Origin of the sequence: Christiangramia sediminis, assembly GCF_020552705.1 — a bacterium.
In the GTDB taxonomy this organism is placed as follows: domain Bacteria; phylum Bacteroidota; class Bacteroidia; order Flavobacteriales; family Flavobacteriaceae; genus Christiangramia; species Christiangramia sediminis.
Map to the genome: position 1 here is coordinate 691192 of NZ_JAJBZG010000002.1, position 57671 is coordinate 748862.

A 57671-nucleotide genomic window follows, 5' to 3' on the forward strand; every position below is an offset into this window, starting at 1 on the left:
TTCCTTACTCAAAATTCCTTTTTTCAGGATCTGTCCAAATTCATACATATCTTTAAAAGAACAATAAAACGGAGCCGGTGCTAATCTAATTACATTTGGTTCCCGCCAGTCTGTTATCACTCCTTGATCCATTAAAAATCTAAATAGCTCTTTGCCTTCGCCGTGTAAAAACACAGAGATTTGCGTTCCTCTTTCATCCTGCTCAGAGGGGGTGATGATCTCAAAACTACTATCTACCTCTTTATCAATTTCGTGGAGCACAAATTCTAAATAGGCCACGATCTTATTCCTTTTTTCAATTAAAGCAGGCATTCCAACCTCAGCAAACATTTCTAAGGATGCTAAATATGGCGCCATGGCCAGAATAGGAGCATTACTTATTTGCCATGCATCTGCTGTAGGTTCTGGTTGAAATTCAGGTTCCATCAAAAAGCGCCGGTCTTTATTATGTCCCCACCAGCCTTCAAATCTTGGAATGTCTTTTTTATTATGATATTTCTTATTTATAAAACATCCGGAGGCATTCCCGGGACCTGAATTCATATATTTATAACTGCACCAGGCAGCAAAGTCAACATTCCAGTCACTCAATTTCAGCTCTATATTACCTGCGGCATGTGCAAGGTCCCAGCCAACAAAAGCGCCAGCATCGTGTCCTGCTTTGGTAATCGTCTTCATGTCGAATACCTGGCCAGTATAATAATTCACTCCGCCAATAAGAACAAGGGCACACTCCTCTCCAACTTCTTTTATTTTCTTAAGTACATCTTCTGTTCTAAAATTGTTCTCTCCCTCCCGCTTTTTAATTTCTACGATCGCATCTTGTGGATCATAACCATGAAAGCGTACCTGACTCGAGATCATATATTGATCACTGGGGAAAGCTTTTTCCTCACATATGATCTTATATCTTTTTCCTGAAGGCCTGTAAAAGGATACCATCAATAAATGAAGGTTGACCGTAAGCGTATTCATTACGGTAACTTCTGAAGGATTTGCTCCTACCACCTTTGCCAGTTTCTCCGAAAAACGCTCATGATAATCCCACCATGATTTTTCAGCGTAAAAATGCCCCTCTACAGCAAGTTCAGCCCAGTCTTTCATGATCTCATCCACATATTTCTTTGCTGATCTGGGTTGTAGGCCCAAGGAATTTCCTACGAAATAAATAACATCCTTACCGTTTACCTTCGGAAAAATGAATTCATCTCGATATTTAGATAATTTATCTTCTTTATCTAATTCTATGGCAAATTCCCTGGAATTCTCGAACTGCATATTTTCAATTTTTGGTAAAAATACAATTTCGTTTTAAAAGACATAGGGCTGAAACACCGCATAAAATCTTTAATTTTGTCAAAAAACAAGGAATGCACTTTTTACCAGAAGCCATAGATGACTATATAGTTGCCCATTCACAAAAAGAACCGGATTTGCTTTATAAACTGAACCGGGAGACAAATCAAAAAATATTACAACCCAGGATGCTTAGCGGGCACTATCAGGGACGGGTGTTAAGTCTACTTTCCAAAATGAAAGCGCCTAAAAACATTCTTGAAATTGGCACTTATACGGGTTATTCTGCGTTATGTCTGGCTGAAGGTTTATCAAAAGATGGAATGCTCCATACAATAGATGTGAATGAAGAGCTATATGATTTTCAGAAAAAATATTTTGAGAGATCAGACTATGTCGAAAATATTCAGCAATATCTTGGTGATGCGACTGAGATTATTCCTAAGATAGATTCAAAATTCGACTTGGTCTTTATCGATGCCGATAAACCAAACTATCCTAAATATTTTGAATTGATCATTGAAAAAATGAATCCTGGCGGCATTATTTTATCTGATAACGTGCTTTGGTCGGGGAAAGTAATTGAAGATGTTCAGGAAGATGATGAATCTACCCAGGCACTTTTAAAATATAATAAATTACTGGCTGAAGATGATCGTGTGGAAACCGTTATTTTACCAATTAGGGACGGCCTTAGCCTCACCCGAGTGAAGTAATTAATAAAGTGTTCTACCTGATCTTTCGTAAAATTTGTGAAATACTATCGCAAATATAATTCCCACAATCATACCTACCAGAATGTCTCCGGGATAGTGCACTCCAACATAAATACGGCTCATAACGAATATTACTGGCCAGATATAGGCTAGATAAATCCATCTTGATTTTTGAGCAAGTACCAGGACTAAAAAGGTGGTTGCAGCAAAAGAAGTAGATGAGTGACCTGAGAAAAAACTATAATTAGTAGGCTCCTGCAGTATGCGGATCACCTCTGTAAGTTCAGGAGTATTATTGGGCCGTAACCTAAGAGCGATCCCTTTCACAAGATTGGTAAATCCCCAGGTTGAGAAAACGGTAGCCAGCAAAAAAAGTGTTGAAAAAGTAGCTTTTTTCCAATGGAAAGCTAAAAAGAAAAATAAAAAGAAAAGTAAATAAAGGGGGATCCAATGTCTTGGATCGGTAACAAAGATCCAGAAACCATCATATCTTTCAATACCAAGGCTATTTAGATATACAAAGAGCTCTATGTCCCATTGCTGAATTTGCTCCCACATTCAATTAAAAATTTAGGGCTTACGTCTTACAGAACCAGTTATCTCGTCTATATCTTCTTTTACCTTATCTATTTCTCCCCTAACATCTTTGGTAAAATCAGTATTTATGCCCTGCTTATCGGCACTTTTCTGAATTTCACTTTTAATATCATTAGAAGCGTTCCGAACCGCTTTCATGCCTTTCCCCAAACCTCTGGCAATATCCGGAATCTTATCAGCTCCAAAAACCATTACCAAAATGAACATAATAAAGGCAATTTCGGCTCCACTAATAAATAAAGGTAACATGTGCATAGTATGACAAATATAATTACAAATCTAAGCATAAAAAAAGCCGACTCGTTAAAGTCGGCTTAAATATTATACTGTTAAATGCTAGTCCTGAGCAGAATCTTTGAACTCATCAAATTCATTCTTATTCTCTTTTTTAGGCCAGCTATTATTATTAACATCAACATCTGCAGTTTCCAGATTTGGATCTATAGTAATGCTGGTGATCTCTTTATTTGAAGGAATCACTTTACTTACCACCTTATCGTTCTTTCTCCATATCTGAACAGGGTAAGTTTTCTTTTCTGAAGTACCATCAGCATAGGTAACTTCAACAATTAAAGGCATTACAAGTCCTCCTGGTTTTTCAAATACTACCTGATAGAAATACTTTGGAGTTTGCAGGTTCTTTCTTTCTTCTTCACTGAAGTTATCCATCACATAAGCCTGAAGGGTCTCAGAATTCTCCATTAAAGACTTATTCTTCATACTTTCATCAAATGCTGCATCATCTTCAGTAACTACATACAGTGCTTTAGTTTCTTCAGGAGTTGTCCCGTATCTCTTCAACATTTCCTTACCGGCTTCTGTTGGAGTATCGGTAACATAATATTTATTTACTTCTTTAATTCCTATATCCACATTATCTGTTGTATAGAACCATCCTCTCCAGAACCAGTCAAGATCAATACTTGAAGCATCTTCCATGGTTCGGAAGAAATCTTCAGGAGTTGGGTGTTTAAACATCCATCTGTGTGAATAAGTACTAAAAGCATAGTCAAAAAGCTCACGCCCCATCACTGTTTCACGAAGAATATTCAGTGCTGTTGCAGGTTTTCCATAAGCGTTATTTCCTAACTGATGAACCTGTTCCGGGTTAGACATGATCGGGGAAATAAAATCCTGATTTCCCTTCATATAAGGAACGATCTTACTTGGCTCTCCTCTTCTTGAAGGATATTTAGAATTTGGAGCAACTGCTTCAGGATAAGCTTCAGCAAACTCCTGCTCTGCTAAATACTGCACAAAGGTATTGATACCTTCATCCATCCATCCCCACTGACGCTCATCTGAATTTACGATCATTGGGAAAAAGTTATGTCCTACTTCGTGTATGATCACACTCATCATTCCAAATTTAGTACGGTCGCTATAGTTCCCGTCTTCATCTGGCCGACCATAATTCCAGCAGATCATTGGATATTCCATCCCTTGATTCTTTGCATGAACAGATACAGCCTTATGGTAAGGATACTGGAACGTATGCTTAGAGTAACTTTTTAAAGTACTGGCAACAACTTCTGTAGACCATTCTTCCCATAGCGGATTTCCTTCTTTAGGATAAAGCGAAACTGCCATCACATCTTTTCCCATCACATCTACGGCCATCATATCCAAAATGAATTTTCTGGAAGTAGAGAAGGCGAAATCACGTACCATATCGGCTTTATAAGTCCAGGTCTTGGTTTTAGTAGAGAAACCTTTCTCAGCTTCAACAGCTTCTTCCTGAGTTCTAACGATCACTGGTTTATCAAAAGATTTTTTAGCCTGCTCGTAACGCTTCATCATATCTTTGGTATACACGTCCTTTCTATTCTGAAGTTCTCCGGTAGCTTCCATCACGTGATCTGCAGGAACGGTAATATTAACCTCGTAATCTCCAAATGGAAGAGCAAATTCACCATTACCCCAGAATTGATAGTTTTGCCAGCCTTCTACATCATTGTAAACCGCCATTCTTGGAAAGAACTGAGCGATCACGTAAGCTTTATTCCCGTCTTCAGGGAAAAACTCATAACCTGAACGTGCACGGTTGGTAACATGATTATTTACATTATAAGACCATTTAATATCGAAAGTATAGCTTTCACCAGATTTCAATGGCTGTGGCATATCTATTCGCATCATAGTTTGATGAATGGTATACTTCAGGTCTGTACCATTTTGTGATACCTCTTTGATATTGAAACCACCATCAAAGGGCTCTTGTAAATAACTATCAGCGAACCTTGCAGGGGTTGTAACCGGACCCATACCATCGCCATCTTTCTGAAGAGCAGGAGCATCTTTTTTACGAATATTCTGGTCTAACTGTACCCAAAGGTATTCCAGGTTTTCAGGAGAATTATTATGATAGGTGATCGTTTCTTCACCCGTAATTGTTGAGTTCTTGTCATCCAGAACAATATCCATCTTGTAATCTGCCTCATTCTGGTAGTAAGCTGGGCCAGGTGCACCAGATGCAGTTCTGTATTGATTTGGAGTGGCAAGTTCCTGATACATCTGCCTGAATTTGTTTTGGTTTGTATGCCCCTCTTGACGTGCCTCTTTCTGTTCAGTTTCCTGTGCAGAAACACCTGCGAAAACAAACATTAAAAACACAGAGCATAACATGTTTAATCTCTTCATTTACTTTGTTTTAATTTAAGGTTGCTAAAAATAAGTATTTTAAATTCCACGGAAAAGACATTCTAAAAATTTACACTGTTACTTCCCTTACTTTTGGTAAGCAGCATGCTTTCTATTTCCTCTCCTTTTTTTATATGGGTAATATTCTTTTGAGCATCAAAAAGATCGGTGAGAATAAGATTTTCTACTTTCACTTTGTTGAAGCTTTTAATATTTGTAGACTCTAAAAACAAGACAATTTGATCTGCATCAAATTTACTTCCCAGCAGTTTAAGTTCCAGGAGTTTTCCGTCCACCATAATTTTCAATTTCGTGCCCAGATACTTTTCCATAATTGCTTTATTGGTACTGAGCTCTTCTTTATAAGACAAACTAATATCCTTTTGATATCTTTTGCTTAGAACGTTCTCGAAATCATCAATAAAAACACGGGAAATTATCTGAATACTTTCCTGTTCCACATCATATTCTATTTCTGTAACACTTAGGTAAGTCTCGTGATCCTCTGCAACGAAAGAAGATAAAAATATAAAAGCAAATAAAAGAGCTAGGGTCTTCTTCATCTATTCCTGATTATTTGTTTTTTGTTGATCATATACAATTCGACTATACTCGTCTATTTTTCGATCGAAATTAAAAATGGCTCATTCCATTTCTATTTTAGTATTTAAGGATCAAATACCAAACCAGAATGCGAGCATGTAAAGGTTAGACTGTAAATAGTCCTTAAGGTTTAAAAGATTTAAATTATCCCGGAATTTGCACCGGAGCATTTAAAGCAGATCCCCGCCTCTCTTTGAAATCTTCAATTTTGGTTTGAAAATATTCAATCAACACAAAAGCATTACTATTAATTACCAGGCGTTTAAATCTAGTGTCTTCAGTACAGAAATAAACAAAATTGCAAATCTCATTATCTTTTAAATTGAGATCTTCCCGAAAGAATTCATGTCCCACTATTTGAATACTCTTATTTGCCAATTCCTTTGGAGAATAATATACCGGCTTATCAGAATTTTCAGAAAGTTTATTCATTACTGCCCCGGCAATCTTATCTAATCGAATTCCACCGTTAAGATTTGGCTTTCCATAAGGACTCAATTTTTTATCTTTTTCGATAAAAGTGTTCAGATCATTCTGCAACCTGTTTTTAGTTTCTACCTGGGTCACAGAAATCTTACCTATATCATTCGCTAAATAACCGGAAAGTTTGATATCATCTATCACAATTTCCGCCAGTTCATTCATTTTATTCTGAAGACTGATCAGCAAAGACCTGGATTCCAGCATTTTTCTGGTCACCACCACGGTCTTATTTTCAAACTGAACCGAAGAAACATACAAACTGTCATTTTCCCTGGCTAAAATTTGAAATTCTCCATTCGCATTGGTCACCGCTCCTTTTTCCAGATTAAGATTGATTACATGTATCTTCTCAATATCGGCACTATTTGCATCTATTTTTCCCTTTAAAACAGAAGACTCCTGGGCAAATGAATTGTAAGTGAACAAAAACAGTAAACAGAATAAGCTCAGTGACTTTATGATATTTATAAATTTTAATTTCAAATCTTTAATTTTTGATATAGATTTTACAAAAAAAGCGATTTTAATCCAGTTCCCGTAATTCTTTGAAAGAATCTATTTTTTCATTGAAAAATTCAACCAGCTGTAAGGTGCTCTCCGCTAGGACTAATTCTTCATAACGCTCATCATCTGCACAATAGAATAGAAAATTCATGATCTCGTTTTCAGGAATTTCCAACTGAGTCACATAGAAACTTTTTCCTACAAGATTCAGGCCTTTATTTACCAGAATGGAAAGTTGATTATTATCTTCTGCTTTCTCCAGTTGTTTCTTTTTGCCATTCAATGTATTTAATATGGAAATTAGTGGACCGCCGCCATTAGCAGATTGAACGGCTAATTCAAGGCTGGTTCTTCTGGGTTTAGGAAAAGGCATTCCTAATTTTTCATAGATAGATTTAGGCATTCTGGTAACATCTCCAGAAAGAACCCCCGAAAGCCTTATATCATCCAACTGCACTTCATCCAGTTCATTAAATTTCTCGATCAACCTGATCTTCAAAGATCCTTCAAAACTAGATTCTTTTAGTACGAAATTCCTGTTTTCAAATTGGACCGAAGAAAAAAAGATGCTGTCGCCGGGTTTAGCCAAAATTTTAAATTCTCCACTTACATCTGTGGTAGTTCCTGTTTCCGCATTTAAATTAATTACGTGAACACCAGAAGCATTTTGAATACTGTCTACAATTATCTGTCCCTGCAATACTTGTCTTTCCTGAGCTTCTGTAGTCTGAAAAAACAGAAATAGAATAAAGAGTAATAAAAGTGATGAATTAGTTTTTTGATGTATCATTAAGTTCTCTAAGATTAATGAAATCCTGTTTTCTGTTTTTATAATATTCAATAAGATCCAGGCTGTTGGAGGAATCAAGAATGATTTTAAATTCTGGCTCCCGGGCACAATAGTATACAAAATTTTCAATTTCAGATTCTGGCAAGCCAAGGTCTAATATAAAAAAACTTCTCCCCAGCACATCAATTCCATGCTGAACTAAGATCTGAAGTTTATCCTGTTTGTCCAGATTCTTTAAATATTTCGTTCTTCCGTTAATATCATTTAGCACAACATCTAAGGAAACACCTCCCAATAAAACACCAATATACTGCCACCTGCTTGTAATATTTTGGTTTGCTGTATACAGGCGTCTTTCTGTCTGGCTAAGCTTTTTCTCCGGGTAAGGAATACCGTATTTCTCCCTGTCAAAATAACTGATCTTTGGCAGATCGGTATCCAAATGACCGCTAAGTTTGAGATCACTTATACTTACCTCATCCAGTTCGTTTCTAGCAGGAAATAATTTTACCTGAATTTTGCCGGAATCAAGATCGGTTGTGGAGATTATGATTTCCCTATTTTCAAACTGCACCGAAGAAAATAATATACGGTTCCCTGCTTTCGCATAGATCCTAAAAATTCCAGAATTATTACTGGTAGTTCCCTTTTCAAGGTCCAGGTTGACGATATGAATATTTGCGGGAGAAATTGAATCAGAAAGAATTTGTCCCTCAAGAAGTTTTATTTCCTGAGAGAATAAATCAAAATCTGCAAAACAAAGCAGCAGTAAAAAAGGCCAATATCTGGCTTTAATTTTTCGGATCAAGACGAATTGGTTAGTATTCGTATTCTTAAGTAACGATAGATTTTCTTATTTCGCCTTTAGTGATTGATAAAATTTTAATAATACGCTCATTTCTTTAAATTTACCGTAAAAACATGATTCACGCGATACTTGCCAGTACTTCCACGCTACATAATGAAGATTATCTTGAATATTTAATTCCTCATCTACCAGAATTATTTAAGAATGTAAAAGAAGTATTATTTATTCCCTATGCCAGGCCAGGAGGCATTTCTCATGAGGAATATACTTCAAAAGCAGCTGAAGCATTTTCAAAAGCAGGTATAATATTACGAGGGATCAATGAATTTGAAGATCCTGTAAAAGCGGTTAAGGAAGCTGCCGGGATTTTTACCGGCGGAGGAAACACCTTTCTGTTGGTTTCAGAATTATACAGAAAAAAAATAATGAATGTCATTAAAGAAGTTGTAAAGAACGGCACTCCGTATATGGGAACCAGCGCCGGAACTAATATTGCCGGCCTGAGTATGCAAACTACTAATGACATGCCTATAGTCTATCCACCTAGCTTTCAAACACTGGGATTGATTCCTTTTAATATCAACCCTCATTACCTGGATCCAGATCCAAATTCAGAACATAAAGGTGAAACCAGGGAGACGAGAATCAATGAATTTCATGGCCTCAACTCTCAACCCGTGATAGGTCTTAGAGAAGGAAGCTGGCTGGAATTAAAGGATAATAAAGTTACGTTAAAAGGCAAGCTGAAAGCAAGGCTTTTCAAAAAGGATAAATTACCTTTCGAAATAGAGACAGGAACAGATTTAACCGATTTGAATTAATATGGACTACCAGCATATTCTCGATACTATTCAAGATGAAATGAGCTACCGTGATGTAACAGGAAAAGTAGCCTCTTACATTCCGGAATTAGCAAAAGTTGATCGAAAAAAATTCGGCATGCATGTGTATTGCGGGGATCAGAAACAATTCTGCTTCGGAGATAGCCAAGATAACTTTTCTATACAGAGTATTTCCAAGGTCTTTACATTGGCTATGGCGATGAGATTAATGGGGGAAGATCTTTGGGATCGTGTTGATGTAGAACCATCTGGTGACCCGTTTAATAGTCTTACCCAGCTTGAATATGAAAGCGGAATTCCCCGAAATCCGTTTATTAATGCCGGAGCACTTGTAATTTCTGATATTCTCGTTGATCAATTTAAGGATCCAAAACAGGAATTACTCGATTTTGTAAGGGAAATTACCGGAGATGAAAATATTCATTACGATGAGACTGTAGCTGCTTCTGAAAAATCAACGGGTTATAGAAATATAGCCCTGGTAAATTATATCAAAGCACTTGGAAATATTAAATGTGACGTAGAACCCATTGTCGATTTTTATTTCTATCAATGTTCTCTGGCCATGTCTTGCCAACAGCTTTCAAAAGCGTTTATGATCTTTGCCAATAGAGGTAGAATTCTTGAGACAGATAAAAAGATCTTAAAACCGAAAACTGTAAAAAGAATTAATGCTTTAATGCAAACTTGTGGTTTCTATGATGAAGCTGGAGAATTTAGTTTTCAGGTAGGCTTACCGGGAAAAAGTGGTGTGGGAGGTGGAATTGTCGCCATTCACCCCAACAATTTTTCTGTAGCAGTATGGAGCCCTATTTTAAACGATAATGGAAATTCAGAGCTAGGTATGAAAGCCTTAGAGAGATTCACTACCCTTACCGGTGTGTCGGTCTTTTAATTTAGAGCAACAAAAAAATGCCTTCCGAAGATCGGAAAGCATTCCTTTATAAATTGAACACTGCTAAAATTAAAGTGCTGCGACGTGCTTAGTCAAATTTGACTTTAGGTTAGCAGCTTTATTATCGTGAATGATATTTTTCTTAGCTAATTTGTCTACCATAGAAATAACAGAAGGTAACATTCCCTCAGCTTCTTTCTTATCGGCATCACGCAATTTTTTGATAGCGTTTCTTGTTGTTTTATGCTGGTAGCGATTTCTTAGACGTTTAGTCTCATTGCTACGAATCCTCTTCAACGCTGACTTATGATTTGCCATTACAATTGTTATTTAAATGTTTTTTAAAAGTAGTCCGTAGGGGAATCGAACCCCTGTTACCAGGATGAAAACCTGGCGTCCTAACCCCTAGACGAACGGACCATAATCTATTTCAAAATGCAACTTTAATTGTTGCTGTAAACAAACACATTCTTTCAGTGTTTCTCTTCGTAGTCCGTAGGGGAATCGAACCCCTGTTACCAGGATGAAAACCTGGCGTCCTAACCCCTAGACGAACGGACCATTTTGTTTCAAATGCGGATGCAAAAATACAACTATTTTTCAATGCCGCAAATGTTCAACAAAAATTTTTAAATTTTTTAATAGGCCTTTGCAAACAGCACTCTTCCAACTGACGGATTACCAGTCAAAACACAGCTTCCCGCTTCTTCTTTTCTTTCAAAAGGAATACACCTTATGGTAGCTTTTGTAAGTTCCTTGATCTTATTTTCAGTTTCGGGAGTACCATCCCAATGTGCTGAAATGAATCCAGCCTTTTCTTTTAAAACCTTTTTGAACTCATCAAAGGTTTCAACTTCAGTAATATGAGAATCTCTATAGGTCTTAGCTTTATTAAATAAGCTCTGCTGAATTTCAGTCATAAGAGCTTTGACCTTTTCAACAACTTCAGCTCTGTTTACAAACTCCTTGGTTAACGTATCTCTTCTTGCAAGCTCAACCGTTCCTTTTTCAAGATCCTTAGGTCCTATTGCTAATCTTACAGGAACTCCCTGTAATTCATACTGGGCAAATTTCCATCCTGGCTTCTGATTATCATTATCATCAAATTTCACTGATACGCCAACTGCCCTAAGCTCTTTTACCAGTTCATTAGCAACTTCTGAAATTTGTTCTAATTGCTCCTCGCTCCTGTAAATAGGAACAATTACTACCTGTATTGGAGCAAGGTTTGGAGGCAACACCAACCCATTATCATCACTATGGGTCATTATAAGCGCACCCATAAGCCTGGTAGAAACACCCCAGGAGGTGGCCCATACATGCTCCAGTCCACCTTCTTTAGTTGCAAATTTTACATCAAATGCTTTGGCGAAATTTTGACCTAAGAAATGAGAAGTTCCTGCCTGTAAAGCCTTCCCATCCTGCATCATTGCTTCAATACAATAAGTTTCAAGAGCCCCTGCAAAACGTTCATTTTCAGTTTTACTTCCTTTTACCACCGGCATGGCCATAAATTCTTCCGCAAACTGGGCATATATATTATTCATCAATTCAGTTTCCTGAAGTGCTTCTTCTTTCGTCGCATGCGCCGTATGCCCTTCCTGCCAAAGAAATTCGGCTGTTCTAAGAAATAATCTGGTTCTCATTTCCCAACGTACCACATTGGCCCACTGGTTTATTTTTATAGGAAGATCTCTGTAGGATTGCACCCAGTTTTTATAGGTATTCCAGATAATAGCTTCAGAAGTTGGTCTCACCACAAGTTCTTCCTCCAGCTTTGCTTCAGGATCTACCATTAATTTTCCTGGCTTGTCGGGATCATTTTTTAATCTGTAATGTGTCACCACCGCACATTCTTTAGCGAATCCTTCGGCATTCTTCTCTTCAGCTTCAAAAAGGCTTTTCGGTACAAAAAGAGGAAAATAGGCATTTTGATGACCTGTCTCTTTAAACATTCTGTCCAGTTCGGCCTGCATTTTTTCCCAGATGGCGTAACCATAAGGTTTGATCACCATGCATCCCCGAACCGCTGAATTTTCAGCTAAATCGGCTTTTACAACCAATTCGTTATACCATTTTGAATAGTCTTCACTTCTCTTTGTTAGATTCTTTCCCATCTCTTATTATTTGGCATAAAACTTGTATCTTTTCTAGGTATAATACTAACCGTTCGGGCAAAACTAACTATTTTTAGGATGCCCAACAATAAAAAGGATCACCAATGAAACTTTATAATACACTACGAAACAAACTGGGTCTTCTGCTCGCGCCGATGGCTGTTTTTGCATTGGCTTCTTGCGGTTCTTATCAATATTCCGGTTACGAATCCGATGGAATCTATGGAGAATCCAGACCCGGAATTTGGGAACAACAGGAACCAGAAGTCACAGAAGTTAGACCAAATAATGAAAATTCATATTATAAGAATCTTTTCGCCCAACAGTCCCAAATGGTTGGCGAAGTTCTAGAAAGCGATGTTTTTACTGATGTAGACAGCTATAGTTCAAATGACGGATATGAGAATTATTCTGAAGTTGGCGGAGATGTAGCCTATGTAGGTGGAAATGCACCGTGGGGTCAGGATCCTGATACTTACACTATCAATGTATACAATAACGGATTCTATGGCGGATTTTATTCACCGTGGAGATTTGGATACGGTTATGGATTTGGCAATCCTTATTTTGGAGGATGGTATGATCCTTTTTGGGATCCCTTTTTCCCAAATTGGGGTCCTTGGGGACCTAGATGGGGCACTGGCTGGGTCTATGGAGGTGGTTTTGGCTATGGCTTCGGTTTTGGAGGTTTTCATAACCCATATTATCCATATTATAATAACTATAATTATAACTATAACAATAATCGGTATGCCTACAGTACTGGAAGAAGAAATTCCAGAGCAACCTACACCGAAGGTGAAAGAAGAAGAGATTCTTATTCCCAAAGAATTAGAGATATAAGAAGTTCAAGAGCTTCAGAGTATGGCACTTCCAGAGTTAGAAGCAGCACTGGTAATAACGATTCAAGGGTTTACACAAGGACCAGCAGAAGATCTGAACCTACAAGAAGTTATGATTATAATAGAAGCCGAAGCAGCTCTCCTTCTTATGAGCGATCTTCTAGAAGCAGCAATAATACCTATCGTTCATCTCCATCCCGAAGAAGTTCAAGTTCTTCTCGATCTAGTACTGTAAGAAGTTCTAGCAGCTCAAGTAGAAGCTCGGGAACTACCACTAGAAGCTCTGGAGGTTCATCCAGAGGAGGCCGTGGCGGAGGTCGATAATAACTTATTAATATACCAAGTGACCTTACAGGATAAAACCTGTAAGGTTTTTTTATAAAACATTTATCATCATGAAAATACTATTATCATTTATAGCATCTATTGCTATTTTTTCCTCAGTTAAGGCGCAGACGTTACAAGATGCCTATCGCTATTCTTCTTCTGAACTTTCGGGTACGGCGAGATATATTGGGATGAGTGGCGCTTTTGGAGCATTAGGAGGCGATATTTCAGCTATGGCCATAAACCCTGCATCTTCCGCAGTCTTTTTATCCAGCAGTGCTACTGCCACTTTATCGTATAGAAGTCTTGACAATAGTATCAATTACAATAATGGACAAAGTTCTGGAGAAAATAGTAATATAGATCTTGATAATATAGGTGGTGTTTTTGTATTTACCGCTAATGAGGACAGTAACTGGAAAAAGTTCTCCCTTGGACTTAATTATTCTTCCGAACAAAATTTCGAAGAAGACTATAGTGTTAGAGGAAATTCAACCAATTCTATTGACCAGTATTTTCTCAATTATGCCAATGGTGTACCTTTAGATTTACTTCAGCTACAGGGAGGTGAAAATATTTCTGATCTTTATTCTTTTCTGGGTGAAAACTATGGTTTTGGTGCTCAACAGGCATTTCTAGGGTATCAGGGATTTATAATTGAAGCTGATGCTGATAATCCTGATAACACCGGATATTTTTCACTTATTGATGAGGGTTCTTTTGATCAAAGATACGCTTATGCCGCTACCGGACTCAACGGAAAACTTACCTTCAATGCAGGAACCCAGTTTAAAGATTTTTTATACCTAGGTTTAAATTTGAACTCTCACTTTATTAATTACGAAAATTCCACCGAATTAAGCGAATTCAATAATAATGCTGAGAGCTTGACTACAGAAGTTTATTTCGGTAATTCTCTAAGTACCAATGGAGATGGTTTTTCTTTTCAGCTTGGAGGTATCGCAAAAGTAAATGACAATATTCGATTTGGTTTAACTTATGATTCTCCAACCTGGTTCAATATAAGAGAAGAAACCACGCAATACCTTGAGACTAATAGCCCGTCAGACGAATTTGTAAGTGTTGTTCCTCAAATAGTAAATATATATCCCGAATACCGCCTTCAGTTGCCTGAAAAAATAGCTGTAAGTGCAGCTTATTTATTCGAAAAACAAGGCCTGCTTAGCTTTGATTACGGCAGAAAGGACTATACGAATATTAAATTCAAACCTGAGAATGACATAGATTTCCAGGACCTGAATGCTAATATTGCGGAGAATATGAAAGCAGCCTCTACTTACAGATTGGGTGGCGAATATAGAATTGCAAATTTTAGTTTAAGAGCTGGTTATAGATTTGAGGAGAGTCCTTTCAAGAATAAAAACCGTGTAGGAGACCTTACAGGATACAGCGGGGGAGTTGGGTACTCCTTTGGAAGTATAAACCTGGACCTCGCCTATAGCAATGCACAATACGATGAAGGCTCACCTATTTACAATGTAGGCCTCACAGACCCGGTTAATATTGACAGGGACCTTTCAAAGTTTGTATTATCCCTGACATTCGGATTATAGAAGAAATGACAAATTAACTAAAGCGCCTCTCTGGCGCTTTTTTTACCTCATCAATGTGAAATTAGACATGTATTCCCGATGATCCCCCGTCTTTTCATCAACAAATTCCACTCTGAACCAGTAATCATCAGCAGGTAATGGCTGCCCGTTGTAAGTACCATCCCACCCTTTACCCTGATCAGGGTTTAGTTTACTGATTAGTTTCCCATATCTGTCAAAAACATATAACTTTTTAATAGTTATATAGCTATCGGTAATAAGGTTCCACGTATCATTATAACCATCTGAATTTGGACTAAAAAACCTTGGATATCCTACCAAAAAAAAGCTTTCGCTCGTAGTTTCCCCACAACCATTGGTCTCCCTGGATGTGATTACATGACTGCCCGGAGGCACATTTGAAAAAATATTACTTTCCTGCCAGTTGCCGTTATCCAATCGGTATTCAAATTCTGCAAACTCTTCTCCTATTATATTTTCAGGCGTGGCCTCCACCGTATATCCATCTCCAAAATCTGAACCCGAGATGGATACAGAAAGTATTTCTGCCCGGGAAACAGTGACAGGATTTGTCACAAACTCTAATTTACATCCGGATTCGGGGTGAGATATTCTCACCTTTATTTCTGAGGATGGAAATTCATTTAAAGTTAGGATTGCCGAAGTATTTATCAACTCATTTCCATCATACCATTCATATAGATATCCCGTTCCAAGGTCCTCCCCTATAGTTACCGGGTTCAAAATATTACTATCAATATCAACACAAAAGATCAGGTTTTCGGGAAGTTGATATTCTGGAAAATCAAAAGTCGTGAGTTCAAAAGCTACTGTTTCAGAAAAACATCCACTCCTCTTATCCTGAACCTGAGCATACACCGTTTTCCCCTCCACAAAAGGATAGGTTTGAGGAGAAACAATTGGCTGAAAATCTTCAATATCCTGAGTGGTTTCATAATAAAAGACTTCGTAATTAGAAGAATTTCCATTTGGCTCAATAAGATCTCCAGATCCTTCCCTTAAATCAATAGTTTCACCGCCCTCTCTGCAAACAGCAAGCTCGTCCAACTCCCCTATTAAGGGAGCGTCATAGAAAGTAACGGTTACATCGTCCTGTTCAGATTTATTTTCAATCTCATCGGTTACTATCAGCCTGTAATCACCAGATTCTGTGACGGTATAAGTTGGACCATTTTCATTTGGTATTAATTCATATTGCGATGTATTCTCATTAAAAACCAACCATTCATAGGAGGCGTCTTCATCTGTTGTTCCGTCAAGTATATATTGATCTTCCTCACATACCGAAATGCTTCCGCCAAGATCAAGATTTAATATTGAACAATCCGTAGACCCCGCTCCGGTATTTGTTTGTTCAAGACTTATATAACCAGGCACCTGTTCAAAATTTGTAATAACCACCACATAAATATCATTCGCCTGCGCATCTGGAATAGACATAAATTCCACGGCATCGGGAAGGTAACTACAATCAACAATTTTATTTTGAGTAAGAGAGAAACCGGAACAATAATCTTCTCCACGGTCAAAAGGCCCCCACACAACAAAATCTACATCCAAAGGAGCTCCGGTACCATTCTCATTTTCATACTGAGAAATACGAAAACTTAGATCGCCGGTATTTTCAATTTGCAGAAAGAACCAGGCAGGATAGGGCTGGTCATCTAGGCATCCATAATCAGGACCCAGTTCACCACTAATTTGATTACTATTTCTAAAATTTGCATTGGGAAATGTAAGCCTTTCATCTCCAGCACAAAACGGCTCAATATCAGAGCACCTCGTACCCTGGGCATTTATCGAGTTAATCGAAAACAGCCCCAGTAAGAAGAACAAGCATATCTTTAATATCATTCTCATTTCCACCAACATCATAAGTCTTACAAAATATGAAATATTGCCTAGATGCGTAGTTAAGGCTTATCTAATTTTGAATACGGCTAAAACCTTATAAATATGTATCTTTGCAAGCCAATACGGTTTTTACCGACTATTATTGCAAAAAGCATGAAAGTAGATAAAATATTGAATGAAATTGAAGAAATGGGTGATGCCCATGCAGGCAGTAGTGCAAATACTCCGTTAAGAGAGGATGCATTCAGTTTAAGTGACGAAGAAAAAATTGATCTCATTAAGAAGGATGTAAGAAGCATTCTTGACACCTTAGGTTTAGATCTAGAAGATGACAGCCTAAAAGGCACTCCCCAGAGAGTTGCCAAGATGTTTGTGAATGAAATATTTTCCGGACTTCATCCTAAAAGAAAACCGAAAGCCTCAACTTTCGAAAACAAATATAAATATGGCGAGATGCTGGTGGAAAAAAACATTACTGTTTATTCTACCTGCGAACACCATCTTCTTCCTATCGTTGGAAAAGCTCATGTTGCCTATATTTCAAACGGAACTGTTGTAGGGCTTTCTAAAATGAACAGAATAGTTGATTATTTTGCTAAAAGACCCCAGGTGCAGGAACGTATGACGATGCAAATTGTGCATGAACTTCAAAATGTTCTGGGAACTCTGGACGTAGCATGCGTTGTAGATGCCAAACACCTTTGTGTGAACAGTCGAGGGATTCGCGATATAGAAAGCAGTACCGTTACCAGCGAATTTGGAGGAGCATTTAAAAAGAAAGAAGTTAGAAGAGAATTTCTGGATTATATTAAATTAGACACATCGTTCTAATAATTCAAAATACATTTATTACATGGCGCTTTACCAGGAACAAAGCCTGAAACTTTACAATTCGATGAGTGGTGAAAAGGAAACTTTCACCCCTATTAACGAAGGAAATGTAGGCATGTACGTTTGCGGCCCTACGGTTTACAGTAATGTACATCTAGGAAACTGTCGAACATTTATTTCTTTCGATCTTGTTTTCAGATATCTAAAACATCTTGGCTATAAAGTTCGTTATGTTAGAAATATTACTGATGCGGGTCATCTTGAAAATGATGCTGACAGTGGTGAGGATAGAATTGCCAAGAAAGCCAGACTGGAACAAATTGAACCCATGGAAGTGGTTCAAAAGTACACGGTAGATTTTCATAATATTTTAAATAAGTTCAACAACTTTCCTCCAAGCATTGAGCCTACCGCAACGGGTCATATTGTAGAACAAATAGAGATCATTAAAACTATTCTGGACAATGGCTTTGCTTATGAAGCCAATGGCTCGGTGTATTTTGACGTGATCAAGTTCAATAAAGAGCATTCATATGGAAGGCTAAGCGGAAGAGCGATAGAAGATATGATCGCGAACACCCGTGAACTTTCAGCGCAAAGCGATAAAAGAAATCCACAGGATTTTGCTTTATGGAAAAAAGCTGAGCCTCAACATATAATGAGGTGGCCATCTCCATGGAGCGATGGATTCCCTGGCTGGCATCTTGAGTGTACAGTTATGAGCACCAAATACCTGGGAGAAGAATTTGATATTCATGGAGGTGGAATGGATCTAAAATTTCCTCATCATGAATGTGAGATCGCACAGGGAGAGGCTGCAACTGGAAAATCTCCGGTAAATTACTGGCTTCATGCAAACATGTTGACCCTTAACGGGAAGAAAATGGCAAAAAGCACCGGGAATTTTATTCTTCCGGAGCAAATATTCACCGGTAATAATGATGTTCTCACTAAAGCCTTTTCGCCTAATGTGGTTAGATTCTTTATCTTACAGGCTCACTATAGGAGTATTCTAGATTTCTCCAGTGATGCTCTATTAGGTAGCGAAAAAGGTTTTAATAGATTAATGGAAGCATTTCACTCAATTAATGAGCTTCCCGTTTCCGACAAATCAGATTTTAATTTATCTGAGTGGAAGCAATCCTGCTATGACGCTATGAATGACGACTTCAACAGTCCTATTCTTATTGCCAAACTATTTGATGCTGTCAAGACCATTAACGGGATCAAAGATGAATCGATTCATATAACTGAATCTAATAAGCAGGAATTGAAGACAACCATGAGTTCGTTCATGTTCGATATTCTGGGCCTTGTGGATGCTGCTTCAGAAAATGAAAATGACAGCGATAAACTTGCCGGAACTATTGAACTTCTAATAAAATTAAGAGCTGAGGCACGGAATAATAAAAATTTCGCCTTAAGTGATCAAATCAGGGATCAGTTACAAGAATTAGGAATTCAACTTAAAGACGGTAAAGAGGGTACTTCTTTTTCCATAAAATAACCTTTACTATGCTGAACCGATACTTAGGTTACATATTGACCGGTTTAGTTCAGTTATACAAGAAATTTATTTCTCCGCTAACTCCTGCTTCCTGCAGGTATGAACCCACATGCTCAACTTACATGCTTCAGGCTATTGAAATTCATGGTGCTGTAAAAGGCTTTTGGCTCGGGATAAAAAGGATCGCCAGATGCAACCCATGGGGAGGCTGCGGTTATGACCCTGTACCGGGAAAATCCCAGGACAAAACAAGCTAAAGAAATCGCAAATATGTATATTTACGGCTAATCAAATAAATTCATATGCTGTTTAATGCTATTCGCTGGAATCCGTCAGAAGGACTGGATCTGGGAATTTTCACCCTTCACTATTATAGCTTAATGTTTTTAATTGCCTTCACCCTGGGTTGGTACATTATGAAAAGCATATATACCCGTGAAGGTATTTCTATTGAAAAATTAGATTCTTTATTTATATACACAGTTCTTGCAACCCTTATTGGGGCAAGATTAGGCCATGTTATCTTTTACGACTGGGAATATTTTCAAAATCATTTATTAGAAATATTCCTTCCTGTTCGTTTTGAACCTGAATTTGAATTTACCGGATTTAGAGGTCTGGCAAGTCACGGCGCAGCTATAGGTATTATAGTGGCCATGTACCTTTACGCGAAAAGAATACTTCAAAAACCGGTGCTATGGATACTGGACAGGATTGTGATCCCAGTTGCCAGTGGAGCCATTTTTGTTAGAATAGGAAATTTTATCAATTCCGAAATTATAGGAAAACCTACGAATTCAGATTATGGAGTGATATTTGAAAAACTCGGAGAAGATTTCGCCAGGCATCCCGCACAGTTATACGAATCTGCTTGTTATTTGGCTATTTTCGTGATCTTATGGTTCATATACTGGAAAACAGAGAAACGCTTTAAAACCGGCTATATTTTCGGTTTATTCCTCGTACTCCTCTGGACCGTTAGATTCTTCGTAGAATTCGTTAAAGAGCCGCAGGTGGGTGAGCGTGCCAACTGGTTATTGAATACCGGTCAATGGCTAAGTATTCCTTTTGTAATTGCCGGACTCTATTTTATGTACCGACCTATGAAAAGAAAAACGGCAGTATGAAAAAACGAATTCTGAGCCTTGCCTCCTTATCACTCTTTATAAGCATTTCATTCAGTTCGTGCAATGACAAGGATAAAAAAGAGGAGAGCATTGAAACCGATCCTATCACTTTTACCAAAGAAGCTGAACTTTATCTCATCAAAGCCTCAGGCGATACGATCCAAAAGCTGGACATTGAGCTTGCGGAAAATGATTATGAACACCAGACTGGTCTAATGTATCGCGAAAGTATGGAAGATAACCAGGGTATGCTGTTTATATATGATACAGAACGCATAAGAAGCTTCTATATGAAGAATACTTATATTCCGCTTGATATTATTTATTATGAAGCTGACAGTTCCCTGGTGAGCATACAAAAGAACGCAACCCCTAGAGACGAAAAATCACTTCCTTCAGAAGGTCCCGCCCAGTTTATTCTGGAGATCAACGGAGGTCTGTCTGATGAATGGGGATTAGAAAAAGATGATAAAATGAGTTATATAAGAACAGAAGAATAATTATTATCAATTACTGAATCCAACCTTAAACCAGTTGACAGTTTTAAAAGTTCTATACAAACCTGTGGAATATTCTTCACAGGTTTTTTCATTTAGAAAAACAGGTATTTCGTGTATAAAAAAAGGCTTCCCAATTGGAAAGCCTTTTTAATTCTATTATTTATAAGAAGCTTATACAGTAGTAGCTTCTTCAGTCTCAGGTTTTTCTTTCTTCTGAATTGAAGACTTCTTCTTAACACTATCAACCATTATAGGGGTTGCAATGAATAAGGAAGAATAAGTACCCACAATTACACCTACAATAAGTGCAAACATAAATCCTCTGATGCTTTCTCCTCCGAAGATAAAGATCGCAAGAAGAACCACCAAGGTAGTAAGCGAGGTGTTTAATGTTCTGCTTAAAGTACTGTTAAGTGCTGCATTTACGGTCTTTTTTAGCGGCCAGCTAGTATGCTCGTTTACATATTCCCTGATTCGGTCAAAAACCACCACGGTATCATTCAGCGAGTAACCAATTACGGTAAGGATCGCGGCAATAAACGCCTGATCTATTTCCATGTTAAACGGCATCACTTTATACAGTAAAGAGAAAATACCCAATACCACAAGTACATCATGGAAAACGGCAGTTACAGCTCCTAAACTAAATTGCCATTTACGGAAACGCAATAAGATATAAAGGAATACCACGATCAATGATCCTAATACCGCCCAGAAGGAAGCATTTTTAATATCATCGGCAATCGTAGCACCAACCTTCATAGACTGCATTACACCAACTTGCTTATCATCGGCTCCGTCTATAAATTCTTCATAAGTTAAATCTGCAGGTAGGAATGAAGCAAGTGATTCATAAAGTGATCTTTGTATTTCTTCATCAACTTCAGCACCTTCTTCATCAACTTTATATTTGGTGGTGATCTTTAACTGATTGTCAGGACCAAAAGTTTTTGCTTCGGCACTTCCAAAAGTAGCTACCAGATCATTCTGAACTTCGGTTGGATTCACATCATCTGCAAATCTCACGGTATAAGTTCTACCTCCTACAAAATCTACACCTTCGTTAAGACCCTGAGTAAGCAATGATCCAATACTTATTACAATAAATAAACCTGAAATTATATAAGCAACCTTTCTCTTTTTAAGGAAGTCTATGTTCATGTTAGTAAACAGGTTCTTGGTAAGAGAGGTAGTAAAAGCTAATGATTTCCCTTTTATACCATACCCATCTATAAACAATCTCGTAATAAAGATCGCTGTAAATAGAGAAGTTGCAATACCAATTAATAAGGTAGTAGCGAAACCTTTAATAGGCCCGGTACCCAGAAGGAACAAAATAAGACCTGTAAGCCCTGTGGTAATATTCGCATCAAGAATAGAGGACAATGCATTATTGAAACCATCTTTAATAGCATCTTTTTGCATCTTACCTTTGGCAAGTTCTTCTTTAATTCTTTCAAAAATAAGTACGTTAGCATCCACAGACATACCTATGGTTAACACAATACCGGCGATACCAGGTAATGTAAGAACAGCTCCAAGACCTGCAAGAATACCAAATATAAAAAGGATGTTCACTGCAAGGGCGATATCTGCAAAAACACCTGCTTTACCATAATAAAGGATCATCCAGATTAGAACAAGGATCAAAGCAATAACGAACGACATAACACCACTGTCTATAGCTTCCTGTCCTAATGACGGACCAACAACTTCACTTTGAATAATATCTGCAGAAGCAGGAAGTTTACCTGCTCTCAATACGTTTGCTAAATCCTGTCCTTCTGTAATTGAAAAATCACCGGTGATCTCGCTTCTTCCACCTGAAATGGCTCCAGTTGAAACACCTGGTGCAGAATACACAATATTATCAAGTACAATCGCGATCTGGCTCTGTTCATTAGATGCCTTCCCGGTCATATCTTCCCAGATCTTCGCACCAGTACCATCCATTTGCATGCTTACTGCAATACGACCTAACTGATCATAAGTTTGCTGAGCATCGGTAATAACACTTCCACTCAAAGGTGGCTCCATGTTACGATTTCCTTTTAATGCATATAATGCGGCAGATTCGGTTTCTTCTTCAGCAACTCCCCATACGAATTTTGCATATCTCATTTCTGAAGGAAGCAAAGATCTAATTTGAGGATTCTGAAGATAATCCATCACTTTAGCAGTATCCTGAACTTTAAAATTTGCAAGTACCGGCCCTCCCTGGAATCCTGGAGAAACCATAAGATCGAACAGTGGATTGTTTCCAGTTTCAACTTCAGTACTATCCTCAGCATCAGCTAAAAGCTCATCGATCTCACTATCTCCTGAAGTTGCGGTCGTATCAGTTTCTTCTTCTGAAGTAGTTTCCTCTGAACGTTGCATTTCAGCTAATCTGTTATTAGCCTGAACGAGGAAATTTCCTATTTCGTTGTTCTTATAAACATGCCAGAACTCTAATTGAGCAGTACTCTGTAAAAGGTTCTTAACCCTGCTTATATCTTTAGCTCCCGGTAATTCAACAAGGATTCTTCCTGAATTTCCAAGACGCTGGATGTTTGGTTGAGTTACCCCAAACTTATCGATACGTTTTCTTAATACTTCAAAAGCTGAAGTAATAGACTCATCAATCTTTCTTCTGATAATGGGCTCCACTTCTTCATTACTCATGTTGAAGTTAACCTCATCACTTAAAGTTTTATTTGCAAAAACATCCGGAGACGCCAGTTTAGCGTCTGGTATATTATTGAAAGCTTCGAAGAAAAGATCTATATAGTTCTCCTGACTATCAGTTTGAGCTTCATCGGCCTGAGCAAGTGCTTTTCTAAAAGCAGGATCCCTGGTGTCGTTCGCCAGTCCGCTTAAGATATCTTTAACCGAAATTTGCAGAATCACGTTGATCCCACCCTTAAGGTCAAGTCCCTTATTAAGTTCCTTGTCTTTAGCATTATTGTAGGTAATTCCCGCAATCACCTCATTATTACCGATAGAATCTAAATACCTGGCTTGTGCCTGGTCACGTAGTTCTGAGTAATTTTCTACATCTTCACCAAATTCCTGTGCGGCAAATTCCTCAGCATCAGTCTCAACATCATTTGTTATATACGTAAAAGACAGCTGATAAAGACATACCAGCCCAAACAAAATTGCAAAAACTTTAATCAGTCCTTTATTCTGCATTATTCCTCAAATTATTGATTATAGGTCTATTTTAAAAACGGACAAATATAGGACTTCATAATTCAAATCCCAATATTTTTTTTTGGATAATTTTAACTTTTAATTCCAACAAAAAAGCCACAAAAACTGTGGCTTTCAAGAGTATTTTGAATAAATATTGCTAAAAAATTACACGTCGAGCAATCCGTTGGTTTTTTTCACCCCTTCAGCACTCTCCTTCATTTTGGCTTTTTCAGCATCATCCAATTGTAATTCCACAATTTTCTCCAGGCCATCTTTTCCAAGAATAGCCGGCACACCAATACAAAGATCATTTAGTCCATACTCACCCTCTAATAAGGCTGAACATGGAAACATTTTCTTTTGATCACAGGCGATTGCCTGCACCAATCCAGAAACAGCAGCTCCCGGAGCATACCATGCGCTTGTTCCTAATAATTTCGTAAGAGTTGCTCCTCCCACTTTAGTATCTTCAGAAACCTGGTTTAATCTATCTTCAGATAAAAACGCAGTTACAGGAACAGAGTTTCTTGTGGCCAGTCTTGTTAAAGGAACCATTCCGGTATCACTATGACCACCAATCACCATTCCATCAACATCTGATGGAGGGCATTCTAGCGCTTCACTTAATCTATATTTAAAACGAGCGCTGTCTAGTGCACCACCCATCCCAATAATTTTATTCTTAGGAAGTCCCGTAGTTTTATGTACCAAATAGGTCATCGTATCCATAGGATTACTAACTACAATAAGCGTAACATTTGGTGAATGCTTAATTAGATTAGCAGATACTTCTTTAACGATCCCGGCGTTAATTCCAATCAACTCTTCCCTGGTCATTCCGGGCTTACGCGGAATACCACTTGTAATTACAGCGATATCAGAATTTGCAGTTTTGGAATAATCGTTAGTACTTCCTGTTATTTTTGTATCGAAGCCATTAAGAGTTGCGGTTTGCATAAGGTCCATTGCTTTACCTTCAGCATAACCTTCTTTAATATCCAGTAATACAACTTCTGAAGCAAAATTTTTGATGGCGACATATTCGGCACAGCTGGCACCAACGGCACCCGCTCCTACTATGGTAACTTTCATGTTAAAATATTATTTAATTTCTATTAATAATGACTGCGAAATTACGAATAATGAGGCAGTAATAATAATAAGGAATGGTTAAATCATATACAGCTTAGAGTATGAAATGCAATCCAAGATTAAAATTCACAAATTTACCTGCTGTGGCCATGGTACTAATTTTGAACCTTTCAAAATATAGATTAAAACCAATATCTCCTTTAAACTGAGCTTCTTTGTCATTTAAAGTTGCAAGATTAGAATTCACTAATCCAAGTGCAATACCATCACCTCCAAATTCATATTCAAAGTCTGATTGAGCGACACCTAAAGCTCCAAAAATTTCAAAATTTTCATATTTCTTTGACGCCATCACTTCAGCCATCCACACACCAGCACTTACATCAATAAGATCAAGATTAACAAGGTTTGGTACACTTATTTGTTCAAATTCGTATTTAACATCAAAAATATCATAAGCTATAATTCCTGCTACCTGAAGATCATCTTCTTCATTAAACCTGAAATACTGACTAAAATTATGCTTAAGACCTACACCATACGTACTGAATTTAGAACCATCTACCTCTAATTCGGGAAGTGCTCGCACACCTATCTGAAACCCATATGGCAATCCAACCGAAACCTGGGCGAAAGGATAAAAAAGAGCTCCTTTATCAATTCCTTCAATAGCATTAAAACTGAAATCTTCACCCATAAACGTACCATTGAACATTACTTCTGAAGCACTTCCAAAAGCCGTTGGAATAACAGCCCCGCCGTCTCCATCATTAATGGTAAGATTCGTAAAGTCATTATCATTTACGGTAAATTCCTTTTTACTGGAAGGAACAAATAAAGCATTTGCATGAAGGGAAACATCTACTTTCCATGGCTCTAGTGCTCTAGCAGAAGTAAACCAGCTAGCTGTTGCCTGATAAGCAGCACTTTCAGATGCCGGACTGGCAAAGCCATCAGCTAAAATCAAAAAGTCGTTAATTATATCGGTTCCCTCCTGAGGAATTGCCTGGGAAAATGATTTGCCAGAAGTGAAAATAATGACTAAAAAAAGATATTTAAAATTTTTCACAGTGATTTGGATTAAGTTATTTTAAAAATAATAAAATATAGGTTACTTCTATACTTGAACGTAAAAAACCCACACTTATTCGTAAAATGTGGGTCTTTTAAAAAATTATTTTAGCACTGCTTATGCATCAATATTGGCATACTTAGCGTTCTTTTCTATGAACTCTCTACGTGGCGGAACCTCATCTCCCATTAACATTGAGAAAATTCTATCAGCCTCTCCACCGTTATCGATGTTCACCTGTCTTAGAATTCTAAATTCAGGATCCATCGTGGTATCCCAAAGCTGCTCGGCGTTCATTTCCCCAAGACCTTTGTATCGTTGGATCTGAACTCCTCCACTATATTCGGCAGCGATCTCGTCACGCTCTTTTTCATTCCAGGCGTAACGTTTTCTTTGCCCTTTTTTCACGAGGTAAAGAGGTGGAGTTGCAATATATATATGTCCATTTTCGATCAATTCCTTCATATAACGGAAAAAGAATGTTAAGATCAATGTTTCAATATGACTACCATCGACATCCGCATCACACATGATCACGATCTTATGGTATCTCAGTTTTGAAAGGTTCAATGCCTTACTATCCTCTTCGGTACCAATGGTAACTCCAAGAGCTGTATAAATGTTCTTGATCTCTTCGTTATCGAAGACCCTGTGAGACATTGCTTTCTCAACATTAAGAATTTTACCCCTCAATGGAAGGATCGCCTGAAACTTACGATCTCTTCCTTGTTTGGCTGTACCACCCGCCGAGTCACCCTCAACAAGGAATACTTCACAGTTTTGCGGATCCTGATCTGAACAATCAGATAATTTCCCAGGTAAGCCGCCAACACTCATGACGGTTTTACGCTGAACCATTTCACGGGCTTTTTTCGCAGCATTTCTGGCCTGCGCAGCAAGTATTACTTTTTGAACAATGGTCTTGGCATCATTCGGATTTTCTTCCAGGTAATTCTCAAGCATTTCTGAGACAGCTTGAGAAACAGCTGAAGTCACCTCACGGTTCCCCAGTTTTGTTTTAGTCTGACCTTCAAATTGAGGTTCTGCAACTTTTACAGAAATAATCGCCGTTAAACCTTCACGAAAGTCATCTCCGGTGATCTCAAATTTCACTTTATCAAGCAAACCTGAAGCATCGGCATATTTCTTAAGAGTGGTAGTTAAACCTCTTCTAAATCCCGAAAGGTGAGTTCCCCCTTCATGGGTATTAATATTATTCACATAAGAATGAAGATTCTCGTTGAATGAAGTGTTGTAGATCATAGCAACCTCAACAGGGATATCATTCTTCTCTCCTTCCATAGAGATCACATCTCCTATGATAGGCTCACGGTTTCCATCCAAGAACCTTATAAATTCTTTTAATCCTTCTTCAGAATGGAAGTCATCATGAACAAATTCGCCATTATCTTCCTTATTTCTCTTATCAGTTAAACTGATTCTTATTCCTTTATTAAGATAAGCAAGCTCGCGCATACGGCTGGCAAGCGTATCATAATTATATTCAAGAGTTTGCTGAAAAATACTTGGATCTGGCTTAAAGGTTACGATCGTTCCACTAAGCTCCGTCTCACCTGTAGGTTTTACAGGATATAGGGGTTTTCCTAACTCATACTCCTGCTGCCAAATCTGGCCGTCACGATACACCGTCGCCGTAAGATGTTCTGAAAGCGCATTTACACAACTCACACCTACCCCGTGAAGACCACCTGAAACTTTATAGGAATCTTTATCAAATTTACCTCCGGCACCAATTTTGGTCATTACAACCTGTAAAGCAGAAACACCTTCCTTTTTATGAAGGTCTATAGGAATTCCCCTACCATTATCTTCGGTAGTAATGGAATTATCTTCATTAATGGTAACTTTTATATTATCACAGTGTCCGGCAAGGGCTTCATCGATAGAGTTATCAACAACTTCATATACCAAATGGTGCAATCCCCTAACTCCGGTATCTCCAATGTACATTGAAGGCCGCATACGAACATGCTCCATCCCCTCCAACGCCTGAATACTGTCGGCGGAATAATTATGTTTCTTAGCTTCTTCGCTCATATAATATGCTAATTAATTTCGTCTATTTTGGATAACGAACAAATATAACAATTCGCATATTTTTAACAGGTTGCAGCAGCCTTATAAGGTCTTAAGTTATCAACAAATTATGTGGAAAAACCCGAAACCTGGAAGAATTATTCCTGGTTTCGGGTTTTAAATATAAATAGTGATGAATACTAAATTTTTGCCATCTCTTTTTTCATTCCGGGAGCGACATGAGTTTCGTTTGCTCTTCCACTTGGATCAAGATCTTTTTGCCATTTAGGAATCCATCTTTTTACTGTTTTTGCAGCAGATTCCTGAGGAAAATGTTTACGGAATAATTCACGATAAAAATAAGCTTCTTTGGTCGCAGGCGTGTTCACCGGATATTTCTGTGCAGCTGTTTCCATTTGCACATCACTTACCTGTTTTGAAGCATATTCGATAAGCTCATCTATCCAGTTGTAACCTACTCCATCGCTAAACTGCTCTTTTTGTCTCCAAAGAACTTCATCTGGAAGAAATGGTCTTTCAGGAGTATCAAAGGCCTTTCTCAGGATGTATTTTTCAACCCCATCATAAGTAACTGGCATTTTTTCTTCAGGAACCATTTCCATAGCTGTCTTTAAAAAGGCTTTATCCAGGAAAGGAACCCTTGCTTCCAAACCGTGAGCCATCGTAGATTTATCGGCTCTTAAACAGTCTGCCGTGGCAAGTCTTTGTACTCTTCTAATGGTTTCTTTCTGAAACTCTTCAGGCGAAGGAGCATTTTTAAAGTAAAGATATCCACCCAGGATCTCATCGGAACCTTCTCCTGAAAGCACTACTTTGATCCCTTTTTCAGCAATGGCTTTGGAAAGGAAATACATAGGCGTACTTGCTCTTATCGAAGTAACATCATAAGTTTCCAAATGCCACACCAGCTTACTTAAAATTTCAATCCCTTCTTCTACCGTAAAATGAATCTCGTGATGCTCAGTGCCTAAAAATTCGGCCACTTTTCTAGCTGCAACAAGATCTGGCGCTTCAGAATCGAGTCCTATTGAAAAAGAATGTAGTTTTTGCCCTGAACCTTCAATTAATCTAGCCGCAATAGAAGAGGTTAAAGAAGAATCCAAACCACCACTTAACAAAACTCCTAATGGAACATCTGCCATCAGTCTTTTTCTGGTTGCCTCGATAAGACTTTCTCTCAATTTAGTAAGATCTGCCGGCTGAACTGCTTTTTCAGAATCAAACCACTCAGGCGTATAATATCTTACAAATCCTGTTTCAGGAGTATAATAGTGTCCTGGAGGAAATGGAAAAAATTCCACGCAGGTATCTGCAAGTGCTTTCATTTCACTGGCAAACCACATCGCTCCTGTTCCATCAGTCCCGTAGTAAAGCGGTTTAACCCCTATGGGATCCCTTCCAACAATAAAATCATCTCCATCAATGATTACAAATGAAAAGACGCCATCCAGCATATCTACAAAATCATAACCGTATTTTTCATACATATGAACGATGACTTCTGAATCTCCGGTAGTTCTGAAAGTATGGTCTTTTAATTCGTTATTTCTTAAAGCCATGTGGTTATAGATCTCCCCGTTATGGATCATCCATGCCGTATCAGTTCCCTGGATTGGCTGAATTCCTGTAGTAAGATCTACAATTGAAAGACGCTCGTGCGAAAGCACGTGTCCTTTTTCAGTAATTTTTAATCCGCTTTCATCGGGTCCTCTATGAGACATTCTTTTTGAAAGGCTACTTATTTTTGCCGCTTCAATGTCTTTTCCGATAACTGCTAAAATTCCACACATGACTTATATTATTTATAATTACAATACAAATATGTGCTTATACTTCTTTTCATAAAACATAAAAACCTTATTCACTTACATTAGAAAAATGAAATTTACATATTAGAATTAATATCAAACTAAAATCATCAATTGCCGTTCAAATTCTTTCATTCATAAAAAGCCTTAAATTTTAACATCACCTTTGTTCTTTTTTAACAAAGCATACCCGATGCTTCGTTTATCTTTATTGAAATTAAAATACTAAATAAAAAATCATGAAAAAGCTTATAATAGTAGGACTTAGCGTAATATGTTTTCTAATTGCCAATCCTGTAAATGCTCAGGAAGAGGATAAAGTGAATTTTTCAAAAGAAGAATTGAAATTTTCTAAAATGGATGCCAGTCCTATGGATCTTGCCTTATACAGAGACAAAAACGATGTTGCAGTAGCCAGAGTCATTTACAGCCGTCCTCAAAAAAGAGATCGTGAAATTTTTGGTAAACTAATACCTTACGGTGAAGTATGGAGAACAGGAGCTAACGAAGCTACAGAGCTTACACTTTATCAAGATATGAAAGTTGCTGATGCTACCATTAAAGCAGGAAATTATACATTATATACTATTCCGGGAGAAAAAGAATGGACTGTTATTCTAAATAATAAGACCAATACATGGGGAGCTTACGAATATACCGATAAAGAAGACAAAGTAAGGATTAAAGTACCTGTAAGACAGGCGCCTAATACAATCGAATCACTTTCTATGGCCTTTCAGGAATCTAATAAAGGCGCAGATCTTTTAATTGGATGGGATGATAGTTACGTGAAAGTACCTTTCGAGAATGTAAAGTAATTCTTTCTACATATTCATAAAAAAAAGACGCTTTTATAGGCGTCTTTTTTTTATGGGATATTCAAATATTTATGTGTTTGTAAGGATACCTTCCATTTAGGGTTAGCCATCACATAATCCACTATTAAAGGAATGATCTCTTCTCTTTTACTCCATTCCGGCTGAAGATAAAGAATACAGTTTTCACTAACCTTCGCTGCCTGTTCTTCAGCAAATTTAAGATCATGCTTATTGAATACTATCACCTTCAATTCATTAGCAACCGGGTATATTTCATCCTTTGGAAGTTTTATCTTTTTTGGTGAAAGACAAATCCAGTCCCAGGTTCCGGAAAGATCATACGCCCCAGAGGTTTCAATATGAATATCGCAACCTTTCTTTTTTAGATTTCCGGTTAATTCTGTCATATCCCAGGTTAGGGGCTCTCCTCCGGTGATCACAATGGTTTTACTATATTTTACGGCATTTTCAACTATTTGCCCAATAGGTGTTGGCGGGTGCACTTCAGCGTCCCAACTCTCCTTCACATCGCACCAGTGACAACCTACATCGCAACCCCCTATTCTTATAAAATAAGCAGCCGTTCCTTTATGAAAACCTTCCCCCTGTATAGTGTAAAATTCTTCCATTAGGGGAAGCATTACCCCTCTGTCTACCAGCTCTCTTGTCTCTTCTGAAATCATAGCCTGCAAAGATAACCATTATCTTTTAGGTTCAATAACAGAAACCGGAACTTCTCCACCTTGATAAATAGCCTTGGCGATAAAGAATATTTCCTCTTATCTTTAAGTCGAAAATACTATTTATTTGAACTCATTTTTTTATAGATCTGCCGGTTTGCTTTTCCTCTTCGTCTGTATAGTTTCGTGCAGCCCTTCATTAGACAAACACTTTAAAAGTGCCAAGGTTTTTGAACAGGGTTTTACTGGGTTAGCGATATATGATCCTCAAAAAGAAGAGATGCTTTACCAATATAATTCTCACAAGTATTTCACCCCGGCATCCAATACCAAGCTACTTACCTTGTACGCCGGACTAAAATATCTTGAAGATTCCATACCCGCTTTCAGATATATCATAAGAAATGATTCCTTAATTTTCACTACCACAGGTGATCCTTCATTTCTAAATCCAAAATTTGAGAATTCTGCAGCTTTAGATTTTTTAAAGGATAGCCAAAAAGATCTTTTTTATGTAAAATCCAATTGGCAAAACGAGGCTTTTGGACCCGGCTGGGCCTGGGATGATTATAACTATGCATTTTCAGCAGAAAAATCTGCCTTTCCGGTGTATGGAAATTTGATAAGTTTTCAGTTTAGCAATCTAAATAAGACTTTTAATGTAGAACCAGAATATTTCAAAGATTCTATTTATTTACATAATGATGGAAAGGCTTTACATAGAAATATACATAGGAATACTTTTAGTTTCAGCCCATCTTCTTTAAAAAATTATTCGAGAGCAATTCCCTTTAAAACTTCTGAAGAAACCAGTCTGGCGCTACTGCGTGAAAAACTAAATAAAAATATCTTTTACCTGAAAAATGATAGTCTGCGTTCAGAATTAAACAAGGAACTCTATTCAATTCCGGCAGATTCCCTCTATAAAGAGATGCTTGTGGAAAGTGATAATTTTATCGCAGAACAGATCCTGCTGATGGTATCGCTTAAAATTTCAGACAGCCTGAAAAGTGACATTACCATATCCAACATTCAGAAAAAGGATTTTAAGGATCTACCTGATGAAATTTTCTGGGTAGACGGCTCCGGCCTTTCAAGGTATAATTTAATTACACCTAGAACTATGGTTAAAGTTCTGGAAAAAATTAAAAACTTAAAGGATCAAAGCGAGCTTATCGCCTTATTGCCGGAAGCAGGAAAAGAAGGCACCTTGAAGAATTTCCTTTCTGAAGAACAGCCTTTTGTCTTTGCGAAATCAGGAAGCCTGAGAAATAATTATAGCTTAAGCGGTTTTCTTACTACAAGCAAAGGAAAAACTTTAATATTTAGCTTTATGAATTCCAACTACACGGTCCCCTCCCAGAAACTTAAAGAGGAAATGGGACAGATACTTTTAAAAATTAGAAATAAATACTGAAATTCTTAAACTCATAAATAATCCCTAATTTCGGAATAGCATAATAGAAATATGAAAAGGAGAAATTTTGTTTTTAACATGGGACTTGCGAGCCTGGCCTATCCCCTAACCTCTTTCAGTGAAAATTCGCATTCTATTGAATTGACTGAATCTAAAGTAATAATTCCAAAAAAACTTTTAGCAGGTGAGACTATTGCAATTGTAAGTCCGGCAGGAGCCATTTTTGAAACAGAACCCTATCAAATAGCCCAGGAGTCTTTTAAAGCTATGGGATTAGAGGTGAAATTTGGAAAATTCACCCATAGCAGGTACGGACATTTAGCAGGAACCGACGAAGAGCGGGCAGAAGAATTAAATGAAATGTTCCGTGACCCCAATATTAAAGCAATTATTGCGCTTCGGGGTGGATCTGGATCGGCGAGAATATTAGACAAACTGGATTATAAGGCAATTAAAAATAACCCGAAAATATTTGTGGGCTACAGCGATATCACGGCATTGCATCTGGCAATATTTAAAAAAACAGGATTGGTAACTTTTCATGGTCCTGTTGCAGTTTCAAGCTGGAATTCTTTCAGCTATGAATATTTTAAAAAATTGCTTTTTGATGCCGAAGCTATTACCTATTCAAATCCGGATTCCAAAGGAAATGCACTCACGCAGACAAGCAACCGAATAAGAACCATTAACAAGGGAAAATCTAAAGGTCAGCTTCTGGGCGGTAATTTGTCGGTACTCACTTCTATTATGGGAACTCCATATTTCCCTAAAGACTGGCAAGGGAAAATACTCTATTTAGAAGATATCGGCGAGAAAATCTATGCGGTAGACAGAATGATGTCTCAGCTTGAATTAGGAGGCGTACTAAAGCAAATTTCGGGTTTTGTATTTGGAAAATGCAATGGGTGCGATCCTGGTGGTAATGGCTACGGATCCCTAACCATGGAAGAAGTGATAGATCATTATATTAAACCGCTAAATATTCCTGCCTATTCCGGAGCTATGATTGGACATATAGATGATAACGTCACTATCCCTAACGGAATAGAAGCTGAAATTGATGCCAACCAGGGGACCATTCAACTTTTAAAACCAGCAGTAAAATAAAAACAGTTCATGGGAAATAACGAAGATTTTATCGCTCAAATCTCTAAAGGCTATACCACTAAAGGCGATTATATTTATTTAGGTGCCGGAATGCTTAATGGAAATGTACATTCAGATGCTTCTGTAAAAATTCCGCTTAAGACCATGAACAGGCATGGACTGATCGCGGGCGCTACCGGAACCGGAAAATCAAAGACCCTGCAGATAATTGCTGAAAACCTATCAGATAAAGGAGTGCCGGTTATGCTAATGGACGTTAAAGGGGATCTAAGTGGGATCGCTAAAGCTTCTGAGGGTGCTGAGTTTATTGATGACCGACATAAGAAACTAAATTTTCCATTTACTCCTCAGGACTCTCCGGTAGAAATTTTAAGCCTTTCAGACCAAGAAGGAATAAGATTAAGAGCCACCGTTAGTGAATTTGGGCCGGTTTTATTATCAAGAATTCTGGATCTCACTTCAACTCAAACAGGCATTCTTGCTATTATTTTCAAATATTGCGATGATAATCATCTTCCGCTGCTTGATCTAAAAGATCTGAAAAAGATCATCCAGTATTCTACCGAAGAAGGTGAAGCAGAATTCGAAAAAAATTATGGAAGAATCCCTAAAGCATCTACAGGAGCCATTCTCAGAAAAATTGTTTCTTTAGAGCAGCAGGGAGCTGACCTATTCTTTGGAGAAAGATCTTTTGAAGTGAATGACCTGCTTCGAAAAAACAGGGAAGGCAAAGGATATATAAATATTCTAAGACTTACAGATATCCAGGACCGGCCAAAGTTATTTTCAACTTTTATGTTAAGCCTGCTCGCAGAGATCTATTCCACATTTCCAGAGAAAGGTGATATGGACAAACCGGAACTCGTAATGTTCATCGACGAAGCTCATTTAATTTTTGAAGAGGCTTCAGACGCCTTATTAGACCAGATAGAAAGCATTGTGAAGTTGATAAGGTCTAAAGGCGTGGGCATCTATTTTGTTACGCAGAACCCCGCAGATGTTCCTGAGGAAGTGCTTGGACAGCTAGGTTTAAAGATCCAGCATGCATTAAGAGCTTTTACTGCGAAAGATCGAAAAGCGATAAAATTAGCTGCGGAAAATTATCCGGTTTCAGAATTTTATGATACCAAAAACATGCTTACCGCGTTAGGTATAGGTGAAGCTTTGGTTTCAGCACTGGACGAAAAAGGAAGACCTTCTCCTCTGGTAGCGACCATGCTTAGGGCACCTATGAGCAGAATGGACATTCTGACTGATTCAGAATTAAAAGATCTTATAAAAAGTTCTGATCTGGTATCAAAATACAATGAAGAACTTGACAGAGAGAGCGCTTACGAAATTCTGAATAAAAAAATTGAAATTGCAGATCAGGAAGAAGCGAAAGAAAAAGCCGAAAAAGAAAGAAAAGAAGTAACAAATACCAGTTCTTCCCGTCGAACAAAGAGCACGGAAGGTGCTATTATAAAAGTTTTGACCAGTGCTACATTTATAAGAGGTGTTCTGGGAATTCTCAACAAATTTTTAAAATAAAAAACTACTCGATCTAAAATGTATAAAAAAGCTTTATTAATTATTGGTATATGCGCTAGTATAACATCCTGCACGAGTGATGAAGAAAATCCGTTTCTTATAACTCCAACCCAGGTTGGCCCCTTAAAAAAGGAAATTAAGATCCATCAATTAGATTCAATTTTTGAGGGAGACAGTATTGTTAGACAAACAAGTGGCCCCCAGGAATTTCGTTCTACCGATGAAATAAAAATTTTTGGTGAAAATGGCCAGGCATTAATGAGTCTTGAACCTTTACAGGAATTCGATTCTACCAGCACGATTGGATACATCAGGATCCTTGATCCCAGGTATGAGACAAAACACGGGGTGAATATTCAGAGTACTTTTAAAGATATTATGGAGAACTATACTATCTCCAGAATTGAAAATACTATAAACTCTGCAGTGGTTTTCTTAGATGAGATAAATGCTTACATCACGATAGATAAAAACCAATTACCTACCAACATTCGGTATGATACCGATAGTAAGATCATGGCTTCTCAAATCCCTGATGACGCTAAGATCAAATATTTTATGATCTACTGGAATTAACCATGCGTGTTTTACCAGCTATTGTTCTACTATTTTTGTTTACTGGTTGCAAATCAAAAATTGATTACCTAAATACCGATCTAAAATCAAAGAACGGATATTATCAGGCAGTGATAGAGATCCCGGCAGGAACAAATTCCAAGATCGAATATGATAAGGTAGCAAAGGTTTTCAAAACCTCTCTGAGAGAAGGTGAAGAAAGGACAATTGATTTTCTTGCCTATCCGGCAAATTATGGATTTATCCCTTCAACATTTTCCAATCCTGAAAAAGGTGGGGATGGTGATGCCCTGGATGTAATGGTACTAAGTTCTACGATTCCTTCCGGCGAAATTATAGAAATAATCCCTATAGGAATGCTGAAACTTATCGATGCAGGTGAAGAGGATTTTAAAGTGATCGCAATTCCCGCAGATAAGAACCTGCGAACTATTTCTGCTGAAAATTATAAAGATTTCGTTAACAGATATAGCGCTGCAAAGGAAATTCTGGAAAGTTGGTTTTCAAACTACGATCCCGCCGATGAGACTCAGATACAATGCTGGGTCGACGAAAAGGAAGCTGAAAAGGAAATCCTTCGACTTCACGGCGAATTGTAAAATTTGTTAATATTCACGCTATTTTCAATTGTTTAATTACTTTTAATTTATAACCAATAATTTAAGTTATGATTAAAATCTTAGCAATGATTATGCTTATTGGAGGTGCCATCGCACTTGTAATGGGAGTATTAGGAATTTTTGGTAGTGTAGCTTTAATGCTTAGCCCCTGGGCGCTCACTATCCTTGGCTTCGTATTTTTCGTCGCCGGAATTTCCATGTTGAAGTATAGAAGAGACACAGATGAAGTTCAGGCGAAAGCCCAGAATTAATCTTATCTAAATTTTTTCAAATAAAAAAGGGGAGCAAATTTGCTCCCCTTTTTTTATTGATCAGATGAAAAATTAATCTACATTATCATGTAGAAAAGAGTTATTCTTTCTAAAGTGAAGATCATTGTTCTCGTCCTGATCTATGCTGGTACGAGAAAGTTTTCCTTCACCGGGCTTAGAATTATCAAGTTCGATACCTGCTCTTTTATAAGCCGGTTGCTTTTCTATCTCGTCAATCTGCGCTGAACCTGTTCTGAACTTATAATTAAATTCTTTCATTTTCGCCTTTCTTTCTGCGGTTCTCTGTCTTACCACTTCAGAAGAAATAGGATTATCAAAAGGATCATGCCCGTCACCGGTATTTTCTTTTTCAGGAGCAGGAGCAACTGTTTTCTTTTCAAAAGCTATGGTTTCATCCTTCGGCTCTTCCTTTTTGGGAGCTTTAGATTTTTCAAGTTTCTGCTCCATCTCCATATAATCATCAAGACTGTATCGCTTGATTCCCTGGGCAGAACTTTCAGTCACCGGAATGATCTCTACCGCTTCGTTTACCTTTATATTTCTGGTTTCCTCTTCGGTCTCTTCCTCTTCAAGACTATGTCTAGTAACTTCCTCAGATTTGGGCGTTGCTTTTGGCTTCTCCTCTTCCTTATTCATAGGCATATCGAAAGTAAACATAAATTGATCTTCACTTTCAGATTTCACCTCTTCAGACTCATTTATCCCGGCATCCTCATTTGTATCGTTAATAATGAAATCTTCAGGATCAACTTCTTCATAAGTTACATCCAGCTTACGTGCAAAATCAGGAGTTTTAAGAACATCATCCACTTTCTTATGGATATTTCCCACTTCGTCCACTTCTTCTACAGACTCATCTAGCGTATGAACGATCTTTTGATCCTTTACAGGCTCATCAAATTGCAGTTCATTTTTAGGATTATCATTTACAGGTGCATTTGTTACCTGAGAAATAGGGGCAGATTTTTTAGTGGTAAGATCCTGTTCCGCTCTTTGTTCGTCCTCTAGCGTATGGATGATCTTTTTTGTTTCCGTATTAGTGATCTCATTCTGCTGTTCTACATCGAAACCAGTAGCGATAATAGTAACAGCAATCGCATCTTCTAAAGCCTCGTCTTCCCCAACACCCATAATGATGTTAGCAGAGTGACCGGCTTCAGCCTGAATATGATCATTAATTTCTCCAATTTCGTCAATAGTGATCTCCTCGTTACCAGATACAATTAGCAGTAAAACATTTTTGGCACCGGTGATCTTATTATCATTCAACAGTGGAGAATCCAGAGCTTTCATGATGGCATCTGTAGCCCTGCTGGCTCCTGAAGCCTGAGCGGACCCCATGATTGCAGTACCACTTTTACTTAGTACAGTTTTAGCATCACGCAAGTCAATATTCTGCGTATAGTGATGGGTAATTACCTCTGCAATACCTCTGGAGGCTGTAGCAAGTACTTCATCAGCCTTTGAGAATCCGGCTTTAAAACCGAGATTTCCATAAACTTCACGAAGTTTATTATTATTGATCACAATAAGGGAATCTACATTCTGTCTTAGTCTTTCAACTCCTAATTGCGCCTGTTCATTCCTGTTTTTTCCCTCAAACTGAAAAGGAATCGTAACAATACCAACCGTTAGAATACCAAGTTCTTTAGCCTGTTTGGCGATAATTGGTGCTGCACCAGTTCCGGTACCCCCACCCATTCCTGCCGTGATAAACACCATTTTGGTATTTGAATCCAGCATTTGTTTGATTTCCTCAAAACTTTCAACCGCTGCTTTTTCTCCCACTTCTGGGTTAGCTCCTGCTCCAAGTCCTTCGGTAAGTGTCACCCCTAATTGAATCTTGTTAGGAACCGAACTGTTCTCAAGTGCCTGGGAATCGGTATTACAAACAACGAAATCAACCCCTTTTATTCCCAACTGGAACATATGGTTGATGGCATTGCTTCCTCCACCGCCTACTCCTATCACTTTGATGACGTTCGATTGATTCTTAGGTAAATCGAATGAGATGTCTCCAAATTCTGTACTGCTCATAAACTCTGTTTTACTGGTTGTATCTTTATTACTCTGCGTTATCTAAAAAATCCTTGAATTTTTCTGCCCACTTATCAAAAATGCTTTTGCGGGCAACTTTACTCGAGGTCTGTTCTTCTTGATCAGAATCACTCATCATCTGATCTTCGCTTTCTTCAATTTCTTCAGAATCTTCTACGGGGCTGCTGTCTGACAGCACCGCCTCTTCCTGAAATTTACTATTCCCTTTTTCAAGGCTGTTCATTACCAATCCTACTGCAGTTGCATAAACAGGGCTTGTAGTTTCTGAATCTGTTGTGCCGGCTAAATGCTCATTAGGATACCCAATTCTGGTATCCATACCTGTTATATATTCCGCCAACTGCTTTATGTGCTTTAACTGTGCACCACCACCAGTTAATACTAATCCCGCAATTAATTTTTTCTTTTGCTCGTCATGACCGTAGTTTTTGATCTCCAGGTAAACCTGCTCAATGATCTCTACTACTCTTGCATGAATGATCTTAGAAAGATTTTTCAGGGTAATCTCTTTCGGCTCTCTTCCTCTTAACCCAGGAATAGAAACGATCTCATTATCTTTATTTTCACCCGGCCATGCTGAACCGAATTTTATCTTCAATAATTCTGCCTGCTTTTCAATGATCGAGCATCCTTCTTTGATATCTTCAGTGATCACATTACCACCAAAAGGAATCACCGCCGTATGACGAATAATCCCATCCTTGAAAATCGCCAGGTCGGTAGTACCCCCTCCTATATCGATCAAAGCTACTCCGGCTTCTTTTTCTTCCTGACTTAACACGGCATTTGCTGAAGCTAAAGGCTCCAGGGTCACTGCTGAAAGTTCAAGTCCGGCGCTTTTTACGCATCTTCCAATATTTCTTATAGAAGAAACCTGGCCTACCACTACATGGAAGTTAGCTTCAAGCCTTCCTCCATACATTCCGATAGGTTCTTTGATCTCTGCCTGACCATCTACTTTAAATTCCTGCGGAAGAACATGTATTATTTCTTCTCCAGGTAACATTACCAGTTTATGAACCTGGTTGCAAAGTGTATGGATATCATCTGCATCTATCACTTCGTCCGGATTCTGACGGGTTATATAATCACTATGCTGAAGGCTTCTAATATGCTGCCCCGCAATTCCAACTACCACTTCACTGATCTTCAAACCGCTATCGGCTTCCGCTTCCTGTATTGCCTGCTGGATAGACTGGATAGTTTGCGTAATATTATTCACTACGCCCCTATGTACGCCAAGAGATTTGGATTTCCCTATTCCAATGATCTCAACCTTACCGTACTCATTTTTGCGGCCTATCATAGCCACAATCTTTGTTGTTCCAATATCTAAGCCTACTGCAATATCGTTTTGTTCCATAAACTATTTTTTCGTGCACACAACCTGGTCGCCAAATTGTAAGTTCACTTTTTTGTAGGTATCTATTTTATTTTCTTTCTGTGCTTTCTTATAAAAAGCCTTAAAATTGTTGAATTTCAATGCCACATTACTCGAATCTCCGAAATACAGCTCAAAATCCTGCTCTCTCAATTCAAGGCTATATTTATTTCCTTTTTGCCTATTGATGCCTATGATATGTTTTTTTAAAAACTCGTCCTCTTTTATATAATTTATAATTGAGTAAGCTTTTGTCACATTTTCACCATCAAAACCAAACATTAGTGGAACTCTTGCGGAATAAAACTGAGAAAGAGGCATGATCTCCCCATTTTTATCCAGATAAAACGATGAATTCCCAACCACTCTTCCTATGGGCTTTCTTTGACTTACTATTGCTTCGAGTTTACCATCTAAAGTGAGGTAAACCTCCGCATTTTCAATCATTTGGTGTTCGTTTAAAAGGTATTCCACCCTATTCAAATCTAAAGTTTCTTTATCTATGCTCGAGACACTGGCTTTATTTTGTATTAACAATTTATTAACCACTTCCTCAGTCACATAGAGATTTTCACTATCTGTAAATTCTACCTTCACCTCGCTGATTCCCCGGGACTTGTGTCGTTTCTCCGCAAAGCCATATAAAAGGCAAACGATTGCCACTAAAACGAGGGCTTTTATGTAACCTAAACTACGCTTCATGTAACAATGCTTTTTTTACTTTTTCAACTTCTTCTCCAATATCTCCGGCTCCCATCATCACTACAACTTCAGCTTCTTCAGACTTAATTCTTTCTATCAGTTCTTTTTTCTGAATCAGCAACTTTCCTGGATTGGAGATCTTATCCAGTAACCATGCTGAAGAAATCCCTTCAATGGGTAATTCCCGTGCCGGATAAATATCCAGCAGGAATACCTTATCAAAATCTGAAAGGCTTGAGGCAAAATCTTCAGCGAAGTCACGGGTACGGCTAAACAGGTGGGGCTGAAAAACCGCTAAAACTTTTTTGTTGGGGTACATTTCACGAACTGCCTGATGTACTGCTGATATTTCAGTAGGATGATGCGCATAGTCATCTATCAAAACCAGATTATCCGTCTTTATTTTATAACTAAATCTGCGCTTAACACCTTTAAAGCTATATAAAGCCCTGGCCAGACCGTCGGTTGGGGAACCGTACTCGATCGCCATCGCCAGGGCTGTAATAGCATTTAGCAAATTATGTTTGCCGGGCAGATTAAATTTTAAATCCTTTATAGTTTCAGAAGGTGTTTTTAGATCAAAAATATAATGACCTTCTTCTATTCTTATATGCTGTGCAGAAAAATCGCTTTCATCATTTATTCCTATTCTGGTACCGTCAATAGACAACCCATTTTTAACAAATAATGCTCCTTCTTCAGGAACTTTAGCTGCGAATTCCCGGAATGACTTTTCCAGTTCAGATTTATCACCGTAGATATCCAGGTGATCTGCATCCATAGAGGTGATCGCTGCAATATTTGGAGATAAATTCAAAAATGAACGGTCAAATTCATCAGCCTCCACCACGATCACCTCGTCGCCCTGCATGATCAAATTAGACTGAATATCTTCACTTATCCCTCCAAGAAAAGCAGTAACCTTTGCTCCCGTTTCCTTCAAAAGGTGACCCAGAATTGCCGTGGTAGTGGTTTTTCCATGAGTTCCGGCAACTGCAAGACAATACTTCTGATCGGTTACCAATCCAAGCAACTGAGCTCTTTTGATCACCTCAAAATTTTGCTGTTTTAAAACTCCAAATTGTTTGTGATCTTTTGGAACCGCAGGTGTATAAACAATGAGTGAACTGTCAGGATTCTCAAGAATAGGTTGTGGGATAAACTCCACATTATCCTCATAATTCACCGGAATATTTTCATTTTCCAGTTTTTTTGTAAGATCAGTAGAAGTACGATCATAACCAGCCACATAGTTACCTTTCGCCTTGAAATATCTGGCCAGGGCACTCATCCCAATCCCACCGATCCCGATGAAATAAAAATGCTTTATGTGGTTTAGGTCTTTCATTTATCTATTATTCTTATTTACCAGTTTCTCAACTTCGTCAACAATATCTGAAGTCGCATTTGGCAAAGCCAGTTTTTTGATATTGGCAGCAAAGCGACTCATTCTTCTCTCATCTTTCAAAAGACTAAAAAAACAAGGTTCAAATCGCTCTGTTAATTCATCCTCTGTGATCATTAAAGCGGCGTCATGTTCTGTCACTGCCAGGGCATTTTTAGCTTGATGATTTTCAGCAACATTTGGGGACGGAATAAATAATACCGGCTTCCCCACGATACACAGCTCAGAAACACTTCCGGCTCCTGCCCGGGAAATGATCACATCTGCAGCAGCATAGGCATAATCCATTCTATTAATAAATTCCTTAGCTCTAATACTTGGGGAATCATATTTCTTGTACTCATCAAAATAAAGCTTCCCTATCTGCCAGATGAGCTGAATTTCTTCCTCTTTAAATCTTTTCAGTTCGTTCTCGATGAGCCTGTTTATTCTTCTTGCGCCCAGGCTTCCACCAAGAACAAGTACGGTTTTTTTCCCTTTAGAAAGTTTAAAATGCTCTATCGCATCCTGCCGAAGCTGATCTACTTCCAAAAGATCCTGTCGCACTGGATTCCCAGTAATAATGGTCCTTTCTGGAGGAAATACATCTTTTACTTTTTCATAGGCCGCACAAATAGTATCAGCATATTTCGACAGAATTCGATTCGTTATACCAGGTAAAGAATTCTGCTCCTGAATCAAAGTTGAAATTCCTTTAGAAATTGCAACTCTCAATAAAGGCCCACTGGCAAAACCACCGGTTCCAATAACGATATCCGGTTTAAATTTCTTGATAATCTTTCTAGATTTTGAAAGACTACTCATCAGTTTAAATGGAAATATGAAATTCTTGAGACTGAAAGATCTGTCTACTCCACTTATCCAAAGGCCTTCTATTTCGTATCCGGCTTGCGGAACTTTCTCCATTTCCATTCGGTCCTTTGCGCCCACAAAAAGAATTTCAGCATCTGGATGCCTTTTCTTTATTTCATCGGCAATGGCGATCGCAGGATAGATATGTCCACCTGTTCCTCCACCAGATAATATGACGCGTAAACCTTCTTTCATATCGCTTCGCTTAAAATGTCCAGAGGATTATCCTCTTCGCCTTCAAATTCTTTATTTTCAGATTCTTTAATCTCTTCTCTTTTTGCACTTACACTTAAGATAATTCCCAATGCTATGCAGGTCATCCACACTGATGTTCCCCCGCTACTAACTAGAGGAAGTGTTTGCCCTGTCACCGGAAATAATTCCACCGCGACCCCCATATTGATGAGCGCCTGAAAAACTACCGGCAGGCCTACTCCCATTACAACAAGTTTTCCAAAGACCGTATTGGCCTTAGTAGCCACAATCACGATCCTGAAGAGTAATAACAGGTATGCAAGCATCACTCCAAAACCACCTATTAATCCCATTTCTTCAACAATTATTGCATAAATGAAATCTGAAGAGGATTGAGGTAAAAAGTTTCTTTGTACACTTTTCCCTATTCCTGTTCCAGTAATTCCTCCCTGAGCAATTGCTGTTTTGGCTCTTTCAACCTGATATTGTTCTGTTCCTTCTTCATCATCAAAAAAAGTTTCAATTCTGCTTGTCCAGGTATCTACCCTGTTAGGTAAAAGACCAGGAAAAGCCTTCGCGGTAAGGATAAAAATACTTAGCATTATTATCCCTGCTCCCATGATAGCACCAAGATATTTTAAGGGATATCCACCTAAGAACATCAATATCAATATCATAGAAAAAATGATCGCAGTTGTGGAGAAATTGGCCGGCAAAATTAATATTAATACCAAGAAAACAGGCACCCAGAGCGGAAGAATTGTCTCTTTAAAAGTGACTGTTTTTTCAGTGATCTTGGATAAATACCTGGCCACGTAAACCATCAATACCACTGCTGCCAGAGTAGAGGATTGAAATGATACGTTTAATACCGGAATCTGTATCCATCTACTGGCATATGCTCCGTCTATCGTAGTGCCCTGGGCAATTGTAAACAGAAGTAACAGGATCACAATGGGTAATAGCAAAATGGAAATTCCGCGGAAATAATGATAAGGAATTTTATGTACAGCAAATAAAACGCAAAAACCTAAAAGCAAATGGAAAAAGTGCACTACCAGATAGCCTGAAGTGCTTCCATCGCCGTGGAGATAAGCAAGGTTACTACTGGCACTATAAACCGGCAAAAATGAAAATATTGCCAACAAGCCGGCTACCGCCCAGATCACCTTGTCTCCTTTAAGATTTGCAAAAAGATTACTCATTTAACTTTTTCTAAAACCTGCAAGGTTTTTAAAACCTAGCAGGTTTATTCACTATAAATTTCTTACTGCTTCTTTAAATTGTCTTCCCCTGTCTTCGTAATTTTCAAAAAGATCGAAACTCGCACATGCAGGAGACAATAATACATTATCACCCTTATCTGCCAGCCTGTAGGCCATTTGAACTGCTTCTTTCATGGAAGTAGTTTCTTCTATTGTGTCTACAATATTTCCAAAAGCATTCACGATTTTATGATTATCAACCCCAAGACAAATGATGGCTTTTACCTTTTCATTTACCAACGGAAGGAGATCATCATAAACATTCCCTTTATCTACACCTCCAAGGATCCACACCGTTTCAGACTCCATGCTTTCCAAAGCATAAAAAGTAGCATTCACGTTGGTCGCTTTAGAATCATTGATATAAAGCACGTTATTGATCTTGAGCACTTTTTCAAGGCGATGTTCAACTCCCTGGAAATTCGCCATACTCTCACGTATGGTCTGTTTTCTTATGCGGAGTAATTGAGAGACCATGGAAGCAGCCATGGCATTTTTAGTATTATGTTTCCCTTGAAGGGCAAGCTCTGATGTTGGCATAGTAAATTTGGTGTTATTAATGTTTACAACAATATTTTCGTTTTCTATATAAGCGCCATTTTCAATCTTCTTTTCTATTGAAAAAGGCAATTTTTGAGAGCTTACAGGATTCTTTTGCAACCAGTCTGTAATATTTTTATCATCTGCATCGTAGATGAAATAATCTTCTTCGGTTTGATTTTCTGCTATTCTGAATTTTGAGCCTATGTAATTTTCAAGTTTATAATCATATCTATCCAGGTGATCCAGAGTGATATTTGTCAAAATCGCGATATGCGGCCGGAATTTTTCTATCCCATCTAACTGAAAACTGCTCAATTCAAGCACAAACCAGTCATGATTCTCTTCCGCCGCCATTTTCGCATAACTGTTTCCGATATTTCCTCCCATCCCAGAATCAATTCCGCCTTGCTTTAGTACATGCTGAACCAGATTCGTCACGGTAGTTTTACCGTTGCTGCCTGTAATTCCTATTACCGGAACTTCAGAAAACCAGGATGCAAACTCGATCTCAGAAACCACAGAAATTCCCTTCTCCCGTAACTGTTTTACTAGCGGAGTAGTTTCTGGAATTCCCGGACTTTTCATCACCACATCTGCCTCAAATATTTTTGATTCAGTATGCTTTTCATCTTCCCATTCGATCTCAATATGTTTAAGAACTTCTCTGTATTTATCCTTGATCCTTCCTTTATCGGAAAGAAAAACTTCATAACCTTCTTTCTTCGCCAGGATCGCGGTACCTATTCCGCTTTCTCCACCTCCTAATATGACTATCTTCTTACTCACAATTTCAAGCTTATCTAACCTTAAGTGTAATTATTGTAAGGATCGCCAGAAAAATTCCAATAATCCAAAACCTTACTACGATCTTGCTTTCGTGTTTCCCTTTCTTCTGATAATGGTGGTGCAATGGTGACATTAGAAAAATTCGGCGACCTTCACCATATTTTTTCTTCGTAAACTTAAACCACCCCACCTGCATTACTACAGAAAGGTTTTCTATCAAAAAAATTCCGCATAAAAGCGGGATCAGTAATTCTTTCCTGGTGGCGATTGCTAAAACCGCGATAATTCCGCCTATGGTTAAACTTCCTGTATCTCCCATAAATACCTGGGCAGGATAAGTATTGTACCATAAGAATCCCACTAAGGCACCTGCAAAAGCAGTGATGAAAATTGTCATTTCCCCGGAACGCGGGATATACATAATATTCAGGTAATCTGAGAAAATAATGTTACCCGAAACCCAGGCAAAAATGCCCAGGGTTAAGACGATGATTGCTGAAGAACCCGCGGCGAGACCATCGATCCCATCCGTAAGGTTTGCTCCATTTGAAACTGCAGTCACAATAAAGATCACAATTGGAATAAAGATCAGCCAGGCGTAATCAACAAGTGAAGGATTTATCCAGCTTATCAAACTGGAATATTCGAATTCATTATTCTTTACAAATGGAATGGTTGTCGTCGTGTTTTTTTCTTCCGGCCCCATGTCTACCACTTCGGCACGGGCAATAACATTTTCAGTAGGACTGGTTTCCGTCACTACTTCTTTAGTTGTGATCTGGGGGTGGAAATACATGGTACATCCTACGATCAAACCAAGCCCAATCTGACCAATTACCTTAAAGATCCCCTTTAGTCCTTCCTTATCCTTTTTGAAGGTTTTAATATAATCATCTAAAAACCCTATAGCTCCCATCCACAAAGTGGTCACAATAAGGAGGATCACGTATATATTTTCAAGTTTCGCAAAAAGCAAAACTGGTATGAGTGTGGCGATAATGATTATAAGCCCTCCCATAGTTGGAGTCCCAGCCTTTTCCGTCTGCCCCTTCAACCCAAGATCACGAACGCTTTCTCCAATTTGTTTTGCCCTCAGGTAATTAATAATTCTTTTACCATAGATGGTCGAGATCCCGAGCGACAAAATAATAGCCATCGCCGACCTGAACGACAGGAATTCAAACAACTGTGCTCCAGGCAACTGATATTGCTCTTCCAGAAATTTAAATAAGTAATACAGCATTATTTATCCAGTTGTTTTAAAAATTCATTCACGATCTTTAGATCATCAAAATCGAATCTTTCTCCGTTTATTTCCTGATAGGTCTCGTGCCCTTTGCCAGCAATAAGAATTATATCATTTTTTGAGGCCATCTGGCAGGCTGCTTTTATAGCCTGCTTTCTATTAGTTATACTAGTTGTCTTTTTAAAATTTTGCGGTTCTACTCCAGCCTCTACATCAGCAATGATCTTCTCAGGATCTTCAGTCCTTGGATTATCACTGGTGAAAATTACTTTACTGCTTAATGCTGATGCTATATGACCCATTTTAGGTCTTTTAGTGGTATCTCTATCTCCACCACAGCCAACCACCGTAATTAGTTCTTCATTTTTAGTACGAATACTATTGATGGTTTCCAGGACATTTTTCAATGCATCTGGTGTATGGGCATAATCTACAATAGCGGTGATCTTATCCTTTTTTGAAATAACATATTGAAACCTTCCACTAACAGAATTCAGCTCACTAATGATGCGAAGAATTTCCAGAGTTTTCAATCCGAGTAGATCTGCCGTAGCATATATCGCCAGGACATTATAAGCATTGAAATTTCCTATCAATTTGGTCCATAATTCCTGACCTTTTATCTTCAGAAGTAATCCCGTGAAATTATTCTCAAGGATCTGCGCCTGATAATCTGAATAAGTCTTTAAGGCGTAAGTATATTTTTTTGCTTTTGTATTCTGAAGCATTACCAGGCCGTTCTTATCATCGGCATTGGTAAGTGCAAATGCCGAAGCTGGCAATTCATCAAAAAAGCGTTTTTTCACATCACGGTACTCCGCGAAATCTTTATGATAATCTAAATGATCATGAGACAGATTTGTGAAAATTCCGCCTTTAAATTTTAAAGCGGTAGTTCTATGCTGGTCAATCCCATGAGAACTTACCTCCATAAAACAAAATTCAACACCGGCGTCATTCATATCCCTGAGATAAGAATTTATAGTAATTGAATCTGGTGTGGTCCTTATTGCGGAATGTTCATCATTTCCTACCATTACCTTCACCGTGGAAAGCAGACCACATTTAAAACCAGCTTTAGTAAAAAGGTCATATAACAAGGTGGCAATGGTAGTTTTCCCATTGGTACCGGTAACCCCAACCAGTTTTAATTTTTCTGAAGGATTCTCGAAATAGTTGGCAGAAATATAGGCCAGAGCCTTTTTACTATCTTCCACTTCTATATAAGTAACCCCGTTAATGATATTTTCAGGAATCTTTTCGCATACGATTGCTAAAGCACCCTGATTTTCGGCATTTTTTATAAAGTCATGTCCATCTGATATTGCTCCTCGAATTGCAATAAAAACATCATTTAATTTTACTTTTCTGGAATCGAAATGAATATCGTTGATGGTCACACCAGTATCCCCGGTCACCGCCTTCATGTTCACTTTATAGAGTATGTCCTTTAAAACGCTCATTAACTCAATTCCAGTTTTACAGTTTGCTTATTCTTTAGTGTTTGACCTGCAGAAACAGATTGTCTCTTTACCACTCCTTTACCGTTAAAAGTCACTTCCAGACCAAGATTTTCCAGAAGAGAAATTGCATCCATTGCCGGCATCCCGGTAACATCTGGCATTAGCAGTTTTTCATCCTGAATTTTTGTATAGTATTTTTCAAAATCGGTTTCCACCTTTTTATCTTTTATTTCCAAGGATTCCAGTTCATCCATTACCGGTGTATCTGTATAGATCTTTCTGGCGATATCTTTAAAAACAGGCGCCGCCACAATATTGCCGTAATAGCCTTTTCTCCTGTTTGGTTTATGGATCACCACGATACAGGAATATTTCGGATTTTCTGCCGGGAAATAACCCGCAAAAGATGCTATATATCTGCCCGGTTCGATCCAGTATTCAGTCTGACAGGTTCCTGTTTTTCCAGCCATGGAAAAATTTTCGGTATAAATATTGGCCGCAGTTCCTCTTTCCACAGTCTTTTTCATCATGGCCCTTACCTTCTTCGCAGTTTCTACTGAACAGATCGAAGGATTCATCACCTGCTTTTCCATCGTAATAATTGGCTTATCACGATCTTTTACCGCTTTGATAAATCTTGGCTTGATCATCTCACCATCATTGGCAATAGCATTGTAAAAAGTTAATGTTTGCAAGGGTGTAATAGACACACCATAACCAAAAGCCATCCAGGGCAGGCTCAACCCATTCCAGCTTTTGTCTTGTGGGTGAGGAATTCGGGGGGATCCCTCACCCTTGATTTCAAGACCAATCTTCTGGTTAAGTCCCATTGAATAAAGTCGATCAACAAATTTTGAAGGATTGTCCTTATATCCTTCGGTGATCATTTTTGTGAATGCTGTATTGGACGAAACCTCAAAAGCCTTGGCTGCTGAAATTTCACCATAACCCCCGTGATGCGAATCCCGAACAGGTCTGCCGTAAAATCTCACCACTCCTTTTTCAGTATCTATAATCTGGCTGGTATCTATCACCTTATCTTCAAGGGCAGCCACCATGGCCATAAGTTTAAATGTTGAACCGGGCTCGTGAGCCTCGTATACCGCGTAGTTCCTTTTTTCGAAATAAGTACCCTCCTTGGTCCTTCCCAAATTAGACATGGCTTTGATCTCACCGGTAGCGGTTTCCATAACTACCACAGTACCATGTTCTGCTTCAAAATATTCTAACTGACGCAATAAGGAATGATGCGCTATATCCTGAATATTGACATCTATTGTTGATACAACGTCATATCCATCTTTTGGCTCCATCTCATTATTATCACTAATAGGTTTCCATTGTCCTTTTGCGATCTTTTGTTTTAAACGTCTGCCATCTGTACCACGCAAATAATTACTGAAGGCCCCTTCAAGGCCAACCCTGGTGAAATACCCATTTTCATCCCTTCTTTCATAACCTACAGTTCTTTCACCCATTTTTCCAAGCGGATGCTCACGAACCGTACTCTGCTCGGTGATCATCCCGCCTTTATATGCTCCAAGATTGAACATAGGAAAACTCTTGATCTTCATATAATCTGAATAACCAAGGTTTTTAGCGATGAGGACATAGCGTTGCTTATTCGCTCTTGCCGCTCTTAATTTTTGGGAATAATAGGAAGCAGGTTGCCCCAACATTCCAGATAGTTTTCCTGAAAGTGGACCTATATTTTCTTCGAAGTTATTATCTGAAACGGTTACCGCATCAAACCGGATATCATATTTAGGGACTGAGGTCGCAAGAAGATTTCCATTTACATCGTATAAATTCCCGCGGTTTGCAGGGATCTTGAAATTCTTAAGAGTTCGCTCTTCCGCCAGCTCTTTATAATAATCGCCATGTGCAAACTGTATATCAAGTAACTTAAAACCTACCGCTATTGCAAAAACAAGCAGACAGCCAGCCACGAAATACATACGATTCAGGATGCTTTTTTCGGTTGTAGCCATTGCAGGTTAGTCTTTTATTATCACTCTTATCTTATTGGGAGGCGTATCTGAAGGCCCTATCCCTTTTCCAACCATCTTTTCAGTAATGGTGGACTCCATCTTGATCTTCATCAGATCTGAACGTCTTTCAACGAATTCACTTCTTAATTCTCTCACTTCATTATTCAATTTCGCTATTTGGTGTACTTTCTTTTCGGCATTATGTGAACTTGCGATCATAATAATGGCCAGCACGGTACAGAAAACAATAAAACGCCAGTTTTTTACAGCATCTTCACTTATAAGAAAGTTCGCTTTTAGTATGTTGTAAAAACCCTTTTTCATTTCAATTAAAGCTTTCTTGCTACCCTTAATTTTGCACTTCTTGCCCTGTTATTCTGCTTAATTTCTTCTTTTGAAGGAACTACCAATCCGTTCACTTTCTTAAACGGAACGGAGATATTTCCATACATATCCTTTTCAGGCTCCCCTTCAAACAAACCGCTTCTGATATATCTTTTTACCAATCTATCCTCAAGCGAATGATAAGAGATCAAACTCATTCTTCCATCGGGTTTAATGATCTCTTCAGTTTGCAATAAAAACTCTTTAAGAACTTCGATCTCCTGGTTTACCTCTATCCGTATTGCCTGATAGATCTGAGCCAGAATTTTATTTTCTTTTCCTTTAAATAGTAAAGGTTTTAGTAACTCATTTAATTGCTCACTGGTTTCAATAGGATTATTTTTTCTTTCAGAAACAATCGTTCTGGCGAGTTTTGGCGCATTCTTTAGATCTGCATATGCATAGAACAACTTTTTTAGCTGCTCCTCTTCATATTCGTTGATCACTTCATAGGCACTCAACTTATCTCCCTGGTTCATCCTCATATCCAGTTTCGCATCGAACCTGGTAGAAAATCCTCTTTCAGCCTCGTTAAACTGATGAGAAGAAACACCGAAATCACCAAGAATTCCATCCACCTGTTTTACTCCATAAAATCTCAAAAAACGCTTCAGGTATCTGAAATTCTCATTAATAAGCGTAAACCGGTTATCGTCGATCTTATTTTCCAGAGCATCCTTATCCTGATCAAAAGCATAAAGCTTTCCTTCAGGCCCCAGTCTTTCCAGTATTTTCCGGGAATGTCCACCTCCACCGAAGGTGACATCCACATAGATGCCGTCAGGTTTTATCGCAAGACCATCAACAGACTCCTTTAAAAGAACCGGATTATGATATTCCATCAAAATCATCATTTCCCATCACCTCTTCTGCCAGATCTGCGAAATCATCTGAAGAAGCATCCAGGGTTTGTTCATATTTATCTTTATCCCAAATCTCCACAATATTGATTGCCGAAGAAAGAACGATCTCTTTCTCTATCCCGGCAAAACCAACAAGGTCTTTGGGAATCAACAGCCTTCCATTCGTGTCAACCTCAACGGTCTTCACCCCGGCCGTAAACCTTCTAATAAAATCGTTGTTCTTTTTTTTGAACCTGTTTAACCCGTTCATTCTTTTCATCAGGACATTCCACTCCTCCATCGGGTAAAGTTCCAGACAGTTTTGAAAAACCGCCCGTTTAATCACAAAACCTTCCTGCATCATGGGAGCCAATTGCTTCTTTAATGCAGAAGGCACCATTAAACGGCCTTTTGCATCGACTTTGCATTCGTATGTCCCAATTAGATTTATCACGGTTAAGCTTTACAAATTCAAATATATTGAAAATATTACCACAATTTACCACTTTTTACCACAATGTTGATAAGTTTTACCACTCTATGTATTTGAAAACCTTTTAAATACACCTATTCACTTATGATTCAGGAAATTGAAAATCGCGAGAAAATTCTCAAGAATTATGTTTAAAAAACTTGTGGATTATAAATTTCCCACTTCACAGAAAAGCTCTTGCAGTTGCTCAAAAATGATTATACTTGTATCGAAATCGCTATATTTGCGATTGCTAACCGCAAAGGCTATCAATGAAAGATCACTTAAGGCAAGAGGGAAAATTCACATATCTTGAGAAGGGCGAAGGAACACCAATTGTTATTCTTCATGGACTTATGGGAGGCCTCAGTAATTTTGATGGCGTAGTGGATTATTTTCCGCAGAAAGGCTATAAAGTTGTTATTCCGGAATTGCCACTTTACTCCATGTCACTTTTAAAAACCAGCGTAGGAACATTTGCAAAATATTTAAAGGAATTTCTTGATTTCAAAGGATTTGAAAATGTGATCTTGCTGGGGAATTCATTAGGTGGGCACATTGCACTGCTCGCCACGAAAATGTTTCCAGAATCTATACAGGCGCTTGTAATTACAGGGAGCTCGGGGCTTTATGAAAATGCCATGGGCGAGAGTTATCCGAGACGAGGAGATTATGAATTTATCAGGAAAAAAGCAGAAGCAGTTTTTTATGATCCCGAAGTCGCAACAAAAGAGATCGTGGACGAGGTTTATGAGACGGTAAGTGACCGTAATAAACTGGTAAAAACACTGGCCATAGCAAAAAGTGCTATCCGCCATAATATGGCGAAAGATCTGCCTAATATGGAAACTCCAACCTGCATTATATGGGGAAAAAATGATACGGTAACTCCTCCAGAAGTAGCGGAAGACTTCCAGCGTTTATTACCAGATGCCAACCTTTACTGGATAGACAAATGCGGGCATGCTGCCATGATGGAACATCCTCAAGAATTCAACGAGCTTTTTCACCAGTGGTTGAAAGAACGCGAGATCTAAATACATTTTTATGAAAATCAAGACCGCTGAATTTGTAGTGAGCAACTCCAAAGTTGATCAGTGCCCTAACAGCTCCTTGCCAGAATATGCTTTTATTGGGCGTAGTAATGTGGGAAAATCTTCCCTTATTAACATGCTTACAGGCAGAAAGGCACTTGCAAAAACCTCCGCAAAGCCCGGAAAAACACAACTTATCAATCATTTTTTGATCAATAATAACTGGCATCTTGTAGATCTACCGGGATATGGATACGCCCAGGTTTCAAAATCTACTAAAAAAGTATTTCAGAAATTTATCACCGCTTACTTTGAAAAAAGAAAGCAAATGATCTGCGCTTTTGTCTTAATTGATTCCCGACACAAACCTCAGCCTATTGATATGGAATTCATGCAGTGGCTGGGTGAAAATAATATCCCATTCTGTATAATTTTCACTAAGGCTGATAAGCTGAAAGATAAAGTACTGGATAAGAATATTGAAAATTATAAAGCTGAAATGCTGGAAAGCTGGGTAGAAATGCCCGAGTACTTTATTACTTCGGCCACTTCAAAATTGGGACAGGATGAAATTTTGGATTATATAGATCAAATTAATGAGCAGCTCAAAAACAAATAAGCATGCCCATAATTTATCGGAATTATCTTTTAGTTTTTCTTATCGCAAGTTTTTTTTTATCCTGCGCCGCTTATAAAAGTGAACCTACCGAATACTATCTGGATGAAACTGGGAAAAGCATAGAGGGATCTACTTTTATGGCTAAGTTTCATGACTCTGCAAATCCATACGCAGCTTGGAATTACATAGCTAAAGATAGTGGGATGGTTTCCGAAATATCACACCTGAAATATGAAACTTATTTAGTTTCTTACGAAAAATTTTTATTGCAAATGGAGCAACTAACCGGTAAAAATTTTTATGATAATCCTACTTTTATTCTCTCCTATAATTTTAGAGATGATTATTGTACAAACGATCGTCCACCTAATGACTATAGTAAAATAAGAATTAATCAAAGATTCAATTATCTAAATCCCAAAATTAAGACTTTAAAGAAGGAATACAGAAATACAGAGTTTCTTAAAATCTTTGAAAGCGGAATCAGCTTACCTGAGTTTTCTGAAAAACAAAGAGCGTATTTCTTCCTCGATTCTACAAATTTCTTAAGAGAGAAAGTATTCCGAAACCCAACTTTATGTGGTTCTTACGCTATAATTAAACCAAACGGACAGATGCTTATTAGAAATGGCGAGTATGGCTTAAGTGGAATTTCAAATCATTTAGATCCCGATATCTGGAACACATTCTTTGATCAATAGAATATTATAGACTTTTGAGCTTTTCAATCAAAACTTCCATATTGGAAATTTTTTCAAGTTCCTGTCTAGATAAAATCACTTCCAAACCTTTTCCGGTTTGTGCAAGAACGATAGGAAACTCGAATTTATGTCCGAATTTTGAAGCGTATAACTTCTGAAATTCATCCTTATGTAGAAATTCAGTTTCGGCATCCAGATCCTCTCTAAACTCCTTCCAGGCTTTCTTTTCCCGAAAAGAACCATAGGTAAGCTCACATAATTTGCAGGAATAAGTAGATGGATTCACCACCTTGTGTAGTGAATCCAGGAAAGTATTCAGCTTACCTGAATCTGCATTATAAACAAAGATCAGTTTTTCCAACTACCCCTTTTTAATTTCAGTTTTTTCAGCAAAATAATCGCAGAAATCTTTCATCGTATCACGCATTTTATCATCCTGAGTAGCTCTGAAATACGTATCACTCATAGAAACTAAGGTTTGATGAAAGAATTTTTTCATCTCATCAACGGGCATCTCCTTGGTCCAAAGATCTATTCTCAGGGTTTCCTGATCTTTACTATCCCATACAGATAACATTAAGGCCTTAGCATCTTCTTTATAAATGTTCCCATCCTGCGCACTCCAGGTAAGAGTTTCTGGCACATGATTTTCGTCGGTAACTACTTCTATATTTATTTCAGATTTCTTGTATTGAGACATTATTTCTTGGGTTTGTAGTTTGCTTTATTAAAAATTTCTTCGGCTGAAGTATTCAGCATTTTTTCGATGGAAACATCGTTCTTATCCATATAAGCCCTGATGATATTCCAGCCAATATATTGCCCTAACCTTGCCGGTGATTCGACATCCAGCTGAAGATAAAATTTCGAGAACGGAGCAGGATATAGAAACCTGGTATATAATTGAGAATCTGTATCATAAATAAGTTCGTTCTCAATAAAATATCTCCATATTTGATCTTCATTTGCCGCGGCCCATTCTAGTTCTCTTTCAGAATAACCTATCTTTTCAGCATCACTTTTAAACGGAATAAACTTATCTTTCAAGTAAAGGATCTTTCCATAATACAACATATGAGCTAAAAAAGTTCTGGATTCTGCTTTCGGAATATATCCTTTAGCGATTTCCGTCGCCGCATCGGGCACTATTTGCTCCTTTGTGAAATTCTTCTTCAAATATTTCTGCATCCCCACATAGAATTTATGATCCTCGCCCAGGTAAGTGTCCAGGGAAACAAATAAATAATCGCCGGTATATATAATCTTGTTTTTGTAATCTACTTCTGAAGTTACTGTAATCACATCTGGCACCTGAAAATCTGGAAAGTAATATTTTACGTGCTGAAAAAGCGAATGAAAATCGTCGCTCACTTCTGAAAATTCCGGATAAGCTTTACTGATCTCGGTATCGATTTCCTGCTGGATACTATCATTTAACTTTTGTACCCAAAGGCTATCAGGATATTGTTTAGGAAAAAGGAAAGGATATTGTGATTTAAGTTCTGGAAGACTTTCCTGAGTTGCTTCCGCAAATTTCTGATCAAATCTTATCAACTCAAAATCTACCTCAAGCTTTTCTATTTTAGCTTCCGTTTCAGATCTTTTATCGCAGGAAAACAAACTTATAAGTAGTATTAAAAACCAGAATTTCTTCAGCATAGCTCTCTATTATGAAGGCTTTAACGCCTGTGTCTTTTAAAAATTGGCTTTAAGTGTTAGATTTGTGAGGCAAAGGTATTACTTACAAACTTAATCACCCAATATTATGCTGATCGAAAAAGTAGCTGACCACATTATAAACTGGCTTAAAGACTATGCCACCAAAGCTAATATGAATGGTTTTGTGGTAGGTGTTAGCGGGGGAATTGATTCTGCAGTTACCTCAACTCTATGTGCAAAAACAGGCCTTCCCACTTTATGCCTGGAAATGCCTATTCATCAGCATAAAAATCAAATTACCAGAGCGCGAAAACATATCGAAGAACTACAGCATAACTTTGCGAATGTAAGCGACCTTGAGGTCAATTTAACTCCGGTTTTTGAGCAATTTAAAGAAGGGATGCCTCAACATAGGGAAACTTCTTCCCTGGACCTGGCACTGGCAAATTCCAGAGCAAGATTAAGAATGACTACCCTATACTATTTTGCCGGACTTCACAAATATCTCGTGGCAGGAACAGGAAACAAAGTAGAAGATTTTGGTGTAGGATTTTACACAAAATACGGAGACGGAGGTGTGGATCTGAGTCCTATTGCAGACCTTATGAAAAGTGAAGTCTATGAACTTGGCCAGTATTTAAATATCATCGAAGATATAATGGACGCCCCTCCTACCGATGGATTATTCGGGGACAGCAGGAGTGATGAAGACCAGTTGGGAGCTTCTTATGATGAACTTGAATGGGCGATGAAAAGTTTAGAAGAGGGTAAAACTCTGGAAGATTTTGAAGGAAGACAACAGGAAGTTTTCAAGATTTATCAGAGACTAAACAAGGCTAATCAACATAAAATGCAACCAATCCCCGTGTGCGAAATACCCGTTCACCTGAAGAAATAAACATCTTATCGAATATCTTATACTCTTTGAGTTTATAAAAGCTCAAAGCATTATTTTAGGTTAACAAAACCAAA

54 protein-coding genes and 2 tRNA genes (1 of these 56 running past the window's edge) are annotated in these 57671 nt (G+C 38.1%); 21 read left to right on the forward strand and 35 right to left on the reverse strand.

Annotated features, from left to right (window positions below; all coding sequences use genetic code 11):
• Window positions 1–1278, reverse strand: the 5' portion of a protein-coding gene (gene kynU / locus LGQ90_RS07575) for a kynureninase (protein WP_229339764.1). It extends 9 nt beyond the left edge of the window; only the first 1278 of its 1287 coding nucleotides appear in the window; it begins with the start codon at window positions 1276–1278; the stop codon falls past the left edge of the window.
• 92 nt (window positions 1279–1370) lie between these two features.
• Here kynU and LGQ90_RS07580 point away from each other — a divergent pair, with 92 nt between their 5' ends.
• Window positions 1371–2012, forward strand: a complete 642-nt coding sequence (locus tag LGQ90_RS07580; RefSeq protein WP_229339766.1) for an O-methyltransferase — start codon at window positions 1371–1373, stop codon at window positions 2010–2012.
• On the opposite strand, the gene LGQ90_RS07585 is transcribed toward LGQ90_RS07580, so the two are convergent.
• The 7 genes from LGQ90_RS07585 to LGQ90_RS07615 form a co-directional block, all read right to left on the reverse strand.
• The gene (locus LGQ90_RS07585) at window positions 2013–2570 is read right to left on the reverse strand and encodes a phosphatase PAP2 family protein (RefSeq protein WP_229339768.1); all 558 of its coding nucleotides are present in this window, start codon (window positions 2568–2570) and stop codon (window positions 2013–2015) included.
• 12 nt (window positions 2571–2582) lie between these two features.
• Complete coding sequence (locus tag LGQ90_RS07590) at window positions 2583–2864, reverse strand: Sec-independent protein translocase subunit TatA/TatB (RefSeq protein ID WP_229339770.1); 282 nt, start codon at window positions 2862–2864, stop codon at window positions 2583–2585.
• An 81-nt stretch (window positions 2865–2945) separates the two neighbouring features.
• Window positions 2946–5249: a M1 family metallopeptidase gene (locus LGQ90_RS07595; protein WP_229339772.1), complete on the reverse strand. Its 2304-nt coding sequence runs from the start codon at window positions 5247–5249 to the stop codon at window positions 2946–2948.
• A 62-nt stretch (window positions 5250–5311) separates the two neighbouring features.
• Window positions 5312–5812 carry a DUF6702 family protein gene (locus LGQ90_RS07600; RefSeq protein WP_229339774.1) on the reverse strand — a complete coding sequence of 167 codons (501 nt, stop codon included), beginning with the start codon at window positions 5810–5812 and terminating at the stop codon, window positions 5312–5314.
• Window positions 5813–5996: 184 nt separating this feature from the next.
• Window positions 5997–6818: a carboxypeptidase-like regulatory domain-containing protein gene (locus LGQ90_RS07605; RefSeq protein ID WP_229339776.1), complete on the reverse strand. Its 822-nt coding sequence runs from the start codon at window positions 6816–6818 to the stop codon at window positions 5997–5999.
• A 40-nt stretch (window positions 6819–6858) separates the two neighbouring features.
• Entirely contained in the window at window positions 6859–7629 is a 771-nt protein-coding gene (locus tag LGQ90_RS07610; protein WP_229339778.1) for a carboxypeptidase-like regulatory domain-containing protein, read from the reverse strand.
• Entirely contained in the window at window positions 7610–8437 is an 828-nt protein-coding gene (locus LGQ90_RS07615) for a carboxypeptidase-like regulatory domain-containing protein (RefSeq protein ID WP_229339780.1), read from the reverse strand. Before LGQ90_RS07615 ends, LGQ90_RS07610 begins: the two co-directional genes overlap by 20 nt.
• A gap of 113 nt (window positions 8438–8550) precedes the next feature.
• Between LGQ90_RS07615 and pepE the strand changes: the two genes are divergently transcribed.
• Together pepE and LGQ90_RS07625 are read left to right on the forward strand one after the other, a co-directional pair.
• Window positions 8551–9258: a dipeptidase PepE gene (pepE, locus tag LGQ90_RS07620; protein WP_229339782.1), complete on the forward strand. Its 708-nt coding sequence runs from the start codon at window positions 8551–8553 to the stop codon at window positions 9256–9258.
• 1 nt (window position 9259) lies between these two features.
• A complete protein-coding gene (locus tag LGQ90_RS07625; RefSeq protein WP_229339783.1) occupies window positions 9260–10174 on the forward strand; it encodes a glutaminase in 915 nt (304 codons plus the stop codon).
• A 69-nt stretch (window positions 10175–10243) separates the two neighbouring features.
• Here LGQ90_RS07625 and rpsT read toward each other — a convergent pair whose 3' ends face one another.
• From rpsT to proS, 4 genes are all read right to left on the reverse strand, one after another.
• Window positions 10244–10492 carry a 30S ribosomal protein S20 gene (gene rpsT / locus LGQ90_RS07630; RefSeq protein ID WP_089666589.1) on the reverse strand — a complete coding sequence of 83 codons (249 nt, stop codon included), beginning with the start codon at window positions 10490–10492 and terminating at the stop codon, window positions 10244–10246.
• Between the two features lie 30 nt (window positions 10493–10522).
• A tRNA-Glu gene (locus LGQ90_RS07635) sits at window positions 10523–10594 on the reverse strand.
• Between the two features lie 69 nt (window positions 10595–10663).
• A tRNA-Glu gene (locus tag LGQ90_RS07640) sits at window positions 10664–10735 on the reverse strand.
• A 77-nt stretch (window positions 10736–10812) separates the two neighbouring features.
• The gene (gene proS / locus LGQ90_RS07645; RefSeq protein WP_229339785.1) at window positions 10813–12291 is read right to left on the reverse strand and encodes a proline--tRNA ligase; all 1479 of its coding nucleotides are present in this window, start codon (window positions 12289–12291) and stop codon (window positions 10813–10815) included.
• A 104-nt stretch (window positions 12292–12395) separates the two neighbouring features.
• On the opposite strand from proS, the gene LGQ90_RS07650 reads away from it, so the two are divergent.
• Window positions 12396–13457: a hypothetical protein gene (locus tag LGQ90_RS07650; RefSeq protein ID WP_229339787.1), complete on the forward strand. Its 1062-nt coding sequence runs from the start codon at window positions 12396–12398 to the stop codon at window positions 13455–13457.
• Window positions 13458–13528: 71 nt separating this feature from the next.
• Entirely contained in the window at window positions 13529–15034 is a 1506-nt protein-coding gene (locus tag LGQ90_RS07655) for an OmpP1/FadL family transporter (protein WP_229339789.1), read from the forward strand.
• Between the two features lie 42 nt (window positions 15035–15076).
• Here LGQ90_RS07655 and LGQ90_RS07660 read toward each other — a convergent pair whose 3' ends face one another.
• A complete protein-coding gene (locus LGQ90_RS07660; RefSeq protein WP_229339791.1) occupies window positions 15077–16909 on the reverse strand; it encodes a T9SS type B sorting domain-containing protein in 1833 nt (610 codons plus the stop codon).
• Between the two features lie 153 nt (window positions 16910–17062).
• On the opposite strand from LGQ90_RS07660, the gene folE reads away from it, so the two are divergent.
• Genes folE through LGQ90_RS07685 form a run of 5 tightly spaced genes read left to right on the forward strand, consistent with a single transcriptional unit; the run spans window position 17063 to window position 20874 of the window.
• Entirely contained in the window at window positions 17063–17740 is a 678-nt protein-coding gene (folE, locus tag LGQ90_RS07665) for a GTP cyclohydrolase I FolE (RefSeq protein ID WP_229339793.1), read from the forward strand.
• A 22-nt stretch (window positions 17741–17762) separates the two neighbouring features.
• Complete coding sequence (gene cysS / locus LGQ90_RS07670; RefSeq protein WP_229339795.1) at window positions 17763–19247, forward strand: cysteine--tRNA ligase; 1485 nt, start codon at window positions 17763–17765, stop codon at window positions 19245–19247.
• Window positions 19248–19255: 8 nt separating this feature from the next.
• Complete coding sequence (yidD, locus tag LGQ90_RS07675; protein ID WP_229339797.1) at window positions 19256–19504, forward strand: membrane protein insertion efficiency factor YidD; 249 nt, start codon at window positions 19256–19258, stop codon at window positions 19502–19504.
• Window positions 19505–19549: 45 nt separating this feature from the next.
• Window positions 19550–20374, forward strand: coding sequence for a prolipoprotein diacylglyceryl transferase (gene lgt / locus LGQ90_RS07680; protein ID WP_229339799.1), 825 nt, complete (start codon window positions 19550–19552; stop codon window positions 20372–20374).
• Window positions 20371–20874, forward strand: a complete 504-nt coding sequence (locus LGQ90_RS07685; protein WP_229339801.1) for a DUF192 domain-containing protein — start codon at window positions 20371–20373, stop codon at window positions 20872–20874. Before lgt ends, LGQ90_RS07685 begins: the two co-directional genes overlap by 4 nt.
• Before the next feature lie 171 nt (window positions 20875–21045).
• Here the strand turns inward: LGQ90_RS07685 and secDF are convergent, their stop codons facing one another.
• From secDF to asnB, 5 genes are all read right to left on the reverse strand, one after another.
• Window positions 21046–24048, reverse strand: a complete 3003-nt coding sequence (gene secDF, locus LGQ90_RS07690; protein WP_229339803.1) for a protein translocase subunit SecDF — start codon at window positions 24046–24048, stop codon at window positions 21046–21048.
• Window positions 24049–24216: 168 nt separating this feature from the next.
• A complete protein-coding gene (mdh, locus tag LGQ90_RS07695) occupies window positions 24217–25143 on the reverse strand; it encodes a malate dehydrogenase (RefSeq protein ID WP_229339805.1) in 927 nt (308 codons plus the stop codon).
• A 94-nt stretch (window positions 25144–25237) separates the two neighbouring features.
• Window positions 25238–26212 (reverse strand): DUF6588 family protein, encoded by a 975-nt coding sequence (locus LGQ90_RS07700; protein WP_229339807.1) that lies wholly within the window; start codon window positions 26210–26212, stop codon window positions 25238–25240.
• Between the two features lie 120 nt (window positions 26213–26332).
• A complete protein-coding gene (gyrB, locus tag LGQ90_RS07705) occupies window positions 26333–28273 on the reverse strand; it encodes a DNA topoisomerase (ATP-hydrolyzing) subunit B (protein WP_229339808.1) in 1941 nt (646 codons plus the stop codon).
• Window positions 28274–28452: 179 nt separating this feature from the next.
• Entirely contained in the window at window positions 28453–30063 is a 1611-nt protein-coding gene (asnB, locus tag LGQ90_RS07710; RefSeq protein ID WP_229339810.1) for an asparagine synthase B, read from the reverse strand.
• Window positions 30064–30320: 257 nt separating this feature from the next.
• Between asnB and LGQ90_RS07715 the strand changes: the two genes are divergently transcribed.
• Window positions 30321–30899, forward strand: a complete 579-nt coding sequence (locus LGQ90_RS07715; RefSeq protein ID WP_229339812.1) for a DUF2911 domain-containing protein — start codon at window positions 30321–30323, stop codon at window positions 30897–30899.
• A gap of 50 nt (window positions 30900–30949) precedes the next feature.
• On the opposite strand, the gene LGQ90_RS07720 is transcribed toward LGQ90_RS07715, so the two are convergent.
• A complete protein-coding gene (locus LGQ90_RS07720; protein ID WP_229339814.1) occupies window positions 30950–31582 on the reverse strand; it encodes a 7-carboxy-7-deazaguanine synthase QueE in 633 nt (210 codons plus the stop codon).
• 124 nt (window positions 31583–31706) lie between these two features.
• On the opposite strand from LGQ90_RS07720, the gene dacB reads away from it, so the two are divergent.
• The 6 genes from dacB (at window position 31707) to LGQ90_RS07750 (ending at window position 37080) form a co-directional block, all read left to right on the forward strand.
• A complete protein-coding gene (dacB, locus tag LGQ90_RS07725) occupies window positions 31707–32996 on the forward strand; it encodes a D-alanyl-D-alanine carboxypeptidase/D-alanyl-D-alanine endopeptidase (RefSeq protein ID WP_229339816.1) in 1290 nt (429 codons plus the stop codon).
• A gap of 51 nt (window positions 32997–33047) precedes the next feature.
• Window positions 33048–34103: a S66 peptidase family protein gene (locus LGQ90_RS07730; protein ID WP_229339818.1), complete on the forward strand. Its 1056-nt coding sequence runs from the start codon at window positions 33048–33050 to the stop codon at window positions 34101–34103.
• A gap of 9 nt (window positions 34104–34112) precedes the next feature.
• Complete coding sequence (locus LGQ90_RS07735) at window positions 34113–35633, forward strand: helicase HerA-like domain-containing protein (protein WP_229339820.1); 1521 nt, start codon at window positions 34113–34115, stop codon at window positions 35631–35633.
• Window positions 35634–35651: 18 nt separating this feature from the next.
• Window positions 35652–36209, forward strand: coding sequence for a hypothetical protein (locus LGQ90_RS07740; protein ID WP_229339822.1), 558 nt, complete (start codon window positions 35652–35654; stop codon window positions 36207–36209).
• 2 nt (window positions 36210–36211) lie between these two features.
• Window positions 36212–36808: an inorganic diphosphatase gene (locus LGQ90_RS07745; RefSeq protein ID WP_229339824.1), complete on the forward strand. Its 597-nt coding sequence runs from the start codon at window positions 36212–36214 to the stop codon at window positions 36806–36808.
• A 68-nt stretch (window positions 36809–36876) separates the two neighbouring features.
• Complete coding sequence (locus tag LGQ90_RS07750; protein ID WP_229339826.1) at window positions 36877–37080, forward strand: hypothetical protein; 204 nt, start codon at window positions 36877–36879, stop codon at window positions 37078–37080.
• 72 nt (window positions 37081–37152) lie between these two features.
• On the opposite strand, the gene ftsZ is transcribed toward LGQ90_RS07750, so the two are convergent.
• Genes ftsZ through mraZ form a run of 13 tightly spaced genes read right to left on the reverse strand, consistent with a single transcriptional unit; the run spans window position 37153 to window position 52668 of the window.
• Complete coding sequence (gene ftsZ / locus LGQ90_RS07755) at window positions 37153–39138, reverse strand: cell division protein FtsZ (protein WP_229339828.1); 1986 nt, start codon at window positions 39136–39138, stop codon at window positions 37153–37155.
• 28 nt (window positions 39139–39166) lie between these two features.
• Complete coding sequence (gene ftsA / locus LGQ90_RS07760) at window positions 39167–40522, reverse strand: cell division protein FtsA (RefSeq protein ID WP_229339830.1); 1356 nt, start codon at window positions 40520–40522, stop codon at window positions 39167–39169.
• A 3-nt stretch (window positions 40523–40525) separates the two neighbouring features.
• Window positions 40526–41242, reverse strand: coding sequence for a cell division protein FtsQ/DivIB (locus LGQ90_RS07765; RefSeq protein ID WP_229339832.1), 717 nt, complete (start codon window positions 41240–41242; stop codon window positions 40526–40528).
• Window positions 41232–42590 carry a UDP-N-acetylmuramate--L-alanine ligase gene (murC, locus tag LGQ90_RS07770; protein ID WP_229339834.1) on the reverse strand — a complete coding sequence of 453 codons (1359 nt, stop codon included), beginning with the start codon at window positions 42588–42590 and terminating at the stop codon, window positions 41232–41234. Before murC ends, LGQ90_RS07765 begins: the two co-directional genes overlap by 11 nt.
• Entirely contained in the window at window positions 42591–43694 is a 1104-nt protein-coding gene (gene murG, locus LGQ90_RS07775) for an undecaprenyldiphospho-muramoylpentapeptide beta-N-acetylglucosaminyltransferase (protein ID WP_229339836.1), read from the reverse strand.
• The gene (locus tag LGQ90_RS07780; protein ID WP_229339838.1) at window positions 43691–44899 is read right to left on the reverse strand and encodes an FtsW/RodA/SpoVE family cell cycle protein; all 1209 of its coding nucleotides are present in this window, start codon (window positions 44897–44899) and stop codon (window positions 43691–43693) included. Before LGQ90_RS07780 ends, murG begins: the two co-directional genes overlap by 4 nt.
• Window positions 44900–44950: 51 nt before the next feature.
• Window positions 44951–46288 (reverse strand): UDP-N-acetylmuramoyl-L-alanine--D-glutamate ligase, encoded by a 1338-nt coding sequence (murD, locus tag LGQ90_RS07785; RefSeq protein WP_229339840.1) that lies wholly within the window; start codon window positions 46286–46288, stop codon window positions 44951–44953.
• Between the two features lie 10 nt (window positions 46289–46298).
• Window positions 46299–47531: a phospho-N-acetylmuramoyl-pentapeptide-transferase gene (gene mraY / locus LGQ90_RS07790; protein ID WP_229339842.1), complete on the reverse strand. Its 1233-nt coding sequence runs from the start codon at window positions 47529–47531 to the stop codon at window positions 46299–46301.
• A complete protein-coding gene (locus LGQ90_RS07795) occupies window positions 47531–48997 on the reverse strand; it encodes a UDP-N-acetylmuramoyl-L-alanyl-D-glutamate--2,6-diaminopimelate ligase (RefSeq protein ID WP_229339843.1) in 1467 nt (488 codons plus the stop codon). The genes mraY and LGQ90_RS07795 overlap by 1 nt, the downstream gene beginning before the upstream one ends.
• On the reverse strand, window positions 48997–50988 hold the full coding sequence (locus LGQ90_RS07800; protein WP_229339845.1) for a penicillin-binding protein: 1992 nt from the start codon (window positions 50986–50988) through the stop codon (window positions 48997–48999). Before LGQ90_RS07800 ends, LGQ90_RS07795 begins: the two co-directional genes overlap by 1 nt.
• Before the next feature lie 6 nt (window positions 50989–50994).
• Window positions 50995–51312: an FtsL-like putative cell division protein gene (locus LGQ90_RS07805; RefSeq protein ID WP_229339847.1), complete on the reverse strand. Its 318-nt coding sequence runs from the start codon at window positions 51310–51312 to the stop codon at window positions 50995–50997.
• A gap of 5 nt (window positions 51313–51317) precedes the next feature.
• Entirely contained in the window at window positions 51318–52214 is an 897-nt protein-coding gene (rsmH, locus tag LGQ90_RS07810) for a 16S rRNA (cytosine(1402)-N(4))-methyltransferase RsmH (RefSeq protein WP_229339850.1), read from the reverse strand.
• Window positions 52201–52668 (reverse strand): division/cell wall cluster transcriptional repressor MraZ, encoded by a 468-nt coding sequence (gene mraZ, locus LGQ90_RS07815; protein ID WP_229339852.1) that lies wholly within the window; start codon window positions 52666–52668, stop codon window positions 52201–52203. Before mraZ ends, rsmH begins: the two co-directional genes overlap by 14 nt.
• Before the next feature lie 290 nt (window positions 52669–52958).
• Here mraZ and LGQ90_RS07820 point away from each other — a divergent pair, with 290 nt between their 5' ends.
• Genes LGQ90_RS07820 through LGQ90_RS07830 form a run of 3 tightly spaced genes read left to right on the forward strand, consistent with a single transcriptional unit; the run spans window position 52959 to window position 55040 of the window.
• On the forward strand, window positions 52959–53723 hold the full coding sequence (locus LGQ90_RS07820; RefSeq protein WP_229339854.1) for an alpha/beta fold hydrolase: 765 nt from the start codon (window positions 52959–52961) through the stop codon (window positions 53721–53723).
• Between the two features lie 10 nt (window positions 53724–53733).
• Complete coding sequence (gene yihA / locus LGQ90_RS07825) at window positions 53734–54339, forward strand: ribosome biogenesis GTP-binding protein YihA/YsxC (RefSeq protein WP_229339856.1); 606 nt, start codon at window positions 53734–53736, stop codon at window positions 54337–54339.
• Window positions 54340–54341: 2 nt separating this feature from the next.
• A complete protein-coding gene (locus LGQ90_RS07830; protein ID WP_229339858.1) occupies window positions 54342–55040 on the forward strand; it encodes a hypothetical protein in 699 nt (232 codons plus the stop codon).
• Window positions 55041–55044: 4 nt separating this feature from the next.
• Here LGQ90_RS07830 and LGQ90_RS07835 read toward each other — a convergent pair whose 3' ends face one another.
• The 3 genes from LGQ90_RS07835 to gldB are packed head-to-tail and all read right to left on the reverse strand — an operon-like array spanning window position 55045 to window position 56699.
• Entirely contained in the window at window positions 55045–55401 is a 357-nt protein-coding gene (locus tag LGQ90_RS07835; RefSeq protein WP_229339860.1) for a GTPase, read from the reverse strand.
• Window positions 55402–55740: a gliding motility protein GldC gene (gene gldC, locus LGQ90_RS07840; RefSeq protein ID WP_229339862.1), complete on the reverse strand. Its 339-nt coding sequence runs from the start codon at window positions 55738–55740 to the stop codon at window positions 55402–55404.
• Window positions 55740–56699: a gliding motility lipoprotein GldB gene (gene gldB / locus LGQ90_RS07845; protein ID WP_229339864.1), complete on the reverse strand. Its 960-nt coding sequence runs from the start codon at window positions 56697–56699 to the stop codon at window positions 55740–55742. The genes gldC and gldB overlap by 1 nt, the downstream gene beginning before the upstream one ends.
• 106 nt (window positions 56700–56805) lie before the next feature.
• Between gldB and nadE the strand changes: the two genes are divergently transcribed.
• The gene (gene nadE / locus LGQ90_RS07850) at window positions 56806–57597 is read left to right on the forward strand and encodes an NAD(+) synthase (RefSeq protein WP_229339866.1); all 792 of its coding nucleotides are present in this window, start codon (window positions 56806–56808) and stop codon (window positions 57595–57597) included.
• Window positions 57598–57671 lie beyond the last annotated feature (74 nt).

Excerpts from the sequence above, each read along its gene's own strand:
- LGQ90_RS07580 (WP_229339766.1), top strand. The coding sequence starts at position 1,371 with ATGCACTTTTTACCAGAAGCCATAGATGACTATATAGTTGCCCATTCA.
- LGQ90_RS07585 (WP_229339768.1), bottom strand. The coding sequence starts at position 2,570 with ATGTGGGAGCAAATTCAGCAATGGGACATAGAGCTCTTTGTATATCTA.
- LGQ90_RS07590 (WP_229339770.1), bottom strand. The coding sequence starts at position 2,864 with ATGCACATGTTACCTTTATTTATTAGTGGAGCCGAAATTGCCTTTATT.
- LGQ90_RS07595 (WP_229339772.1), bottom strand. The coding sequence starts at position 5,249 with ATGAAGAGATTAAACATGTTATGCTCTGTGTTTTTAATGTTTGTTTTC.
- LGQ90_RS07600 (WP_229339774.1), bottom strand. The coding sequence starts at position 5,812 with ATGAAGAAGACCCTAGCTCTTTTATTTGCTTTTATATTTTTATCTTCT.
- LGQ90_RS07610 (WP_229339778.1), bottom strand. The coding sequence starts at position 7,629 with ATGATACATCAAAAAACTAATTCATCACTTTTATTACTCTTTATTCTA.
- pepE (WP_229339782.1), top strand. The coding sequence starts at position 8,551 with ATGATTCACGCGATACTTGCCAGTACTTCCACGCTACATAATGAAGAT.
- LGQ90_RS07625 (WP_229339783.1), top strand. The coding sequence starts at position 9,260 with ATGGACTACCAGCATATTCTCGATACTATTCAAGATGAAATGAGCTAC.
- rpsT (WP_089666589.1), bottom strand. The coding sequence starts at position 10,492 with ATGGCAAATCATAAGTCAGCGTTGAAGAGGATTCGTAGCAATGAGACT.
- proS (WP_229339785.1), bottom strand. The coding sequence starts at position 12,291 with ATGGGAAAGAATCTAACAAAGAGAAGTGAAGACTATTCAAAATGGTAT.
- LGQ90_RS07650 (WP_229339787.1), top strand. The coding sequence starts at position 12,396 with ATGAAACTTTATAATACACTACGAAACAAACTGGGTCTTCTGCTCGCG.
- LGQ90_RS07655 (WP_229339789.1), top strand. The coding sequence starts at position 13,529 with ATGAAAATACTATTATCATTTATAGCATCTATTGCTATTTTTTCCTCA.
- LGQ90_RS07660 (WP_229339791.1), bottom strand. The coding sequence starts at position 16,909 with ATGATATTAAAGATATGCTTGTTCTTCTTACTGGGGCTGTTTTCGATT.
- folE (WP_229339793.1), top strand. The coding sequence starts at position 17,063 with ATGAAAGTAGATAAAATATTGAATGAAATTGAAGAAATGGGTGATGCC.
- cysS (WP_229339795.1), top strand. The coding sequence starts at position 17,763 with ATGGCGCTTTACCAGGAACAAAGCCTGAAACTTTACAATTCGATGAGT.
- yidD (WP_229339797.1), top strand. The coding sequence starts at position 19,256 with ATGCTGAACCGATACTTAGGTTACATATTGACCGGTTTAGTTCAGTTA.
- lgt (WP_229339799.1), top strand. The coding sequence starts at position 19,550 with ATGCTGTTTAATGCTATTCGCTGGAATCCGTCAGAAGGACTGGATCTG.
- LGQ90_RS07685 (WP_229339801.1), top strand. The coding sequence starts at position 20,371 with ATGAAAAAACGAATTCTGAGCCTTGCCTCCTTATCACTCTTTATAAGC.
- secDF (WP_229339803.1), bottom strand. The coding sequence starts at position 24,048 with ATGCAGAATAAAGGACTGATTAAAGTTTTTGCAATTTTGTTTGGGCTG.
- mdh (WP_229339805.1), bottom strand. The coding sequence starts at position 25,143 with ATGAAAGTTACCATAGTAGGAGCGGGTGCCGTTGGTGCCAGCTGTGCC.
- gyrB (WP_229339808.1), bottom strand. The coding sequence starts at position 28,273 with ATGAGCGAAGAAGCTAAGAAACATAATTATTCCGCCGACAGTATTCAG.
- asnB (WP_229339810.1), bottom strand. The coding sequence starts at position 30,063 with ATGTGTGGAATTTTAGCAGTTATCGGAAAAGACATTGAAGCGGCAAAA.
- LGQ90_RS07715 (WP_229339812.1), top strand. The coding sequence starts at position 30,321 with ATGAAAAAGCTTATAATAGTAGGACTTAGCGTAATATGTTTTCTAATT.
- LGQ90_RS07720 (WP_229339814.1), bottom strand. The coding sequence starts at position 31,582 with ATGATTTCAGAAGAGACAAGAGAGCTGGTAGACAGAGGGGTAATGCTT.
- LGQ90_RS07730 (WP_229339818.1), top strand. The coding sequence starts at position 33,048 with ATGAAAAGGAGAAATTTTGTTTTTAACATGGGACTTGCGAGCCTGGCC.
- LGQ90_RS07735 (WP_229339820.1), top strand. The coding sequence starts at position 34,113 with ATGGGAAATAACGAAGATTTTATCGCTCAAATCTCTAAAGGCTATACC.
- LGQ90_RS07740 (WP_229339822.1), top strand. The coding sequence starts at position 35,652 with ATGTATAAAAAAGCTTTATTAATTATTGGTATATGCGCTAGTATAACA.
- LGQ90_RS07745 (WP_229339824.1), top strand. The coding sequence starts at position 36,212 with ATGCGTGTTTTACCAGCTATTGTTCTACTATTTTTGTTTACTGGTTGC.
- LGQ90_RS07750 (WP_229339826.1), top strand. The coding sequence starts at position 36,877 with ATGATTAAAATCTTAGCAATGATTATGCTTATTGGAGGTGCCATCGCA.
- ftsZ (WP_229339828.1), bottom strand. The coding sequence starts at position 39,138 with ATGAGCAGTACAGAATTTGGAGACATCTCATTCGATTTACCTAAGAAT.
- ftsA (WP_229339830.1), bottom strand. The coding sequence starts at position 40,522 with ATGGAACAAAACGATATTGCAGTAGGCTTAGATATTGGAACAACAAAG.
- LGQ90_RS07765 (WP_229339832.1), bottom strand. The coding sequence starts at position 41,242 with ATGAAGCGTAGTTTAGGTTACATAAAAGCCCTCGTTTTAGTGGCAATC.
- murC (WP_229339834.1), bottom strand. The coding sequence starts at position 42,590 with ATGAAAGACCTAAACCACATAAAGCATTTTTATTTCATCGGGATCGGT.
- murG (WP_229339836.1), bottom strand. The coding sequence starts at position 43,694 with ATGAAAGAAGGTTTACGCGTCATATTATCTGGTGGAGGAACAGGTGGA.
- LGQ90_RS07780 (WP_229339838.1), bottom strand. The coding sequence starts at position 44,899 with ATGAGTAATCTTTTTGCAAATCTTAAAGGAGACAAGGTGATCTGGGCG.
- mraY (WP_229339842.1), bottom strand. The coding sequence starts at position 47,531 with ATGCTGTATTACTTATTTAAATTTCTGGAAGAGCAATATCAGTTGCCT.
- LGQ90_RS07795 (WP_229339843.1), bottom strand. The coding sequence starts at position 48,997 with ATGAGCGTTTTAAAGGACATACTCTATAAAGTGAACATGAAGGCGGTG.
- LGQ90_RS07800 (WP_229339845.1), bottom strand. The coding sequence starts at position 50,988 with ATGGCTACAACCGAAAAAAGCATCCTGAATCGTATGTATTTCGTGGCT.
- LGQ90_RS07805 (WP_229339847.1), bottom strand. The coding sequence starts at position 51,312 with ATGAAAAAGGGTTTTTACAACATACTAAAAGCGAACTTTCTTATAAGT.
- rsmH (WP_229339850.1), bottom strand. The coding sequence starts at position 52,214 with ATGGAATATCATAATCCGGTTCTTTTAAAGGAGTCTGTTGATGGTCTT.
- LGQ90_RS07820 (WP_229339854.1), top strand. The coding sequence starts at position 52,959 with ATGAAAGATCACTTAAGGCAAGAGGGAAAATTCACATATCTTGAGAAG.
- yihA (WP_229339856.1), top strand. The coding sequence starts at position 53,734 with ATGAAAATCAAGACCGCTGAATTTGTAGTGAGCAACTCCAAAGTTGAT.
- LGQ90_RS07830 (WP_229339858.1), top strand. The coding sequence starts at position 54,342 with ATGCCCATAATTTATCGGAATTATCTTTTAGTTTTTCTTATCGCAAGT.
- gldC (WP_229339862.1), bottom strand. The coding sequence starts at position 55,740 with ATGTCTCAATACAAGAAATCTGAAATAAATATAGAAGTAGTTACCGAC.
- gldB (WP_229339864.1), bottom strand. The coding sequence starts at position 56,699 with ATGCTGAAGAAATTCTGGTTTTTAATACTACTTATAAGTTTGTTTTCC.
- nadE (WP_229339866.1), top strand. The coding sequence starts at position 56,806 with ATGCTGATCGAAAAAGTAGCTGACCACATTATAAACTGGCTTAAAGAC.